Source organism: Melghirimyces thermohalophilus (assembly GCF_900102685.1).
Taxonomy (GTDB): domain Bacteria; phylum Bacillota; class Bacilli; order Thermoactinomycetales; family DSM-45169; genus Melghirimyces; species Melghirimyces thermohalophilus.
Genome location: NZ_FMZA01000010.1, coordinates 1 through 57,671, shown reverse-complemented (window position 1 = coordinate 57,671; position 57,671 = coordinate 1). Strand labels below are relative to the sequence as shown.

Annotated in this window: 58 protein-coding genes and 1 riboswitch (1 of these 59 running past the window's edge); of the genes, 18 read left to right on the top strand and 40 right to left on the bottom strand. The window is 52.8% G+C overall.

Annotated elements, in window-relative coordinates; all coding sequences use genetic code 11:
• The 4 genes from BLP91_RS09070 to BLP91_RS09055 all read left to right on the top strand — a co-directional run.
• A protein-coding gene (locus BLP91_RS09070) for a hypothetical protein (protein ID WP_143003512.1) crosses the window boundary here: on the top strand, positions 1-379 show its 3' portion. Its footprint begins 497 nt before the window's first position; 379 of the gene's 876 nt are visible here — the last part of the coding sequence; its start codon lies off the left edge, out of view; it ends in the stop codon at positions 377-379.
• On the top strand, positions 351-659 hold the full coding sequence (locus BLP91_RS17535; RefSeq protein ID WP_425412208.1) for a DUF1430 domain-containing protein: 309 nt from the start codon (positions 351-353) through the stop codon (positions 657-659). Before BLP91_RS09070 ends, BLP91_RS17535 begins: the two co-directional genes overlap by 29 nt.
• A gap of 4 nt (positions 660-663) precedes the next feature.
• Positions 664-1,305, top strand: a complete 642-nt coding sequence (locus tag BLP91_RS09060; RefSeq protein WP_091569906.1) for an ABC transporter ATP-binding protein — start codon at positions 664-666, stop codon at positions 1,303-1,305.
• Positions 1,306-1,446: 141 nt separating this feature from the next.
• Positions 1,447-1,914, top strand: a complete 468-nt coding sequence (locus BLP91_RS09055; RefSeq protein ID WP_342670282.1) for a PCYCGC motif-containing (lipo)protein — start codon at positions 1,447-1,449, stop codon at positions 1,912-1,914.
• An 85-nt stretch (positions 1,915-1,999) separates the two neighbouring features.
• Here the strand turns inward: BLP91_RS09055 and phoU are convergent, their stop codons facing one another.
• From phoU to BLP91_RS09000, 10 genes are all read right to left on the bottom strand, one after another.
• Positions 2,000-2,656 carry a phosphate signaling complex protein PhoU gene (gene phoU, locus BLP91_RS09045; protein ID WP_091569898.1) on the bottom strand — a complete coding sequence of 219 codons (657 nt, stop codon included), beginning with the start codon at positions 2,654-2,656 and terminating at the stop codon, positions 2,000-2,002.
• A gap of 17 nt (positions 2,657-2,673) precedes the next feature.
• Positions 2,674-3,450, bottom strand: a complete 777-nt coding sequence (gene pstB, locus BLP91_RS09040; RefSeq protein WP_091569895.1) for a phosphate ABC transporter ATP-binding protein PstB — start codon at positions 3,448-3,450, stop codon at positions 2,674-2,676.
• 14 nt (positions 3,451-3,464) lie between these two features.
• Entirely contained in the window at positions 3,465-4,391 is a 927-nt protein-coding gene (gene pstA / locus BLP91_RS09035) for a phosphate ABC transporter permease PstA (protein WP_245662214.1), read from the bottom strand.
• Positions 4,391-5,323 carry a phosphate ABC transporter permease subunit PstC gene (gene pstC, locus BLP91_RS09030; RefSeq protein WP_091569893.1) on the bottom strand — a complete coding sequence of 311 codons (933 nt, stop codon included), beginning with the start codon at positions 5,321-5,323 and terminating at the stop codon, positions 4,391-4,393. The genes pstA and pstC overlap by 1 nt, the downstream gene beginning before the upstream one ends.
• Before the next feature lie 101 nt (positions 5,324-5,424).
• Entirely contained in the window at positions 5,425-6,369 is a 945-nt protein-coding gene (locus BLP91_RS09025) for a PstS family phosphate ABC transporter substrate-binding protein (protein ID WP_245662213.1), read from the bottom strand.
• 179 nt (positions 6,370-6,548) lie between these two features.
• Positions 6,549-8,306 (bottom strand): two-component system histidine kinase PnpS, encoded by a 1,758-nt coding sequence (gene pnpS / locus BLP91_RS09020; RefSeq protein ID WP_091569890.1) that lies wholly within the window; start codon positions 8,304-8,306, stop codon positions 6,549-6,551.
• Positions 8,303-9,010 carry a response regulator transcription factor gene (locus tag BLP91_RS09015; protein WP_091569887.1) on the bottom strand — a complete coding sequence of 236 codons (708 nt, stop codon included), beginning with the start codon at positions 9,008-9,010 and terminating at the stop codon, positions 8,303-8,305. Before BLP91_RS09015 ends, pnpS begins: the two co-directional genes overlap by 4 nt.
• A gap of 271 nt (positions 9,011-9,281) precedes the next feature.
• Entirely contained in the window at positions 9,282-10,220 is a 939-nt protein-coding gene (gene mdh, locus BLP91_RS09010; RefSeq protein WP_091569885.1) for a malate dehydrogenase, read from the bottom strand.
• Positions 10,221-10,247: 27 nt separating this feature from the next.
• Complete coding sequence (gene icd / locus BLP91_RS09005) at positions 10,248-11,534, bottom strand: NADP-dependent isocitrate dehydrogenase (RefSeq protein ID WP_091569882.1); 1,287 nt, start codon at positions 11,532-11,534, stop codon at positions 10,248-10,250.
• Between the two features lie 51 nt (positions 11,535-11,585).
• Entirely contained in the window at positions 11,586-12,701 is a 1,116-nt protein-coding gene (locus BLP91_RS09000) for a citrate synthase (RefSeq protein WP_091569880.1), read from the bottom strand.
• Positions 12,702-13,181: 480 nt separating this feature from the next.
• Between BLP91_RS09000 and ytvI the strand changes: the two genes are divergently transcribed.
• On the top strand, positions 13,182-14,318 hold the full coding sequence (ytvI, locus tag BLP91_RS08995; protein WP_091569877.1) for a sporulation integral membrane protein YtvI: 1,137 nt from the start codon (positions 13,182-13,184) through the stop codon (positions 14,316-14,318).
• Between the two features lie 130 nt (positions 14,319-14,448).
• On the opposite strand, the gene BLP91_RS08990 is transcribed toward ytvI, so the two are convergent.
• From BLP91_RS08990 to BLP91_RS08895, 20 genes are all read right to left on the bottom strand, one after another.
• Positions 14,449-14,847, bottom strand: coding sequence for an FxsA family protein (locus tag BLP91_RS08990; RefSeq protein WP_091569875.1), 399 nt, complete (start codon positions 14,845-14,847; stop codon positions 14,449-14,451).
• A gap of 3 nt (positions 14,848-14,850) precedes the next feature.
• Positions 14,851-15,288: an acyl-CoA thioesterase gene (locus BLP91_RS08985; protein ID WP_091569872.1), complete on the bottom strand. Its 438-nt coding sequence runs from the start codon at positions 15,286-15,288 to the stop codon at positions 14,851-14,853.
• A gap of 361 nt (positions 15,289-15,649) precedes the next feature.
• The gene (pyk, locus tag BLP91_RS08980) at positions 15,650-17,401 is read right to left on the bottom strand and encodes a pyruvate kinase (RefSeq protein ID WP_091569869.1); all 1,752 of its coding nucleotides are present in this window, start codon (positions 17,399-17,401) and stop codon (positions 15,650-15,652) included.
• A gap of 16 nt (positions 17,402-17,417) precedes the next feature.
• A complete protein-coding gene (pfkA, locus tag BLP91_RS08975; protein ID WP_091569867.1) occupies positions 17,418-18,377 on the bottom strand; it encodes a 6-phosphofructokinase in 960 nt (319 codons plus the stop codon).
• A gap of 91 nt (positions 18,378-18,468) precedes the next feature.
• On the bottom strand, positions 18,469-19,437 hold the full coding sequence (locus BLP91_RS08970) for an acetyl-CoA carboxylase carboxyltransferase subunit alpha (protein WP_091569864.1): 969 nt from the start codon (positions 19,435-19,437) through the stop codon (positions 18,469-18,471).
• Positions 19,406-20,290, bottom strand: a complete 885-nt coding sequence (accD, locus tag BLP91_RS08965) for an acetyl-CoA carboxylase, carboxyltransferase subunit beta (protein ID WP_091570058.1) — start codon at positions 20,288-20,290, stop codon at positions 19,406-19,408. Before accD ends, BLP91_RS08970 begins: the two co-directional genes overlap by 32 nt.
• Before the next feature lie 164 nt (positions 20,291-20,454).
• Positions 20,455-21,162 carry a FadR/GntR family transcriptional regulator gene (locus BLP91_RS08960; protein ID WP_245662212.1) on the bottom strand — a complete coding sequence of 236 codons (708 nt, stop codon included), beginning with the start codon at positions 21,160-21,162 and terminating at the stop codon, positions 20,455-20,457.
• A gap of 36 nt (positions 21,163-21,198) precedes the next feature.
• On the bottom strand, positions 21,199-22,431 hold the full coding sequence (gene ystJ / locus BLP91_RS08955; protein ID WP_091570053.1) for an NADP-dependent malic enzyme: 1,233 nt from the start codon (positions 22,429-22,431) through the stop codon (positions 21,199-21,201).
• 128 nt (positions 22,432-22,559) lie between these two features.
• Entirely contained in the window at positions 22,560-23,162 is a 603-nt protein-coding gene (locus BLP91_RS08950; protein WP_143003511.1) for a precorrin-2 dehydrogenase/sirohydrochlorin ferrochelatase family protein, read from the bottom strand.
• Positions 23,163-23,268: 106 nt separating this feature from the next.
• Positions 23,269-24,057 (bottom strand): uroporphyrinogen-III C-methyltransferase, encoded by a 789-nt coding sequence (cobA, locus tag BLP91_RS08945; protein ID WP_091569859.1) that lies wholly within the window; start codon positions 24,055-24,057, stop codon positions 23,269-23,271.
• Between the two features lie 20 nt (positions 24,058-24,077).
• Positions 24,078-24,290: a DUF3906 family protein gene (locus tag BLP91_RS08940; protein WP_091569856.1), complete on the bottom strand. Its 213-nt coding sequence runs from the start codon at positions 24,288-24,290 to the stop codon at positions 24,078-24,080.
• A 13-nt stretch (positions 24,291-24,303) separates the two neighbouring features.
• A complete protein-coding gene (locus BLP91_RS08935) occupies positions 24,304-25,938 on the bottom strand; it encodes a nitrite/sulfite reductase (RefSeq protein WP_091569854.1) in 1,635 nt (544 codons plus the stop codon).
• 12 nt (positions 25,939-25,950) lie between these two features.
• Complete coding sequence (gene cysC, locus BLP91_RS08930) at positions 25,951-26,559, bottom strand: adenylyl-sulfate kinase (RefSeq protein ID WP_091569851.1); 609 nt, start codon at positions 26,557-26,559, stop codon at positions 25,951-25,953.
• 12 nt (positions 26,560-26,571) lie between these two features.
• Complete coding sequence (sat, locus tag BLP91_RS08925; protein WP_091569849.1) at positions 26,572-27,717, bottom strand: sulfate adenylyltransferase; 1,146 nt, start codon at positions 27,715-27,717, stop codon at positions 26,572-26,574.
• Positions 27,718-27,943: 226 nt separating this feature from the next.
• Positions 27,944-29,023: a sulfate permease gene (locus tag BLP91_RS08920; protein WP_091569846.1), complete on the bottom strand. Its 1,080-nt coding sequence runs from the start codon at positions 29,021-29,023 to the stop codon at positions 27,944-27,946.
• A 15-nt stretch (positions 29,024-29,038) separates the two neighbouring features.
• The gene (locus BLP91_RS08915) at positions 29,039-29,755 is read right to left on the bottom strand and encodes a phosphoadenylyl-sulfate reductase (RefSeq protein WP_091569844.1); all 717 of its coding nucleotides are present in this window, start codon (positions 29,753-29,755) and stop codon (positions 29,039-29,041) included.
• A gap of 94 nt (positions 29,756-29,849) precedes the next feature.
• Positions 29,850-30,008 carry a YezD family protein gene (locus BLP91_RS08910; RefSeq protein WP_091569841.1) on the bottom strand — a complete coding sequence of 53 codons (159 nt, stop codon included), beginning with the start codon at positions 30,006-30,008 and terminating at the stop codon, positions 29,850-29,852.
• Positions 30,009-30,092: 84 nt separating this feature from the next.
• A riboswitch (SAM riboswitch) is annotated at positions 30,093-30,196 on the bottom strand.
• 74 nt (positions 30,197-30,270) lie between these two features.
• Positions 30,271-30,471: a hypothetical protein gene (locus tag BLP91_RS08905; RefSeq protein ID WP_091569838.1), complete on the bottom strand. Its 201-nt coding sequence runs from the start codon at positions 30,469-30,471 to the stop codon at positions 30,271-30,273.
• Positions 30,472-30,552: 81 nt separating this feature from the next.
• The gene (locus BLP91_RS08900; protein WP_091569835.1) at positions 30,553-31,098 is read right to left on the bottom strand and encodes a phosphatidylglycerophosphatase A family protein; all 546 of its coding nucleotides are present in this window, start codon (positions 31,096-31,098) and stop codon (positions 30,553-30,555) included.
• A 9-nt stretch (positions 31,099-31,107) separates the two neighbouring features.
• Positions 31,108-34,599 (bottom strand): DNA polymerase III subunit alpha, encoded by a 3,492-nt coding sequence (locus BLP91_RS08895; protein ID WP_091569833.1) that lies wholly within the window; start codon positions 34,597-34,599, stop codon positions 31,108-31,110.
• Between the two features lie 174 nt (positions 34,600-34,773).
• On the opposite strand from BLP91_RS08895, the gene BLP91_RS08890 reads away from it, so the two are divergent.
• The 5 genes from BLP91_RS08890 (at position 34,774) to BLP91_RS08870 (ending at position 36,722) form a co-directional block, all read left to right on the top strand.
• Positions 34,774-35,100, top strand: coding sequence for a YtrH family sporulation protein (locus BLP91_RS08890; protein ID WP_091569830.1), 327 nt, complete (start codon positions 34,774-34,776; stop codon positions 35,098-35,100).
• Positions 35,101-35,622: a sporulation membrane protein YtrI gene (locus BLP91_RS08885; RefSeq protein ID WP_091569829.1), complete on the top strand. Its 522-nt coding sequence runs from the start codon at positions 35,101-35,103 to the stop codon at positions 35,620-35,622.
• 103 nt (positions 35,623-35,725) lie between these two features.
• Entirely contained in the window at positions 35,726-35,962 is a 237-nt protein-coding gene (locus BLP91_RS08880) for a YtzJ family protein (RefSeq protein WP_091569826.1), read from the top strand.
• A 75-nt stretch (positions 35,963-36,037) separates the two neighbouring features.
• On the top strand, positions 36,038-36,334 hold the full coding sequence (locus tag BLP91_RS08875; protein WP_091569824.1) for a YtpI family protein: 297 nt from the start codon (positions 36,038-36,040) through the stop codon (positions 36,332-36,334).
• Between the two features lie 100 nt (positions 36,335-36,434).
• Entirely contained in the window at positions 36,435-36,722 is a 288-nt protein-coding gene (locus BLP91_RS08870) for a hypothetical protein (protein ID WP_091569821.1), read from the top strand.
• 49 nt (positions 36,723-36,771) lie between these two features.
• Here the strand turns inward: BLP91_RS08870 and BLP91_RS08865 are convergent, their stop codons facing one another.
• The 6 genes from BLP91_RS08865 to BLP91_RS08840 form a co-directional block, all read right to left on the bottom strand.
• A complete protein-coding gene (locus BLP91_RS08865; protein WP_091569818.1) occupies positions 36,772-37,611 on the bottom strand; it encodes an ABC transporter permease in 840 nt (279 codons plus the stop codon).
• Complete coding sequence (locus BLP91_RS08860) at positions 37,598-38,815, bottom strand: quaternary amine ABC transporter ATP-binding protein (protein WP_143003517.1); 1,218 nt, start codon at positions 38,813-38,815, stop codon at positions 37,598-37,600. Before BLP91_RS08860 ends, BLP91_RS08865 begins: the two co-directional genes overlap by 14 nt.
• A gap of 210 nt (positions 38,816-39,025) precedes the next feature.
• Positions 39,026-40,339: a DRTGG domain-containing protein gene (locus tag BLP91_RS08855; protein ID WP_091569813.1), complete on the bottom strand. Its 1,314-nt coding sequence runs from the start codon at positions 40,337-40,339 to the stop codon at positions 39,026-39,028.
• A gap of 103 nt (positions 40,340-40,442) precedes the next feature.
• A complete protein-coding gene (locus BLP91_RS08850) occupies positions 40,443-40,727 on the bottom strand; it encodes a hypothetical protein (protein WP_091569811.1) in 285 nt (94 codons plus the stop codon).
• A gap of 187 nt (positions 40,728-40,914) precedes the next feature.
• On the bottom strand, positions 40,915-41,607 hold the full coding sequence (locus tag BLP91_RS08845; protein WP_091569808.1) for a metal-dependent hydrolase: 693 nt from the start codon (positions 41,605-41,607) through the stop codon (positions 40,915-40,917).
• Between the two features lie 24 nt (positions 41,608-41,631).
• On the bottom strand, positions 41,632-41,979 hold the full coding sequence (locus BLP91_RS08840) for a YlbF family regulator (protein WP_091569806.1): 348 nt from the start codon (positions 41,977-41,979) through the stop codon (positions 41,632-41,634).
• Positions 41,980-42,156: 177 nt separating this feature from the next.
• On the opposite strand from BLP91_RS08840, the gene BLP91_RS08835 reads away from it, so the two are divergent.
• From BLP91_RS08835 to BLP91_RS08810, 6 genes are all read left to right on the top strand, one after another.
• Positions 42,157-43,584, top strand: a complete 1,428-nt coding sequence (locus tag BLP91_RS08835) for a YheC/YheD family endospore coat-associated protein (protein ID WP_091569803.1) — start codon at positions 42,157-42,159, stop codon at positions 43,582-43,584.
• On the top strand, positions 43,581-44,699 hold the full coding sequence (locus BLP91_RS08830) for a YheC/YheD family endospore coat-associated protein (protein ID WP_091569800.1): 1,119 nt from the start codon (positions 43,581-43,583) through the stop codon (positions 44,697-44,699). Before BLP91_RS08835 ends, BLP91_RS08830 begins: the two co-directional genes overlap by 4 nt.
• On the top strand, positions 44,696-46,072 hold the full coding sequence (locus BLP91_RS08825) for a YheC/YheD family endospore coat-associated protein (protein ID WP_091569797.1): 1,377 nt from the start codon (positions 44,696-44,698) through the stop codon (positions 46,070-46,072). The genes BLP91_RS08830 and BLP91_RS08825 overlap by 4 nt, the downstream gene beginning before the upstream one ends.
• A 16-nt stretch (positions 46,073-46,088) precedes the next feature.
• Positions 46,089-47,414: a YheC/YheD family endospore coat-associated protein gene (locus BLP91_RS08820; protein WP_176757916.1), complete on the top strand. Its 1,326-nt coding sequence runs from the start codon at positions 46,089-46,091 to the stop codon at positions 47,412-47,414.
• A 4-nt stretch (positions 47,415-47,418) separates the two neighbouring features.
• Complete coding sequence (locus BLP91_RS08815; RefSeq protein WP_091569792.1) at positions 47,419-47,895, top strand: GNAT family N-acetyltransferase; 477 nt, start codon at positions 47,419-47,421, stop codon at positions 47,893-47,895.
• Between the two features lie 130 nt (positions 47,896-48,025).
• Positions 48,026-51,064, top strand: coding sequence for a hypothetical protein (locus BLP91_RS08810; RefSeq protein WP_143003510.1), 3,039 nt, complete (start codon positions 48,026-48,028; stop codon positions 51,062-51,064).
• Positions 51,065-51,112: 48 nt separating this feature from the next.
• On the opposite strand, the gene BLP91_RS08805 is transcribed toward BLP91_RS08810, so the two are convergent.
• From BLP91_RS08805 to BLP91_RS08790, 4 genes are all read right to left on the bottom strand, one after another.
• On the bottom strand, positions 51,113-52,522 hold the full coding sequence (locus BLP91_RS08805; RefSeq protein WP_091569786.1) for a SpoVR family protein: 1,410 nt from the start codon (positions 52,520-52,522) through the stop codon (positions 51,113-51,115).
• Between the two features lie 295 nt (positions 52,523-52,817).
• Positions 52,818-53,735 (bottom strand): DMT family transporter, encoded by a 918-nt coding sequence (locus BLP91_RS08800; protein ID WP_176757915.1) that lies wholly within the window; start codon positions 53,733-53,735, stop codon positions 52,818-52,820.
• Positions 53,736-53,756: 21 nt separating this feature from the next.
• Positions 53,757-54,410 (bottom strand): SdpI family protein, encoded by a 654-nt coding sequence (locus BLP91_RS08795; RefSeq protein WP_245662211.1) that lies wholly within the window; start codon positions 54,408-54,410, stop codon positions 53,757-53,759.
• Positions 54,410-54,694: an autorepressor SdpR family transcription factor gene (locus BLP91_RS08790; RefSeq protein WP_143003509.1), complete on the bottom strand. Its 285-nt coding sequence runs from the start codon at positions 54,692-54,694 to the stop codon at positions 54,410-54,412. The genes BLP91_RS08795 and BLP91_RS08790 overlap by 1 nt, the downstream gene beginning before the upstream one ends.
• Positions 54,695-54,922: 228 nt before the next feature.
• Between BLP91_RS08790 and fni the strand changes: the two genes are divergently transcribed.
• Both fni and BLP91_RS08780 read left to right on the top strand, forming a co-directional pair.
• Entirely contained in the window at positions 54,923-55,975 is a 1,053-nt protein-coding gene (gene fni, locus BLP91_RS08785; protein WP_091569775.1) for a type 2 isopentenyl-diphosphate Delta-isomerase, read from the top strand.
• A gap of 188 nt (positions 55,976-56,163) precedes the next feature.
• Positions 56,164-57,597: an alanine/glycine:cation symporter family protein gene (locus BLP91_RS08780; protein ID WP_091569773.1), complete on the top strand. Its 1,434-nt coding sequence runs from the start codon at positions 56,164-56,166 to the stop codon at positions 57,595-57,597.
• Positions 57,598-57,671 lie beyond the last annotated feature (74 nt).

The following is a 57,671-nucleotide window of genomic DNA, read 5'->3' as shown; positions in this document are numbered from 1 at the left end:
CATTTTCAGTTCCAATCCGGATGTATTCCCAACCGAACAAAATATGATTCACGACCCCATCATTCACGTGAAAACAGAGGAAAACCATTTATTTACCTATAGAAGTGGGATCCTTGGCGGTGGACTGAACGATCATTTAAAACTCAAGTTGGTCGACAAAGATCCAAGACTCACCTATAAAGAGCTACAACCAGAATTTGATCGGCACCAAATCGATGACCAGATCAAACAAAATAGTGTATTCACCTTTTCCCAATTTTTATCGCAAGAAGTGGCCCGGTTAAAAGCCTCTATTCGCACATCTCTTCTCTCCATGCTGGGCTTAAGCAAGCGTATTTGCGTATTTGATCGTGCAAAACCTATTAATTCTTTTCCATAAACACCAGAAACGATTTGTGGTCCAACGTTTGTTCGGAATCGGCTTCTTCATGACCTATCGAAGGGTTTTCATTTGGTGGCTCGTGACATCAGTCGCCTTCGTCGTGCTCAGTTTCGCGATAGATCGGATCTTGGGGCTACGATGGATAACCGGAATCACAGATCCCCATGTTCTCCTCGTCATTTTCAGTTTGCTGAGCTTGGAGACGCTGGCCACCTTTCTCTCTCTGACTGTGATGGAACGACGGAACAAGGTCTCGGTAATAAAAGGAGGAGAATAACTGTATGCCACCAGTCTGTGAGCTAAAAAACGTAACGAAACGATACGGTGATCACCTCGTCTTAAACCAAATCGACTTGACTGTCCATGAAAGAGAGATGGTCGCTATCACTGGAAAAAGCGGATCCGGTAAAACTACGATCTTAAATATTATGGGCATGTTGGAAAACCCGGATGGAGGGACAGTCAAATTATTTGGCGAGGAAAAACCGAGCAGCCACTCCAGAAAAGCTCATCATATATTACGAACCCGACTTTCCAATCTGTTTCAAAACTATGCGTTAATCGATAATGGGACGGTTGATGAAAATTTGGACATCCCATTGATCTATGCAAAAAAGAACAAAAAGGAAAAGCAGAGGATGAAAAGAGACGCCCTTGAACAGGTGGGGTTAAACCTTTCTTTCAAACAAAAAATCCATGAACTTTCCGGCGGGGAACAGCAACGGGTGGCGATGGCGAGAATTCTGCTAAAGCCCTGTGACTTAATTCTGGCCGATGAGCCGACGGGCTCATTGGATGCGGAGAACCGCGAGGGTATATTAGAAATTTTAAATAATTTTAATCGAGAAGGCAAAACCATCATCATCGTCACCCATGACCCCTTTGTCGCTGAAGCTTGTCATCGTACCTTCCAGTTGCCTTAAAGTTGGGATCTGCTCTTCGAGACCGTGTCAACACCATTTCATTATTCCACCCCCATCACTTGTTTTCTAACCAACCATCCGTTACGATTTTATCGTCATCGCTAGAATCGAAGCACGTTTTTTCAGAATGGAGGTGTAGGGATGAAACGAGCTTTGCTATTGGGATTGATGCTCCTGTTGGCACTGACCGGATGCTCCGGTGCAACCAGCGGCCCTTCCGAAGAAAGCCTGCAAGACTTAACGAAAGAAGCCGAACAAGTAAAGGTTGAGCTGCCGGAGTTTATCCTATCCGCCCCACCTCGAGCCCAGGAAGCATATCGGCTGGCCTACGCTCACACCGACTTGCTTGAACACATGCCCTGTTATTGTGGCTGCGGCTCGCAGGGCCACGGACATAATGCCCATTGTTTCATTCAGGACAAAGGAGAAGACGGTAACGTGGCCTGGGATCGGATGGGTGCCACCTGAGGCATCTGCATCAACATCGCGCGTGACGCGGTGGCTATGAAAAAGGAAGGCAACTCCCTGCAGGAAATTCGCCAATATATCGAAGAGCGATACGGGGACCAAGGTCCCTCCACTCCGACGCCGCAACCGCCGGAAAAATAATCGAAGCCACGAAGATTGACCTTCGTGGCTTTCTCCATCAAAGAGAGGCAGCCGATCCGTATCGGCTGCCTCTTTGTATTGGCGGTCAGTTTAAATCTTCCCGTTTTCCGGTCTCGATATAGACGACGCTTTCCGCAACATTGGTGGCGTGATCAGCAATCCGTTCCAGATAGCGGGCCACAAAGCAGAGGCGGAGGGAAACCTCCGTAAATTTCTGTTCTTGAATCATATCCTCCAACAGTTCCTTGACGATTCTCTCATACAGCTTGTCCACCTGATCGTCGGTTTCCGCCATCTTTTTAGACAGGTCCACATTACCATCGATATAACTGTTGATCCCGTCATGGACCATATTTTGCGTAATCCGGGCCATCTCCGAGATGTCCTTCAGTTCCTTAAACAATTTCAGGTCGTTTTCCACAAAGTGAAGCGTGACCTCCGCGATATTTGTAGCCAAGTCAGCCATCCGCTCCATATCGGAGGCGATTTTAAGGGCGGAGATCAGTTTGCGTAGATCCTTGGCCACCGGCTGCTGGGTGGCGATCAGCGTCGCCACTTTATCATCGATCCGGTTCTCCATCTCGTCAATCGCCTGATCATTGTTCAAAACATCCCTCGCCATATCCACATCCAGCCGGGATAGGGATTTGACTGCCTTGTTAATGGCAATCTCCAGCTTTTCACCCATATCCAGCAGGAGATGCTTCACTTCCTTCAGGGAAGTATCAAATTGTCGAATCACCGATCAGACTCCTTTCCTCAACCGAAGCGGCCGGTGATATAGTCCTCAGTCTTCGAGTTACTCGGGTTGGAGAACAAGGTGTCCGTCTCGCCATACTCAACCAATTCCCCGTTCAGGAAGAAAGCAGTCTTATCGGAAACGCGGGCCGCCTGCTGCATATTGTGGGTGACAATCACAATCGTGTATTTTTCTTTTAATTCTCCGAGCAATTCTTCGATCTTGGACGTGGAAATCGGATCCAGGGCAGAGGTGGGTTCGTCCATCAGCACAATTTCCGGTTCCACCGCCAATGCCCGGGCGATGCAGAGGCGCTGCTGCTGTCCGCCGGACAGGCCGGTAGCGCGGTCTTTAAGGCGGTCTTTCACTTCATCCCACAGCGCCGCTTGCCGCAGACTCCGTTCCACGATCTCATCCAGCTGCTTTTTGCTGCGGATCCCGTGAATTCGGGGCCCGTAGGCGATATTATCGTAAATGCTTTTGGGAAAGGGGTTAGGCGTTTGAAACACCATCCCCACCTGCTTGCGAAGCATCTCCACATCCACTTTTCGATCATAGATGTCTTCACCGTACAACCGGATCTTCCCGTCAATTTTAACGCCGGGAATCAAATCGTTCATTCGGTTGAGTGTGCGAAGGAAAGTGGATTTTCCACATCCGGACGGACCGATTAAGGCCGTCACCGAGTTTTCTTCCACTTCCAAAGCGATATTGTACAAGGCCTGATGATCACCGTAGTAAAGATCTAGATCCTCCACCTGGATCGCCGGTTTTGTCAGCACGCTCTGTTCTGCCATGGATCGTTACCCCCTTAACCGTCTCTCCGTTGAAATTTATTCCGCAGGATAATCGCCAGCGCATTCATGGTCAGCAGGATAGCCAACAGCACGATGATCCCTGCCGCCGCCAGCTGCTGAAATTCTTCTTTCGGCAAACCGGTCCAGGTATAGATCTGAATCGGCAACACTGTGAAGGAATCAAATACATTCCCCGGTGTGAAATAGATAAAGGTGACCGCCCCCACCATGATCAGGGGAGCCGTCTCACCGACGGCCCGGGAGAGTGCCAGGATGGTTCCAGTCATGATCCCCGGCATGGAGTAGGGAAGAACCACCTTGGAAATGGTCTGCCACCGGGTGGCCCCCATGGCGAAAGAAGCTTGGCGCAGGGAAGAGGGCACGCTGGCGATCGCTTCCCGGGCGGACACAATCACGATCGGCAGAATCAGCAGGGTCATGGTCAAGGCCCCGGCCAGCACACTTTGTCCCAGTTGCAAACCCCGGGCAAACAGAGTGAGACCCAAGATCCCGAATACGATGGAGGGAACGCCGGCCAAGTTGCTGATGTTCAGTTGAATCATCCGCGTAAACCCATTCTGTTTTGCGTACTCTTCCAAATAGATGGCCGTCCCTACACCAAAGATAAATGTGAGCGGAGCGGTAACCGCAATCAACCAGAGGGATCCCCACAGGGGCGCTTTCACCCCGGATTCTTCGGGGAAACGGGAAGAAAAATTGTTGAGCAGATCGAGGCTCAGCCATTTCCAGCCGGTTTTAAAGATATCGAATAAAAGTACAGCCAATACCACCACACCGACTAACGTGGCCAATAGGAACAGCCCATGGGCGATCCGGTTCTTCAACCGACGGAAAACGACGCGTCCAGAGCTGTTCGTCGCTGATTTGGTCGGGGCGGTCCGGTTGCTGCCCTGACGGACCATCGCTTCTTCCGCACCCATCAGTATTCCTCCTTAAAGCGGCGGGAGATATATTGGGCAAACAGGTTCATGATCATGGTAAAGATAAACAAGGTCATGCCCACCGCATAAATGGATTTGTAAGCCGTGGTGCCATAACTGATGTCTCCCGAAGCGGCCTGCACCATGTAGGCGGTCATCGTCTGGATCGATTGGGTGGGATCCAAGGACATAGTCGGTGTCGCACCGGCGGCGATGGTCACAATCATCGTTTCACCGATGGCCCGAGAAATGCCAAGCACAAAGGAGGCGATAATCCCTGACAATGCCGCCGGCACCACCACTTTCATCGCCACTTCCAGCCGGGTGGAGCCCATCGCATAGGCCGCCTCCCGAACGCCGCGAGGTACGGAGCTCATGGCATCTTCCGACAGCGAAGCGATCATGGGAATGATCATAATTCCAACAACGATGCTTGCACTCAAGGCATTGAAAGAGCTGATTTGCGGAATGAAATTCTTCAATAATGGCGTGATAAAAGTAAAAGCGAAAAAGCCGTAGACCACAGTGGGAATCCCAGCCAAAATCTCCAGAACCGGCTTCAAAATGCGACGGACTTTGTCAGGAGCATATTCACTCAGGTAGATGGCGGAAAAAAGACCGAGAGGAATTGCCACCACGGCCGCCCCCACCGTCACCAACATCGTCCCGCTGATCAGCGGCAATACACCAAATTGTTGCTGTGCCCCGCTAAACAGTGCCGTCCATTCGGTACCCGTGATAAAGTGGAGAAAAGGGACATCCTGAAAAAAGGATGCCGTCTCCTTGATCAGGGTGAAAACAATACCGATGGTAGTCAAAACGGACACCAGAGCGCAGACCATGAGCAGCTTGGGAATCATCCCTTCCCATGCGGTGCGTAAGGTACGCTGTTTTCGGAAGCGATCCAATCCCACCGATCCAGCAGTTTTCATATCTTTTCGCTCCTCTCTTAAACATGGGAAAGTGTGGCACAGCCCCAGACGGGACGGCCACACACCCCATGCATCCTTTGTTGCAAAAGAGCTGTCGCCCTTTACTCAATACCGAGCTCTTTCAAGCTGGCCTGGTATTTCTCATCCTTCAGCGGAACAAAGCCAACTTTCGGCACCAGCTCTTTCCCTTCCGTCAGATAGAACTCCATAAATTTCTTAATATGCTCTTTTTCCATGGCTTGTTTACTAGCATAGACGTAGATGGGACGGGAAAGCGGTGTGTATTTGCCGCTCTGAATCGTTTCATCGGTCGGTGTTACAGCGCCTTTACCGGCATCGATTGGGACAGCTTTCAACTTCTCTTTATTCTCTTTGTAGTAAGCATAACCGAAGTAACCGAGGGCATTTTTGTCACCGGTCACGCCCTGAACCAGGGTGTTGTCATCCTCGGACTGGGTGTAGTCGGTGCGACTTTTCCCCTCTTCTCCGACGATTTCCTCCGTGAAGTAGTCAAAGGTACCGGAAGAGGTCCCTGGACCGTACAGTTGGATCGGTTCGTCCGGCCATTCGGGGTTGACATCCTTCCAGGTTTTCACCTTGCTGTTGGGTTCCCAGATTTTCTTCAACTGTTCCACGGTCAGTTTGTCCACAAAATCGTTCTCTTTGTTGACCACCACCGTGATGCCGTCTTTGGCCACCGGAACTTCAATCGGATCGAGGCCGGCTTTTTCAGCATTTTTCTTTTCTTCTTCTTTGATCTGGCGGGAAGCGTCAGAGAGGTCGGTCTCTTGCTTGGCCCATTTTTCAAAACCGCCACCGGTTCCGGATTGAGAAACGGTGATGTTGACCCCCGGGTTCTTCTTCATAAACTCTTCAGCCACCGCTTGAGAAACGGGGTAAACGGTGCTGGAGCCATCTATTTGAATTTTTCCGCTGAGGCCGCCTCCATTTTCTTTCGCGTTGGGGTTGTTCGATGAACAACCGACAACCAAAGATAGAGAAAGTACCAGAGCGCCTGCCGCTTGCAAACTCTTTCTCAACTTCACAACGTCGCCCCCCTAGAGATTTAGCTCTCGATTGACTAGTCTTTTGTTAAACCATTTCCACTATAAATCGCGACTATTGTCTTGGCTTAAATGGATTGTAAATCTTTGATTAAATTCGATGTTAACATTCTGTAACAAAAAAGCCCCTGCGGGGCTGCTAAAAATCAGAATCCTATATCTCAACGGGGAAAGGAGAGTGTGATCGCGGTCCCTTCCCCTACCTGACTGTCTACGTGGATCTTACCCTCATGGGCCTCCACCAGATGTTTGACGATCGCCAATCCCAAACCCGTTCCTCCGGACTCCCGGGAACGCGCTTTATCCACCCGATAAAAACGCTCAAAGATACGGGATACATCTTCTTCCGGGATTCCGATTCCCGTATCCGCCACCCGGATCCACCAATGATCTTTTTCTTTGCCGGCGGATACGATCACCTCCCCGCCCCGGGGCGTATAGGCCATGGAGTTGGACAGGAGATTGATTAAAATCTGGGAAAACCGATCCTTGTCCACCTGAACTTGAAAATTCTCCTCCACTTCGATCTGGAAGGTAAGCTCATGTTTTTTCATCCCATCTTCCACGGTTTTAGATACGGTTTGGATCAGATCCCGCACCCCTATTCTCTCTAAATCAAGGCTCATTTTGCGCGACTCGATCCGAGAGAGGTCCAACAAGTCCCCGATCAGCCTTTCGAGGCGGAGACTTTCCGCTTGAATAATCCCAAGGAATTCCCGTCTCATTTCCGGATCATCGACGTTCCCCTCAAGCAGGGTTTCCGCAAAGCCCCGCAAAGAGGTGACCGGCGTCTTTAACTCATGGGAGACATTGGCCACAAATTCTGTCCGCATTTTTTCCAACCTGCGAATCGCCGTAATATCATGTAAAACCACAACAACACCCATCCCCCCTCTTTCTCCGTGGATGGGGGTGAGGTTGGCTTCCATCATCCGTTCTTCCGGATAATAAAGGTGAAGCTCCTCCTTCACTTGCTCACCGGTCTGCAGGCATTTGCGATACAACCGATACAGATCGTGGAAAACAGCCCGGTCCGACAGGGATTTGTTCAACAGAGGCCCCTTCAACTTAAAAAAGCGGTGAATCGCTTGGTTAGCCAAGGTAATCTTTTCCTCGGAATCCACCAACAGCAGTCCACTCTCCATGGTTTCGATCACACTGGTCAAGCGGCGTTCGTTTTTACGGATGGTCTCCAGCTGGTAACGGAGACCCGCTGCCATTCGGTTGATAGCTGTAGCCAGCCGGCCAATCTCATCCCTCTGTTTGACCGGCACCCGGCGATGCAATTTATTCCGGGCGATATCCACCGCAACTTGGGTGATTTCTTCAATGGGACGGGTGATATGTAGAGCGATGCGGGAACTCATGAAAGCTCCAAAGACAAAAGAGAATAGAAGTCCCAAGGTGAGGGAGACCAATACCTGGCTCAGGCTTTTATCAATCGTTTCCAACTCCAGAGCCAGACGAACCGCCCCCAAAACCTGGGTATCCCCGCCTCTTCCTTTCACCACCGGAATGAAGACATACAGTTTATCATGGGTGGTGACACTGTCATAATTCCCTTTGGATTCCGCCTGTAGTGCCCGGGCCACTGGGCGGTGGTGTTTCAGATTGCCCAGCTCACGAGGGGGCTTGGACGAATCCCCCAACACCTCTCCATCGTGATCGATCAGGGTGACCCGGGCATCCAGGGAACGGCTGAATTTGATCGCCTGCTGTTGAAAAAGCGCCGGTTTCTCCAGCGCTTCTTCCCAGTTGAGGGTATCGACCAGAAGACGTCCTTCTTTGCCGAGACGGTCCGTCAACGAATCCAAATAGGAGGCTTTCAACAACAGCGCGACAAAGATCCCCGTCCCCAGGACGGATGTGGCGATGACGAGGAGAAACATCCAGGTTAACCGATTACGAACAGATCTCATGATTCCTTCGGACCTTCAAATTTGTACCCGATTCCGCGAACGGTTTTAATATAGAGCGGATTGCGGGAGTCCTCCTCCACCTTTTCCCGCAGGTGGCTAACGTGGACGTCGACAATCCGTGTATCCCCGATATAGTCGTAATCCCAAACGGCATTCAACAATTGATCCCGGGAGAGCACCTTGCCCCGATGATTGGCCAGATAGACCAAAAGCTCAAATTCTTTGGGCGTCAAGTCGATCGGTTCTCCCTTTCTGAGCACCTCGTACCCCTCTGTGTCGATCTGAAGATCGCCGATTTTCAGCCCTTCTTCCTTTGGGGTCCCTTTGGCCTGAACGGCTTCCATCCGGCGGAATATCGCTTTGATCCGAGCCACCAGCTCCCGGGGGCTAAAGGGTTTGGTCATATAATCATCCGCACCCAGCTCCAGGCCGAGCACTTTGTCAAACTCCTCGGTTTTGGCCGTCAGCATCAAAATCGGGATATGCCGGCTCTTCTTCCGCAACTGTTTGCAAACCTCCAACCCGTCCACTTTGGGCAGCATCAGGTCAAGCACCACCAAATCGGGAACAGCCTCTTTCACCTTGTCCAAGGCCATTTCCCCGTCAGTAGCAACTTCCACCTGATAGCCGTCCTTTTCCAAATTGAATTGAACCAGCTTCACGATGGAGGGTTCGTCGTCAACCACCAATACTTTTTTGTCCATGTTTGATCCCCCGCTTCATCGATCTCCCATATACTGGAATGATTATGGTGCCCCTTCAGATACTTATTCCACTTATAAGATTCAATAGAAACTGTATCATTTCCGGAAGAGGCACTAGCGGTAACCCCTCTCTATTTTTTCTCACCGTATCTTGTTCATTCACTTCCCATGGTACACCATCTGCCGTTTGAGTAAAGTCCCCAGAATCGATGTCAGGAAAAACTTTACAGTTTCCCCAACAAAAAAGCCCGGTCTTACCCGGGCTTCCTGCTCAATTGAGCAACTTCATCACTTTTCGCACCGAATCGGCAGATTGATCCAGCTCTTTCTTTTCTTCCTCGGTTAGGTCAAGCTCGATCACTCTTTCGATGCCGTTTTTACCCAAAATGACCGGAACACCGAGGTAAAGATCCCGGTAGCCGTATTCCCCTTCAAGATAAGCGATGGCCGGTAGGATCCGACGCTTATCCTTGAGAATGGCTTCCGCCATCTCCACCAGGGAAGCAGCGGGAGCGTAGTAGGCGCTTCCGTTGCCCAACAAACTGACGATTTCGCCGCCGCCTTTACGAGTTCGTTCCACGATCTCCTTCAGACGCTCCTTGGACAGCCATTTCTCCAGCGGTATACCACCAGCGTAGGAGTACCGGACCAACGGAACCATATCGTCTCCGTGGCCACCCAGCACAAAGCCGGTCACATCTTCCACGGAAATGTTCAACTCCTGAGCGATAAAGGTGCGAAAGCGGGCAGTGTCCAGGACACCGGACTGGCCGATTACCCGGTTTTTTGGAAAGCCGGAAGTGCGAAACACTTCCAGAGTCATGGCATCCACCGGGTTGGTTAATACCAGGATCGTCGTCTCTGGAGAGTACTTCACTACTTCTTGGGTAACCGAACGCATGATCTTGGCATTGGTGCTGACCAAGTCATCCCGGCTCATCCCCGGTTTGCGGGCTACACCAGCGGTGATGATCACCAGATCGGATCCTTCGGTATCTTTATAGTCGACGGTGCCGACAATTCGCGCATCGACCCCCTGAACCGGGGTGGATTCCAACATGTCCAACGCCTTCCCTCTTGTCGGACCCTCTGCCTGAGGAATATCGACCAAAACCACGTCGCCCAGCTCCTTCTGGGCCAACATCAAGGCCGTCGTAGCTCCTGTAAAACCACTGCCGATAACAGAAATTTTATTTCTGCGAATGGACACGGTAAGACCCTCCATTCACACGAAGCATCACAGGTTTTCAATCAGCTTCGTGGCAAATTCCGAACATTTGAGTTCGGTTGCACCTTCCATCAAACGCGCAAAATCATAAGTAACCTGCTTCTCGCTGATCGTCTTATCCATGGCCCGGTAGATCCGGTCCGCAGCTTCTTGCCATCCCAAGTGTTCCAGCATCAATACGCCGGAGAGGATCACGGAACCGGGGTTCACCTTATCCATCCCCGCGTATTTGGGAGCGGTACCGTGGGTAGCTTCAAAGATTGCATGGCCGGTTTGCGAGTTAATATTGGCGCCAGGTGCGATACCGATACCACCCACCTGAGCAGCCAGAGCGTCGGATACATAATCGCCGTTCAGGTTGAGGGTGGCAATCACATCATATTCCGCGGGACGAGTTAAAATTTGCTGCAGGAAGGCATCGGCGATGGAATCTTTCACAATCAACTTACCAGCGGCTTCCGCTTCAGATTGCGCTCGGTTGGCAGCTTCCCGCCCTTCCTTCTCTGCCACCTCATCGTATTGCCGCCAGGTGAACACCTTATCACCGAATTCCCGTTCCGCCAGTTCGTAACCCCAGTTTTTGAAGGAGCCTTCGGTAAACTTCATGATATTGCCTTTATGGACCAGGGTGACGCTTTTGCGGCCGTTATCCAGAGCGTATTGGATCGCCGCCCGTACCAGACGCTCCGTTCCTTCCCTGGAGACAGGCTTGATACCGATTCCCGATGTTTCAGGAAAACGGATTTTCTTCACACCCATCTCATCTTGCAAAAAGCGAATCACTTTTTGGGCATCAGCCGTTTCCGCTTCCCACTCGATGCCGGCATAGATGTCTTCGGAGTTTTCGCGGAAAATCACCATATCAACTTGTTCCGGTCGCTTGACGGGAGAGGGTACACCGGAAAAATAGCGAACAGGGCGCAGGCAGACAAACAGATCTAACTCTTGGCGCAGAGCCACGTTAAGGGAGCGAATTCCCCCTCCGACCGGCGTGGTCAAAGGCCCTTTGATGGCGACAAAGTATTCGCGAATCGCCTCCAGGGTTTCTTCCGGCAACCATTTACCTAGTTGATTATAAGCTTTTTCCCCAGCGAAAATTTCCATCCATTCAATTTTTCTTTTGGAGTCGTATGCTTTATCTACAGCGGCATCCAGGACACGGCGAGCGGCTGCCCAGATATCCGGGCCTGTGCCGTCCCCCTCGATGAAGGGGATGATCGGACGATCCGGTACTCGAAGTTCTCCGTTTTCTACCGTAATCTTTTCTCCTGCCTGAGGTGCTTCAAACCGTGTCATAAAAAACACTCCTTTTCCTTCTCAACGGGAAGGATTGATGTTCCCGCTTTTTTATCTTTTTTCAATCGGGAGGTAGGATTGGTTAACCGGCCCCGTGTATTCGGCGCGGGGACGGATCAGACGGTTATCGGCATACTGTTCGAGAACATGGGCGGTCCAGCCTGTTACACGACTGATGGCAAAAATCGGGGTAAACAGCTTACGCGGAATCCCAAGATAAGCATAAGTGGAAGCAGAATAGAAGTCCACATTGGGTTTCAATCCTTTTTTCGCCTCAACCAGCTCGTTCACCTTCATGGACATTTCATACCACTTGCGATCCCCCGTCGACTCAGACAGCTGACGGGACATTTCCTTCAGGTGTTTGGCCCGGGGGTCCCCATCTTTGTAGACGCGATGGCCAAAACCCATAATCTTTTCCTTGTTATCCAACTTGCGCTGGATCACTGGTTCTACCTGGTCCAGCGTAACGATCTCTTCTTCCAACATGGCCATCACCCGTTCGTTGGCACCTCCGTGAAGGGGACCTTTCAAGGTGCCGATCGCTGTGGTGATAGCCGAATACATGTCAGAAAGGGTCGCCGTTGTCACACGGGATGCAAAGGTGGAAGCGTTTAGCTCGTGATCGGCGTGCAAGATCAACGCCTTGTCAATCGCCTTGACCGCCGTCTCATCCGGCTCCTTGCCATGTAACATATAAACGAAATTCTCGGCATGACTGTATTCAGGGCGAGGCGAGACGGGTTCCAGACCCTTTTCAAGGCGGAACAGAGCAGCAACGATGGTCGGCAGTTTGGCAGCCAGGCTTATTGCTTTCCGCTGATTGGCTTCGTGGCTGTTATCATCCGCCTCGGCATCGTACATGCCCAAAGCGGACACCGCCGTCCGAAGGGCTGCCATCGGGTGAATATCCTTCGGAAATGCTTTCAACTGCTCCAGCACCTCTGGGGGAAGCTCAGCTGAAGCACCCAATTGTTTTTTCAACTGATCCAGCTCATCCTGCTTGGGCAGGCGGCCGTTCCAGAGGAGAAACATCACTTCCTCAAAATTGGCGTTATCAGCCAATTCATCGATGTTAATCCCGCGATAGCTCAATACGCCATCCACGATCGAGCTGATCTCCGAAGTGAGAGCTACAACACCCTCCAATCCCTTCGCAACCGACATGGCAATCGCTCCTTTACAGTTGGTTATGGTGTACGGGCACTGCTAGGCGTGCTTCATTCGAAATGAAACATCAATGCTGTGAATTTTTATTCATTAACAGAAACAAAGCGCTCCTGCAAAACTTCCCCTGTTGACGGGCGCTTTGCCGAAATGAACAAAATGAACAATAAGTAGAACCCTGAGGCCGCTGCTCTGCGATGGACCGGTTCCAGTGCTGAAATACAAGCTGCCTTTGGTGCCCTGTTTCGCCTATTCTAGTTTACCACAAAAAAAAAACGTTATCATCATGATGGGTACCCATAAAACATGGTGACTTCTCCTACGCCAAGAACAGACCATAACCGTTTCGTTTCTGACCATGGCCGAATCACTGGGTTTTTTCACCGTTTTTTTATACAATAAAGAGGAGTTCTCGGCTGAACCACTGTGATCGAGGGAAGGATGAAATGACGGGAACCATAGACAGGAAGGAGATTCCACATGGACCGCGAAACGGCTTTCAGGATCGCTCTCCGTGCCATATTAGTCATTACAACAGCTGTCATCGTTTATTATGTATTGCGGTTTGCCATACCACTCCTCTACCCATTTTTAATCGGCTGGGTAATCGCCATGTTGGTTGAACCGCTAGTCCGCTGGCTGGAAACGAAGGTCCGTCTTCCTCGTTGGGCCGGGGTCAGTCTTATGCTGCTCCTCGTCATCGGCACCCTCTTGAGCCTGATGATTTTTCTAGTGTCGAGAATTGTCGTAGAACTGACAAAATTGGCGGAGCACCTGCCCGGTTTTATTAATCGCATCAACGATTATTTGTTGGACACATTTGTTCATGAAGATACAGAACTGAGTCGCATGATCCATGTCATCCAGGAGTACATGCAAAAAAACCCTGAACAAAGCTCGGAAATCATGAATGGCATTCGGGATAATCTCGGAGTGATCACCAATAAAGGGACGCAGTTGATCACCGACATTCTGGCCGGGATCGGCTCCTTTTTGAGCAATCTCCCGTACTATGCGACTGTGCTTATCTTCATCGTTCTGGCTTCCCTCTTTATCGGGTTGGATTGGCCGAGACTGCGAAGCGGGATCTTACGTCTCATTCCGAAACGGATCCAACGGACCGGCGGATTGATCTTCCATGATTTGCGCAAGGCATTGTTTGGTTTTGTCCGGGCTCAATTAACCCTGGTCCTGATCACCGGGATCATCGTCTGGTTTGGTCTCAATTTGATGGGAATGGACTACGCCCTCACGCTGGCCCTAATCATCGGCGCTGTGGATCTTTTGCCTTATTTCGGTGTAGGGGCGGTCCTCGTTCCTTGGTCGGGCTTTCTCCTCCTGACCGGTGACCCCCGGCTCGGCCTAGCCATCGCTATCCTTTACTTGATCATCGTCGTGGTTCGCCAGTTCCTGGAACCCAAACTGGTTGCCACCAACATCGGATTAAATCCCTTGCTCACCTTAATTGCTCTGTTTACAGGTTTGAAACTGATCGGGGTTTTCGGTTTGATCGTCGGCCCTGTAGTCGCCGTCATCCTGATCGCCCTTCATCGCGCAGGCGTTTTTATCGATTTGTGGCACTTTATTATGCGCGGATCGCTGAAAAACCGCTCCTGATTTTTGAGAAGGGTTGTAGAAGGGATCCGCCATAAGCCGCCGCCCTCGGTTGCAGAAACCGAATGATTTTAGATGCCCACAGGTCAAGGCCCTTCTTTCAAGCTTCTTGCAGCGACCTTCCCGGGCATCTCTAGCGCCGCCGCACATGCCAAAAGACACGCCCCTCCCCGATCATCCGGGTCAACTGCCGTTTGACCCACCATTTGACGATCCCTCGGGTGTAGGGGAGCAACAGCGGGATCCCAACGATATCGGTAAAAAAGCCTGGGGTCAGCAGCAACAACCCTCCCCCCAATATGCAGACACCGTCCAGCATCGCCTCCCCGGGCAATTCACCCCGGGAGAGTTGCAGCTGAGCCAGGCGGAGGGTGGAAACCCCTTCACGACGAGCGAGAGTACCCCCGGCAATACCGGTCGCAATCACTAACAAGACCGTCGGCCAGGCGCCGATGAGGTTTCCCACAGTGACCAACCCCCAGATTTCCAGGGCGGGAACGATAATCAACAACAGGATGATCAGACGCAACATGACTCATTCCTCCGATGGCTGGTGTAAAGTTTGCAGTTTACGGAAGAGTTCCGGTTCCCGGTGCTCCAGGTTAAAACGTTTCATCTCCCGGTCCGTCCACAGATGAATCGTCTCGCCTCGGGCGAGCAGCACATCGTCTGTCAATCGGCGCACTTCGTAGCTGAAGGTTATTTTCGGCCCCCTCATCTCACGGATCCTGGTTACAATGCGGACTTCTTCCTCATACCGAGCCGGGAGGTTGAAGCGACAGTGAAGATCGACTACAGGTAGCAGGATCCCCCGTCGCTCCAGTTCACCATAGGAAATTCCGATTTCCTGAATCAGAGCCGTTCGACCCACCTCAAACCAGACAGCGTAGTTGCTGTGGTGAACAACACCCATTTGGTCCGTCTCCTGGTATCGGACACGGATTACGGTTTCATGACGATTGGGTTGCGACATTTGTCTGTACTCACCTCCAAACGACCTTATGATATCATAAATCTACAATTTTCGGCTCTTCTCGTCTCTTTACATAATCTGACGGCCAAGCACACATATTATGAATGGTCAAGTCGGTTTGGTTTCCTGCCACCATGCCAAGAAACAACAATCAACATCACAGGTGATAAAAGGAGGGTGAACAGTGAAACTGCGGCGGCGCAAAACACGGCGAAAGAAGCTTCGTTGGTGGATCTATCCCCGACTTCGCACCATCTAACCCGCCGTCAATCCAATCGATGCAAACCGCATTTTGCCATGTTCCATTGTTTGTTTTCTATAAAGAAGAGCGCTGGTATATAACCAGCGCTCTTCTTCGTGATCAGAGGACATTGGCACGGCCGGAATAAATATGACCACGCTCAGAATCCACCGTCACCTGCATCCCGTCCTGAAGCAGCCGGGTGGCCTTCTGCACCCCGACAACCACCGGGACTCCGAGGCTGAGACCCACGACGGCAGCATGGGAGGTGAGCCCCCCTTGCTCCACGATCACGGCAGATGCTCGTTTAAAGGAGTCCATCATATCTTTATCGGTGGAACGGGTGACGAGAATAGCTCCGTCTCTCATTTTGGAGCGAATTTCTTCGGAGGAAGTGCCCACCACCACTTCTCCGGTAAGCACTTTTTTTCCGACTCCCTGCCCCTTCGCCAATACATCACCGATCACATGCACCTTCATTAGATTGGTCGTGCCGGAGTGGCCCACAGGAACACCAGCTGTAATCACCACCAGATCCCCATGGCGGACCACACCGGACTCCAAAGCCGACTGGATGGCGGTATTGAGCATTTCATCGGTGGTATCCACCCGATTGCCTTTTACAGGATAAACTCCCCAGACCAGGGCCAGCTTGCGCATCACTTGATCATGGCGGGTTACGGCCAAAATCGGTGCTTTCGGGCGATACTTGGAAACCATACGGGCGGTCTTCCCGCTCTCCGTAGACGTGATCACCGCCGAGGCATTCAAAACGGCCGCGGTGTGAACGACAGACTGGCTGATGGAGTCGGGGATACTCACCTCTAGTGCACGGATCCGGTCATGAAATAGATCATCGTATTGAAGGGATTCCTCAGTGGTGGAAGCGATGCGATCCATGGTTTGTACCGCTTCCACCGGATATTTGCCGCTGGCGGTTTCACCGGACAGCATAATGGCGTCCGTTCCATCGAAAATAGCATTGGCGATATCGCTTGCCTCCGCACGGGTGGGGCGAGGATTTCGCTGCATGGAGTCCAACATCTGGGTGGCCGTGATGACCGGTTTCCCCAGGTGGTTGCATTTCTGGATCATCTCTTTTTGCAGAACAGGCACTTCCTCTGCAGGGATTTCCACACCTAAATCCCCCCGAGCCACCATCACACCGTCAGAGATGTCGAGGATCTCATCCAGATTGTCAATGCCCTCCCGGTTTTCGATCTTGGAAATGATGTGGATGTCGGCGCCCATCTCTTCAATCACCTGACGGATTTCCAACACATCATCAGGCTTTCGCACGAAGGAAGCCGCAATAAAATCGATATGTTGTTCAATTCCGAAGCGGATATCCGCCTCATCCTTCTCTGTGATCCCGGGCAGATTGACGGAAATCCCCGGCAGATTGACCCCTTTCTTATTCTTCAATTCCCCGCCGTTTTCGATGCGGCAGTGAACCTCGGTTCCCTGGATCTCCTCCACCTTCAGACTGATCAAGCCATCGTCCACCAAAATGGTGGACCCCGGTTTCACATCTTGGGGCAACCCCTTGTAAGAGACAGACACCCGGGAAGCATCTCCCTCTATCTCTTCTGTGGTCAAGGTGATCTTTTTCCCCGCTTCCAGCTGAACCTGTCCTTCCTTCAGAATCCCGGTGCGAATTTCAGGCCCCTTGGTATCCAACAGGATGGCCACCTTTGTGCCCATCTCCTGTTCCACCTCACGAATGGTTTTGATCCGGCGGAGATGCTCCTCATGGGAACCGTGGGAAAAATTGAGCCGAGCCACATTCATACCAGCCTGAACCAATGCTCGAAGGGTCTCTTTCTCTTCACTGGTCGGACCGATCGTGCATACAATTTTGGTCCTGCGCATGCCCATGCCCTCCCTTTTATATAGCCAAAATACCGGCCAAATCGTACATCGCCATGTCCGGTTGATGTTTCATGGAAAAGGCTTTGTCAAAGTCCACTCCGACGATCGCGTTTTTGCAAATGGCCACCATTTGATCCTTCTCTCCGTCGATCAACAGATCCACCGCTTTGGCCCCCATTCGACTGGCCAATACTCGATCAAAGGCGGTCGGGGAACCGCCGCGCTGAATATGGCCCAACACAGTCACCCGGGTTTCCATCCCGGTCTTATCTTTGATCTGACGTCCGATATCCACCCCGCTGCCGACTCCTTCGGCCACAATGATGATACTGTGTCTTTTACCGCGCCGGTTCCCCCTCTCCAGGCGCTGAACAATGTCGTCCAAATTGTGGGGAGCTTCCGGAATTAGGATCGATTCTGCACCGTCGGCCAGTCCGGACCACAGAGCGATATCCCCTGCGTCGCGCCCCATCACTTCCACGATATAGGTTCGTTCATGGGAGGTAGCTGTATCCCGGATCTGATCGATACATTTAATCACCGTGTTGACCGCAGTATCAAAACCGATGGTGTAATCCGTTCCAGCGATATCATTGTCAATGGTACCGGGAACGCCGACAGTGGGAAAACCCTGTTGCGTCAATTTCTGCGCACCCCGAAAACTTCCGTCTCCCCCGATCACCACCAACCCGTCGATACCTTCATTTTTAAGATTTTCCACGGCCCTGGCCTGCCCTTCAGGGGTTTTAAATAGAGAGCTGCGATCGCTGTAGAGAACCGTACCTCCTCGGTGAATAATATCCCCAACGGAGCCCAGATCCATGGGCGTAAAATCCCCCTGAATCAAACCGGTATACCCACGGCGGACACCGATCACTTCCAGCCCGTGATGATGACCCTTACGAACCACGGCACGAATGGCCGCGTTCATACCTGGCGCATCACCTCCGCTGGTCAAAACAGCAATACGATTCATCGTGTTCACCTCATCCTATGGAATCAACAAAATCCGACCCCCCGGGACTATTATTGTCCCTGTGGGACAAAAAGAGAATACCGTGGGAATACTAATCCACGGTATGGTAGACCCCGATCTGGCTAAATTTTTGATGGCGATCCTGCACCAACTGCTCCCCATCCATCATCAAGAGCGGTTTCAAGGTGTTCGTAATCGCGTCCTTGATTCTCTCCGCCTGAAATTGGGGATCTTTGTGCGCTCCGCCCTTTGGTTCGGGGATCACTTGATCCACTACCCCTAGCGTTTCCAAATCCTGTGCCGATATTTTGAGCGCTTCGGCAGCTTCCTGTGCTTTTGCCGCATCCCGCCACAAAATAGCGGCGGCTCCCTCAGGGGAGATAACGGAATAATAAGCGTGCTCCAGCATCAACAGGCGGTTGCCCACGCTGATCGCCAGCGCACCACCGCTTCCCCCTTCCCCTGTCACGACGCAGACGATGGGAACCCTAAAGCCCGCCATCTCTCTCAGGTTGCGGGCGATCGCTTCTGATTGCCCGCGCTCCTCCGCCTCTACCCCGGGATGCGCGCCTTGGGTATCGACAAAACAGATGATGGGGCGGCGGAACTTATCCGCCTGCTGCATCAGCCGCAGGGCTTTCCGGTAACCTTCCGGGTGGGGGAGCCCGAAATTGCGGGCGATCTTGTCTTTGGTATCTTTGCCCCGCTCGTGTCCGATCACCGTCACCGGTCGACCGTCCAGCTTGGCAATTCCTCCGATAATCGCCGGGTCGTCACCATAAAGCCGATCGCCGTGGAGCTCCATAAAGTCGGTGAAAATATGTTTGATGTAATCAGCGGTAGTGGGCCGGGACGTATGCCGGGCGATTTGCACCTTCTGCCAGGTAGTGAGATTGCCGTAGATTTCCCGTTCCAAGCGACGGGCTCTCTCCTCCAAGTTTTTAATTTCATCACTGAGATCGATCGACTTTTCCTCTGTAAATTTCTCCAATTCCTCTATCTTTTCCCTCAGCTCAATGAGCGGCTTCTCAAAGGGAAGGGTTCCGTTGGTGGTCGCCATAGCCATCCCCCCCGCTGTGGAAATCCAAGATCCGGATCAAGGTTTCTCGCATGTTTCTGCGGTGAACCACTTGATCCAGTTGCCCGTGTTTTAACAGAAATTCGGCGGTCTGAAAATCCTCGGGCAGTTCTTGCCGAACCGTCTGCTCGATCACACGCCTGCCGGCAAAGCCGATCAGTGCCCCAGGTTCAGCAATGTTGATATCACCCAAAGAGGAGAAACTGGCGGAGACACCGCCGGTCGTCGGATCGGTCAATACTGAGACGAACAGCAGGCGCTTTTCATGCAACCGCTCTAAGGCTGCACTGGTTTTGGCCATCTGCATCAGGGAGAGAACCCCCTCCTGCATACGGGCCCCGCCAGAAGCGGAGAACAATACGAAGGGGTATCCCTTGACCGCCGCGCGATCCGCGGCCCGGGCTATCTTTTCGCCGACAACCGATCCCATGCTTCCCATTCGAAAGCGGGAGTCCATGACGCCGACGATTACGGGGAAACCGCCGATGGTTCCCTCTCCAGTAACCACCGCTTCGTTTTGTTCTGTTTTTTTGCGGTCTGCTTCCAGTTTTTCTTTATAATGAGGAAAAGATAACGGATCCTCAGAAATCAGATCTGAATCGAATTCAAAAAAGTTCCCTTCGTCCACCGTCAACCGGATTCGCTCCGGTGCAGACAGGGTGAAGTGATAACCGCAGTTTTTGCAGACCTTCAGGTTTTTTTCCAACTCTTTGGCAAAACCGATGTTTCCGCACCGGGGACACTTCAGGACAATCCCTTCGGGGATCTCTCTTTTTGCCTGCTCCGAAGGAATGGTAGCGTACTTTTTCTGTTTGCGAAACAGATCCTTTAACACGGTTACACCCCTCATCTGCACTTGAAATTTTTCTCGGCCCCCGGCCCCCGCCGTGCAGAACCGTTTATCGTGAAGGCGAATCCCCCGATGTTCTGCTTGACGAAACACATCATAGCACACTGGATGGCCGAGAAGCAAAACGCTATCTGAGAACTGGTGATCATCTATTCAATCTCTTCACCTTCGACACGGAAAAAACCCGCGGCGGTCAGATGAGCTTCCAGCTTCCTTTCCGCTTCGCGGGGGTCATGTCTTTTGATGGCATCCAAGATTTCCCGATGTTCCCGCAGCGCCACCTCGGGACGGCCGCGGCGTTTTAGTGAAGATTCACGTACCGTTTGTCCAAACTGAATCACGGGATACCAAGCTCGTGTCAGCAAATGGTTATGGGAAGCAAGCATCAACTGGTGGTGAAACTCATAATCTTCCTCCACCGGAACACTTCCTTCCTCGACACGTCTCTTCATTCGGGACCAAGCCTCTTCCAAGGAAGCCAAGTGATCGGCATCAGCCCGCTGGGCCGCTAGCCGAACGGCCCCCGACTCCAGCAGGACTCGCATTTCCAGAAGGTTATCCCGGGAGCGTTGATCCCGCAGGATGTAGAACGCGAGCAAATCTACCAAACGATGATTTCGATAAGGTTGCAGAAATGTGCCCTGTCCTCTCCGTGTGGTGATGATCCCGAGAAGTTCCAGGGCTCTCAGCGCCTCGCGAACCGTTGACCGCCCCACCTGAAGACGGGTCACCAATGCCCGTTCAGAGGGCATCTGGTCACCGGGCTTCAGACCCTCTTCATCGATAACTTGATGAATCCTGAGCAGGATCGATTGGAATTTTGTAGAACCCAATTCCCCGAATACATCTGACACCACACTACGCTCCTCCTGATATCTGCAGTCGTTCTTTATTTATCGTTTTTGAGTCAGCTGCAATGTTCGTTCATAAACCTCGTCCGGATCGACTTCGATGCGGGCCGCCCTTGTCTCCATGGCGGAGCGGGCCACTTCGGCAGCCACTTTGGGGGCAACCAAAGAATGGAAGGGAGCGGGAATCACATACTCAGGTGACAGCTCATCGGGTTCAATCAGCTCAGCGATGGCATAAGCTGCCGCCACCTTCATCTCCTCATTGATCTCTCGTGACTGCGCATCCAAAGCCCCGCGGAAAATTCCGGGAAAAGCGAGGACGTTATTCACCTGGTTGGGGAAATCGGAACGACCGGTTCCGACCACTTTAGCCCCGGCTTCATAAGCATCATCCGGCATAATCTCGGGAGTCGGGTTGGCCATGGCGAAAATGATGGGATCCCGGTTCATCGAACGGACCATCTCCTTGGTGACGGCTCCGGCCACAGACACCCCGATAAAGACATCGCTCCCTTTCATCGCCTCCGCCAAGGATCCGCGGACTCCGTCCCGGTTGGTCACTTTAGCGATGTTCTCCTTGATGCTGTTCATGCCTTCTCGGCGCCCCTCATAAATAGGGCCCTTGCTGTCGCACATGATGATATCTTTGACACCCAGGGAAAGCAATAATTTGATAATAGCGATCCCGGCTGCACCGGCACCATTGGCTACCACCTTGATCTCGCCGATCTCCTTGCCCACGACTTTTAATGCGTTGATCAGTCCAGCCAATGTGACGATAGCTGTTCCATGCTGATCATCGTGGAACACGGGGATGTCTACTTCCTTTTTCAGCCGCTCTTCAATGAGAAAACATTTTGGAGCGGCGATATCTTCCAAGTTCACTCCACCGAAGGTGGGGGACATCAGCTTGACGGTCTCGACGATTTTATCTACTTCATTGGTATCCAGGCAGAGGGGAAAAGCATCCACGCCAGCAAAGGATTTAAATAGAACCGCTTTTCCTTCCATGACAGGCATAGCCGCTTGGGGACCGATATTCCCCAGCCCGAGCACCGCTGTTCCGTCGGACACGACGGCCACCAAATTCCCTTTGGCTGTGTAATCAAAAACTTTGGCCGGATCGGTATGGATCTCCTTGCAAGGTTCAGCCACACCGGGTGAATAGGCCAGACTCAAATCCCTGGAGTTGTTGACAGCCACTTTCGAACCAACCGTCAGTTTTCCCTGTTGTTCTCGGTGTAGCTTCAAAGCATCTTCACGCAAAGAGGACAATCCTTTCACTCCTTTATATCCGGTCACGCGGTGGTCAGACCACTCGGGCGATATCTCCTATTATAGCAAATGAATAGAGTGAAAAGAAGGAGTTCCTATCATCCATCGGCAAAAAATTCAGCAGGTTCTCACAGAGAATCAAACCATTTTCGGGCCAACCGCTTCAACTGATGGCGCTTCTCCTCTTCACATAGTCCAGATCCCTTGATCGCCCTTCTCTCCTCGTCCAAGGCTTCTAACGCCTCGGCCCATTTTTCATCAAACTGTTCCGCCAGCTTGTCCCGGATCATCCCGGCCAAGATCGGACTGGCCCCGCCGGTAGAAACAGCCAGTGTAAGCCACCCCTGTTGCAAGCTGGTGGGAACGTGGAAATTGCCCCGGTCCGGTTGATCCACCACATTGACCAGCTGGCGGTCACCGGCCGACTCGGCCACCTTACGATTCACCTCCGGCGAATCCGTTGCGGCCACCACCACCCAAGCCCCTTCTAGATCGGCGGGGGCAAAAGGTTTCTCCCGATAAGTCACTTTCCCTTCTGCGGCCAAGACCCGAATCGCTTCCTGCGCTCTTTCGGCGACCACCGTCACACAGGCGCCGGCTATCAAAAGCCAGCGAATGCGACGGGCGGCCACCTTTCCGCCTCCGACCACCACAGCCGGCTTTTGGCTGAGATCCAGCATGATCGGTGTATGAATCAGAAGAGCACCTCCTTTTCCATTCTGATCGATCACATCTACTGGTTTTTACTCAGATATCAAATAAGATCCGGAGGATAAAAAAGCCGCCTTGCGGCGGTATGCAACAGTTACAGGTTCATTGTTTGACAACTTCTCGATGCTAGATTCCCGCCGACTCCACGGCGGATTCGATCCCGCTCATCTGAATGCAGGACTCAAACCAAGCCAGTTTCTCCCTGAGGGCGACCACCTCCCCCACGAGGATCAGCGTGGGATTTTCCACCTGATGACGGCGAGCGAGCTCCGCCACCCCGTCCAAGGTGCCCGTCACCGTTCGCTGTCCACGGGTAGTTCCCCAGTGTATGAGAGCGACTGGCGTCTCCGGAGCGCGGCCAAAGGCCAGGAGTTTCTCCCGAATCCGAGGGAGGTTTTTTACCCCCATGTAAATGGCTAGGGTATCCACCCCCCGGGCCAGGTGCTCCCACCTCAACTCTTCAGCCTCTCCTTTTTTCCGGTGTCCAGTGACAAAGGCAAAGGTGGAGGCAAAATCCCTGTGGGTAACTGGTATGCCGGCATAGGCGGGGGCGGCGATTCCCGCGGTGATCCCGGGGATCACCTCAAAGGGAACCCCGTGGCGAACCAGGCTCTCCGCCTCTTCCCCGCCCCGACCGTAGACAAAGGGGTCGCCCCCCTTCAACCGGGTGACGACCCGACCCGCCAGGGCGTGTTTCGTCAAAAACCGGTTGATTGTCTCCTGTTTCAAGGTGTTGGTTTGGGGCAGCTTGCCGCAGTAGAGGAGGTCCGCCCCCGGTCGGGCATATTCCAATAGCTCCTGATTCACCAGACGATCATAAAGGATGATATCCGCTTCCCGGATGCAACGCACACCTTTCACCGTGATCAGTTCGGGGTCACCGGGACCCGCCCCCACCAGATACACTTTACCCATCGACAAACCCTCCCGACATGTCAGCTCTGTTCCTCCTCGTAAAGGACATATCCGCCCCCTTTACCAATCCGCTTTTTCTCGTAAAGGGTGACATCCTCCACGTCAGGCATGCGTAGAAAATATTTCTCCAGCTCTGTATCGACCAGTTGGAATGCTTCCTGATCATCTCCAGCGGCGATGATGACGGGAATTCTCTCCCCTTCCGCCGCCACTTTAAAACGGTAGAGATACACCTGGACACCCCCCTCAGGAAGCCACTTTAGGAAGGGTTCGCTCCAGAATCTCATCTAAAACCTGTTGCAACTTGTCGACCCCGACCCGATGAACAAAGGAGTGAAAAGACTCTTCCGGCTGTTTTTGCTCCTTAAAATGAAGCAGGAACTGTTTCAGCACTGCGGGGAGGTGTTGGCTATCGATCTTTCCCTTTAGCTTTCGATTAAACTCTCCCCCCTGCTTCAGGGTGCCGCCTACGTGAATCTCAAAGGCGTCGACCAACTCTTTGGTCTCCTTGGATTTCATTTTGATCCCCTGCAACCCGATATCTGCGATCTGACGTTGGCCGCAGGAGTTGGGGCAGCCCACCATATGGATGCGGACCGGTACGTCCACCTCCACTTGCTTATCCAGAAATTCCGCGATCTTACGCATTCTTTCCTTGGTTTCCACCAAGGCCAGGTTGCAGTACTCGATCCCGGTGCACGAGACGGCATACCCGATAAATTTCGGTGGATCGACCGAGATCCGCTTAAAGATCTCCTCCTGCAAAAGGGTTTCTACCTGGTCGTCAGGCACATGGGGAATCACGAGGTTTTGTGAGCTGCAGTTGCGGATTTCCCCGTTACCGTACTTATTAGACACGCGGGCCAGCTCCAGCACCTCATCGGCTGTGAGGCGTCCCATCGGCACGTTTAAGCCGATATAATTGAGCCCCTCTTGTTTTTGCGGATGGACGCCGTAAAAGTAACCAGCGTTCCAATCCGTCAACATATCGGTGCCCTTTGTCGGCAAGGGCCCGGTGTATTCCAGCACTTTCTCCTTAAATCTTTCCGGACCCCAGTCCGCTATCAGGAATTTTAAGCGGTTTCGGGTGCGCTTTTCTCGGTAGCCATAGTCCCTAAAGATGGTGGTGATGGCCACGGTCACTTTCTTCACCTCTTCGGGCCGGATGAAGAGGTCCAGCGTCTCCGCCAGATACGGACGGGAGGATAGCCCGCCGCCCACCTTCACGTGGAAACCTTTCACCTCTTCCCCATCGATGGTCTTCACCGCCGGGGTAAAGGCGACACAGTTGATCTCCGCATTCGATGCGTTTTTTTGGTTGGCGCTGATCGATACCTTGTACTTTCGAGGCAGGTTGGAAAAGTCGGGGTTGTGCTGAAAGGTTTCATATACTTCACGAACGATAGGAGTGGTGTCCAACAGCTCGTCAGGGTCGATCCCCGCCAAGGGATTGCCCACGATATTGCGGGTGATATCCCCACAGGCGCCGGCAGTAGACAGCCCCACTCGTTTCAGGCGCTCAAAAATGTCAGGAATGTCCTCAATCCGCAACCAGTGAAACTGGACCGCCTGCCGGGTGGTGATATCGTAAATCCCCCGACCGTAATCCCGGGCGATTCCAGCCAGCGTCACCACCTGGTCATAGTTGAGAATACCGGAGGGGATGCAGACCCGCATCATGAAGTATCCCTCTTCCCGGGGGCGTTGCAGATAGAGGCCAGCCCATTTAAACATCGGCCACTCTTCTTTAGGAATCGATGCAAAGCCCGATCGGGCATACTCTGGAATCTTTTGAAAGATCTCCAAACCATCCATCTTTAACTTCTGTTTCTCTGTAGCATTGATCTTGTCGTTGTTTGCCCAGTGTTTTTCGTAAGCCACGGCCCTACCTCCTCAATCCTTGATCCCAGGAATCAATCTCCGTTGTCGCAACCAATCCAACATGCAGTCCACAGATTCCTCCACTGTCGATCCTTCGGTATCGATGGTCCATTCCGGCGACAGCGGTTTTTCGTAGGGGGCGCTCACCCCGGTAAATTGTGGAATCTCACCTGTTCGCGCTTTTTGGTAAAGCCCTTTTGGATCCCGCCGCTCACATTCATCGAGGGAGCAACGTACGTAGATCTCAATAAACTCCCCTTCCTCCAACAGCCGGCGAACGTGCTGACGATCTTTCCGATAGGGAGAAATAAAGGCGGTCAGGGCAAATTGTCCACTGTCCACCAGCAATTTTGCCACTTCACCGATGCGCCGGATATTCTCCTTGCGATCCTTCGGCGAAAATCCCAAGTCTTTATTCAGTCCATGTCGAATGTTGTCTCCATCCAGTACGTAACTTTTTACCCCCAGTTCGTTTAGGCGTCGATCCAGAGCATTGGCCAGGGTCGACTTGCCCGACCCCGACAACCCCGTAAACCAGAGAACAGCGCTCCCGTGACCATTTTTTTGTCTGCGTTCCGCTTTGGTGACGGCGGCTTCATGCCAAACGATGTTTGTGGCCATGTTTTTCCCTCCTTAACCGGTGGTCTGCGTCTCCTTTTGCAATCCGCGAATCAATACATCGGCCACTTCCGGCCGGCTGAAGGTAGCCGGCGGCCGCTCCCCGTTGCGGAGCATCTCCCGCACTTTAGTCCCGGACAATACGACATGGTCTTCGTTTCCATGGGGACAGGTTTTGGTGGAGGCCATATTTTCGCATTTGCGACAATAGAAACTGTGTTCAAAGAAAAGGGGCGTAATCCCCAGTTCCTCTGGGGTGAATTCCGAGAAAATCTTTTGCGAGTCATAGGTGCCGTAGTAGTTGCCAACACCGGCATGATCCCGGCCCACGATAAAGTGGGTGCAGCCGAAGTTCTTTCTCACCAACGCATGAAAAATCGCTTCCCGCGGTCCGGCATAGCGCATGGCGGCGGGAAAGACGGCCAAAAAGACCCGTCCGGCGGGATAATAGTGTTCCAGCAAAACTTCATAACTTTCCATCCGTACCGGTGCTGGAATATCGCCTGCTTTGGTCTCACCCACCAGCGGATTGAGAAACAGACCGTCCACCGTCTCCAAGGCCGTCTTCTGGATGTATTCATGGGCTCGGTGGACCGGGTTGCGCGTCTGAAAACCGACGATCGTTTTCCACCCTTTATCGGCAAAGATTTTGCGGGTATCCGCAGGATCCAGATGGCGATCGGCAAAACGTTTGGCCGGCCGGCGCACCAGTTCGATCGGACCGGCCAGGTAGATCTCCGGTCGAGAGAAAAGTTTAGCCACGCCGGGATGATCCGTTTCCGTCGTCAGATACACTTGTTTTGCCTCCCACTCTTTGTCGGGAGAGTACTTCTCCTCTAGTTGAAGCACCCCGTAGAGGACTCCATCCTTCACCAACTTCACCCGTTGGCCGATTCTCAATTGGTCCGCTTTTTCCCGGGAAACGGGTAGGGTGATAGGAATCGACCAAGGCAGACCGTTGCTCAATCGCATGTGATCCACCACCGATCGGTACTCCTTTTCACCGAGAAAACCGGTGAGTGGACTGAAAGCTCCAACTCCGATCAGTTCCAGATCACTCAAGGCAAAGGCGTCCAGTTCCACTTCCTGTTGAATCGATTCTGTCTCCACATCCGGACGCCACCGGTTGATCAATGTTCCTCCATGTGGATGGCTGCTCATATAAATGCCCCCTCGTTGATATTGATGATCCGATATATGAAAACGGCTGGTATGTGTGCAACTTTTCACGCGACCTGAGGCGAGGTTCGCCCCCACATTCCCTTGCACCCATAGGACAAGTCTCGCCGGACCCCTCCGCCCCCCGACCCCTTCCGTCTTCGGGCAGAGGTAAAGTAGCTATTTCGGTCCAACGCATCCCCTTTTCCGGAATATCACCTTTCGTGATTCAAATTCCCCCGCCATGTTCATGGAGAGAACGTTTTTCCCGTCGCACGGTTTGAATTAGACTGATCGAACCCAGTGTAGCCAAAAAGACGCTGGTCACGGCGATCACGGAGTAGAAATCGCCCCTCACCAATCCTTCGACCAGACCATAGGCGATCACCAGAGAGAAGACCGGCGACACCACCCATACCTGCAACAATTGTTTGACCACATTCTGCTGCCACAAGGAAAAGCCTTTTCGTGCCGTACCTACACCGATGATGGCGGAGGTGGTCACCTGAGTCAGGGGTACCGGGATGCCGATGAGGGAGGCCCCCGCCACCAACATCGCCCCCGTTCCCGAGACGGCGCTCCCCTCCACCATAGACAAGTTGGTTATCCGCTTTCCGTTGGTCTCCAACACCCTGCCGCCGAGAAGGATCGACCCCAGGGCAACAAAAAACCCGCCGTATAAAATCCCCTCGGAAACCGTAAGCAGTCCTGCCCCGACTAAGGGTCCCACAGCATTGGCCACATTGTTCATCCCGGCGGCAAATGCCTCCAAAAATCCAGTCCCAACCAGTAGCAGGGCCAACCAGCGGCTGCGATTTCCCTTGCGAATGGCGGGGAAACGATGTTCCGCCGCGATCACGGCTTTTCCCGTAACAAAGGCGAGGAGAAAAGCGGTCAAGGGAACCAAAAGCCAAAAGGCGATAATGCCAGCCAAATGGGACCAATACACTTTTTGCAAGGCGACCCCCGCTCCCACCACCGACCCAACCGTCACCTCGCTGGTGGAAAGAGGGATGCCCAGACGATTGGCGATAAAAAGAGAGGAACAAGCGGCGGCCAGAATCAGCACCGCCAACTGGACGGTCATGATCCATTCGGGTACGATTCCCGACCCGATTGTCCGAACCACTTCACCTCCCCCAAGGGCCGCCCCGGCAAACACCCCTGCTCCACTGATCCAAAGGGCGGCCTGACGGCGTCGGACGGCACCTGCTCCGTAAGCGACACCCATCGCGGCAGCTGCCCCGCTCGCTCCGATGTTGACGGCAAAGAAAAAGGCGACGACGAAACCGGTGACGATCGCAGTCATGGATTTCCCATTCCTTTACCGGGTAGTGTGCAGGCCGCACTCCGTCTTTGACCTGCCGGACCACCGGCCCGCCCGGAGATCTTCCCCTTCCGCCACCGGACGGGTGCAGGGAACACAGCCGATACTGGGATAGCCTTGGTCGTGCAACGAATTGTAGGGAAGATCATGTTTATGGATGTAATCCCAGACATCCTTCCAACTCCAATGGATTAAGGGACAGATTTTGATGGAGCGGAAGCGTTCGTCACGGTTGATAAATTGCATGTTCTGACGGGTTGGAGACTGGGCCCGGCGCAACCCGGAAATCCAGGCGGACCTGCCTGTCAACGCCCGCTCCAGAGGGACAATTTTCCTTAAGTGGCAACACCGGTCCGGATCCCGCTCCCACAGTTTGTCGCCGAAAGCCTCCGCCTGCTCCTCCAGAGACAAGTCCGGTCGGAGCCGGTCGATATTCATGTTGGGATATCGTTGTTGGACGGCAGCGATCACCTGATCCGTCTCGCGAAAATGAAGTCCGGTATCCAAAAAGATTAGCCGGGCATCGGAGCGGATGAGCGCGATCAAATCGATTAACACCATGCTTTCCGCCCCAAAACTGCAGGCGTACACCAGCTCGTCCCCGTAGTGGCTGTAAGCCCACTCCAGCGCGTTCACTGCGCCTTTGCTCTCATTGTCGATGGAAAAGACGGGTTTTTCCTTCTCCCAGGTTTCATATGTGAGTTGAACATCCATTCGAGTCCCTCCTTTTCAGCAAAAAGGCGGCCCACACCACAGCTGATGTGGTGCGGGCCGCCTCCGGTTTCTCCGGTCAGCGGATGCGTTCCGCTCATTTCAAGCGCATTTTTTCGTTTTTTTCCAGTTGGATCACCTGGCCGTCCTGTACAACCAATGTAATCGATCCGTATCGCATCCCGTCCAGCATCTCCCGGATCCGCTCGGTGACAGTTTCATAACCATTGTCGGATGCCTTCTTTTTGTCGGACATCCCGGTTCCCCTCCCTCCAGGAATAAAAAAAGCCTTCCCATTTTGGAGAGACTTGAAGGTGAGAAGGTATCATCCTTACCATCTTACTTATCTTCCAAAATGGCTCCCATTTTGCTGGATGTGGCACCTTACAGCTGCAGGTTGCCGGACTTCATCGGGCCAGGTCCCTCCGCCGCTCTGGATAAGATTTATTTCTATCTTAGAGGGTGGCCGATAGGAAGTCAACCATATTTACCTAGTTTTTTGATCGGATTTTATACATTTATGGCGAGACCTCAGATTCCGGTCCGAGAAAATCGGACCACTCTCCAAAGATATTCGTGGAAATCTGCTGCAGCCTCTGTTGATATCGACGGTTCCTCATCTGAAGGAGCCGATAAGACTCCAGATCCCGGGGAATCCAGTCTTCATCCGTGATCAGAGCCTGTTGTCCATCGGAGAGCTGAACCAACCAGCAACCCATGCCATCCCTCCTCGCGGCTTGTTTCTAACCATTCTGGGTGGGAATGCCCCCTTTGAAACCCGAGCATACAAAAAAGACCGATCATTCGACCGGCCCTTTGCCACTTCCTTTCGCATCAGCGAGATAGCGACCCATATCCGGATTTTCATGGGCGATCCGCGCGGAAGCCGCAGCGGCGACCCCCGCGATCAAATCATCAAGAAAGACGTGGATCCTCCCGCCGTGGTTGTTCAGCTTTTGAATCACACCCTCCTTGGTTTTGTCCAGATAGCCGAAACTGGTCAATCCGATCGTCCCATAAACATTGGTGATGGATAGGGCTAAAATCTCATCGATTCCGTACAGCGGTTCGTCCACTTCCATCATTTCTTGTAAGGGAGTGGGAAGACGGTGTCGCTCAGCCAGTTCATCCAGGGCGACCCCGGTGATCAACGCATGCTGCACTTCCCGTTTTTGCATAACATGCTCTACGCTTTCAAGGCATGTTTGCAGATCCAACTGGTCGTTATATGGATGCTGCAGGTCGAAGACGATGGTCGCAATATCGGTCAACGTCACTCCCCGCTTCTTCAACAAATCGATCGTGTGGCGATAAAACAAACCATCCACCTTCTCCAGACCCGTCATGACAATAGATTATGTTCCCCGCCCGTCGCGGGTGCGAAGCGGTTCTTCTTTGACATGAAAGGAATTGTTCCCCATCATTTCCTCCACGCGACGTTTCAGTTCTGGGGAAGGGTGAATGCCATACTTATCCACCGGAAGTTCGCGGATTTGATGGGAGCCCTCATAGAAAAGGCGAACCGGCACTTTCCCGTGCAGGGAGGTTAACACCTGTTTCAGCCGATTGAGCAAACGAGGCCCTTCTTTATCTCGGGGGATCCGAATGTAGGCGATCAACCTCTTTTCCGGATCGAGTCCGCCGTCGGCCGGTGACTCCCGTACCCGTTCCGCCGTCCTCGCCAGACGCTGCAGATCCTCCACGGTATCCGCCAGCAATTTAACCCCATTTTCATGCTGGTTCAAGCGACCGGAGACGATAACAGGCCGATCAACCTGCAACAGGGTCCGGTATTGTCGCAAGGTTCGTGGAAAGACGACCATTTCCGCCTGCCGGGAAAAATCCTCAAGGGTGACAAAAGCCATCGGTTCCCCTTTACGGGTGGTGATCGCTTTCACATCCCGGATCAGTCCGGCTACAGTCACTCGTTCCTTCTCCCGCCCTGTTTCCAGCGCCTCCAAGGTGTGAGAGGTACGGGAAGCAACGGTATCACGGAACTCATCCAGCGGGTGACCGGAGAGATACAGTCCCAGCAGCTCTCGTTCCATCTCCAGTACTTCCCGCCTTAAAAAGGGCTTTACCCCATCATAGGAAAAGCGGGGGGACGGATCGTCCTCCACCTCGTCAAATAATTGGAGCTGATCTTCCGATTGCCGGCGTTGCAACTCACCGCCTCTTTCCATCGCTTCATCCAGCATGGCCAAAAGCTGCGCACGATGCCCCGGGAGGCTGTCCATCGCCCCGCACTGGATCAGGGATTCAATCACTCGACGGTTACAAGTACGCAGGTTGACCCGCCGACAAAAATCGAAGAGGTCTCGGTATGGCTTTTTGCGGCGCTCCTTAAGGATGTCCGTAATCGCATGGGTGCCCACATTTTTCACGGCGGCCAACCCCATCCGAATCGCTCCCTCCCGGACGGCAAAGGTACGCTCACTCTCATTGATATCTGGGTGAAGCACCGAGATCCCGCTTTGTCGGCAAGCTTCAACATACTCCGCCATCTTGCTGTGGTTTCCCATCACCGTCGTCAACAAAGCCGCCATATAATAAAGGGGATAGTTGGCTTTCAGATAAGCCGTCTCGTAGGCAAGCACCGCATAAGCGGCGGCATGACTACGGTTAAATCCGTAATCGGCGAAGCGGAGAATCAGGTCGTATACTTTGTGGCCGATCTCTTCCGTATATCCTTGGCGAAGGCACCCCTCGACGAAGTTCTTCCGCTGCTGATCGAGAACATCTCTCTTTTTTTTGGAGACGGCTCGTCGCAGGATGTCCGCCTGTCCCAGGTTAAAGCCGGCCATCTTGGCCGCTATCCTCATGATCTGCTCCTGGTAGACGATAATTCCGTAGGTATCCGCCAGGATCGGTTTCAAGTCCGGATGGGGATAATGGACCTGCTCCTGACCGTGCTTGGCCCGGATAAACCGTGGAATCTGCTCCATCGGCCCGGGACGGTACAGGGCGAGCACGGCGATCACATCCTCAAAATCCTCCGGCTGCAGATCCCGCAACACCTTCCGCATCCCTGCAGATTCCAACTGAAATACGCCGGTGGTCTCTCCCCGACAGAGCATACGGTAGGTGACCGGATCATCATAATCGGAACCGTTGAAGTCAATCTCCGTCCCTTCCGCCTCCCGGACGGCCTCAATGGTCCGCTCGATCACTGTTAGGTTGCGCAAACCCAAAAAATCCGCCTTAAGCAGCCCGATCTCTTCTAAAGCCTCCATCGGATATTGGGTCAGGCTGATTCCGCCTGTTCCCTCCTCCAGGGGGACATGATCCGTCAGAGGCGTATCCGAGATGACCACCCCCGCCGCATGGGTGGACACGTGGCGTGGAAAGCCTTCTACTTTCCGCACGTTTTCCATCAAGCGAGCCACACGAGGATCTTCCCGAACGGCTCGGTCCAATTCCGAGCCCCTCTCCATCACCCGTTCCAGTTTGACCCCCGGTCCTGAAGGGATCATCTTGGCGACCCGATCCACCTCGGTATAGGGCAAACCCATCACGCGCCCCACATCGCGAACCGCTGCACGGGGAGCCATCGTACCGAAGGTAATGATCTGGGCCACTCGATCCGATCCGTACTTACGGGTCACATAGTCGATCACTTCATCCCGCCGCTCGTCGTTGAAATCGATGTCGATATCCGGCATACTGACCCGTTCCGGGTTGAGAAACCGCTCAAACAGGAGCTTGTACCGAATCGGATCGATATTCGTAATCCCCAGCACGTAAGCCACCAGGCTGCCAGCCGCCGAACCTCGTCCGGGACCGACGGCGATACCCTGCTCCCGGGCAAAGCGGACAAAGTCCCACACGATCAGGAAGTAATCACTAAACCCCATGTTCTCAATCACAGACAGCTCATAATCCAACCGTTTTTTCACTTCAGGGGTGACGGTGCGATATCGTTTCTCCGCCCCTTTTTGGCACAACTCCCGTAACCGGGACGGGGCATCCGTTCCTTCAGGCAGGGGAAAACGGGGTAGAAGCCGTTCGCCGATAGGAATCTCCACTTGACACCGCTCGGCGATCCGCTGGGTATTTTCCAAGGCCTCGGGTATATAGCCGAACAATCTTTCCATCTCTTCCGTCGACTTCAGGTAAAATTGATCAGTCGGAAACCGCAACCGGTCCTGTTCCTCCAAGCGACGGTTGGTCCCGATACACAGGAGACAGTCGTGCATCTCGTGGTCGGTCTGATTCACATAGTGGAGATCGTTGGTCGCCACCAGAGGCAATTGCTGTTCCCGGGCCAAGGAGATCAGATGACGATTCACCTTTTGTTGTTCGGGAATGCCATGGTCTTGCAGTTCCAGGAAAAAATTCCCCTCCCCGAAAATCTCCCGGTATTCCTGCGCCATCCGCCGGGCGTTATCAAACTGACCCTGCAGGATCGCCTGGGGAATCTCCCCGGCCAGACAGGCACTGGTAGCGATTAAACCGCGATGGTAGCGGCGAAGCAGCTCCTTGTCCACTCGCGGTTTGTAATGGAATCCCTTCAAATGGGCCTCACTGACGATTTTCATCAGATTGCGGTACCCCTCTAGCGTCTCTGCTAACAAGAGCAGGTGATGGTTCCGATTTTCCCGAGGGTTAGGACGCTCTTCCAACCGTCCCGGTGTCAAGTACACTTCACACCCGATGATGGGACGGATCCCAGCCCGTTTGCAGGCTTTGTAGAAAGGCAGGACCCCGTACATAGCGCCGTGATCGGTGATGGCCAGCGCATCGAAACCGGTCGCCTTGGCCTCATCGACCAGTTGGTCGATCCGGGCCGCTCCATCCAGGAGACTGTATTCCGTATGCACATGGAGGTGGACAAAGGAACCGTTCATCGTCTTCACCCGATTTTTCCTTAAGAATTGGTCCTCCTATTATAACGCATCGGACAAGTAGAGGCGAACATACAGTCCCCATCCGAGGTTGAGACGAAACCCTCGTCCACATAATCGGGTTCCTTCCTTCATAAATTGAACCAAGGATCTTTGTTGGACAAAGGCGGTGTGGGGATGGGAGAGTTTTGGTCGACCACGGTATTAAACTATTGTATTGCTTTGGGCGTTGTACTCGGGGGCACCTTGCTAGGAGGGATCGGTGCATTCTTCGGTAATGAACCGCCGATGGATACGATGCTCAGGATGTCGGAACATCTAAAGATCTGGGCCCTGGTCGCTGCACTGGGTGGGACCTTCGATACAATCAAATCTTTTGAAGTCCATATCCTGGGCGGAGAGATGAGCCAGGTATTCCAACAGCTCATCTTCATTTTGAGCGCCTTTTTCGGGGCTCACTTCGGAACCGTGCTGATCCGTTGGTTTATTCAAGGGGATCTGTAAATGAACCGATCGACTCGCGTGCAGTTGTTACGGATCGTCGTCGCCTTTCTCTTCGGATTGATCGGAGGCCTCACAGCGATGAATCTTTTATACGGACAAAAGCTGGACTCCCTCTATTTGGAGCGAAACAATCTTTATTACCGCAACAACGAGAAGTACAAAAAAATCCAGATGTTAGAAAAGGATTTAAACAAACATCACGACACCCAATACATCGGACAGGATGTTTCCGTGGAAGTGGAGTTGCCTACAAATGAAAGTCAATTTTATCAGGACAAAATCCGTAAGGAGATACAGGAGATCTTGCAGCCCTTTGTAGGCAAATCGGTCCATTGGGTGAGTGACAACCCGGAAGTATTGGACACGATGATGGCCAAGCGCATCATCCAAATCGATCAGGATCAGAAAGGGACAGCGACATCGAAGTCTTTTCAAATCCGACTCAAATACCTCACCTTTGTCGGAACCAAATTGAAGATCTGGGTGGTTGCCCAGGAAAAACAAAAAGAAACGGAGGAATAGGGAACAAAGCCATGTGATCCATATTAAAAATAAGAATTTCGAATGGACAATCGCCAAACGCCCACCTAAGGTGTATCATATACATAGATAAGGGGGGATTCTGTTGATTATCAGCCGAAAACGTTTGGCCAAAGCGAAGGTGGAAAAACTGAAGCATGGATATTCTGCCTATGCGGAGACCCAAGAGGTAGCCACGTTGATCGAAAAAGAGCTGAATGGGATGGATCTGTCGGTCCGAGTCGACCGGACGCCGATCGGATCTTGGTTTTTCCCCGAAGCTTCCGATGGTCATCCCGCCAGTGATTGCCCCCCGGGAACTGCCGATTCCCATTGTTCCTGATCCTTCCCTATAGGCGCCCTACCGTCCCCCAGGCGGTGGCGCCTTCTATCGATACATACATTTGGAGGCTTCTATATGCAACTGTTTATGGTATTCTTGATCATCGTTGTCGTCGTCACCGCGATCCGCACTTTTTCCAACAGCATTGCCGGGCGACGAGCAGATGGCTTAGACCAACTGAAACACCGAGCCCAAATGAACATCAACATGGGCCTCATGTTTATCGCTGTCGCCCTGATGCAGGGAATCTCTCTAGGAGACTGGTGGATTCGCCTGCTCATGATCGCAGTCGGAGCCCTCGGCATATACAACCTGATTTTCGGCCTCAGAGCAAGGAATTTTTACCGTAAAAAACTGGAGGAGCAGCAGTAACACATGGCCCTTGCCCGGAAATTCCGGGCTTTTTCTTGCTCGGTGATCAAATTTTCCGATATCATAGCCTTGTATCCAAAACGGAGGAGGGAACAAATCTGTGGAAGGTCTTCTCATCTTATTTCTGATCGCTTTTGTGCTGTTTATGGTCGTCCGGATGATCTTCGCTTTGTTGGAGTATCGAAAAACCAAAGACAAAAAACGTTTCCAGGCCAAAGCGTTTTTCTGGATCGGACTTATCCTCATCTTTACCAATCTCTTCAATATCGTGATTGAAGGGGATATGGGCGGCTGGTTCATGCTGTTGGTCGGCGTTGTTTTCACTATACAAGGGATATCCTTAAACAAGCGGCAGCAATCGGAAGCGGAGGAGCGCAAATCCAGCTGAGAACGAAAACACCTTCTTCCCGCCACAGGAAGAAGGTGTTTTCGTTTTCTCAAGAGGTTTTTTCACTTTTCTTGCCGAGACTTTGTGTGATTCGATCCAGTACAATCGCGATAATCACGATGGCTAAACCGCCTTCAAAGCCTTGTCCCACTTCCAGGCGGCTGATTCCTTCCAATACGACCGCCCCCAGTCCGCCGGCGCCGATCATAGAGGCGATCACCACCATAGACAGAGACAGCATGATCGTCTGGTTGACTCCAGCCATCATCGTCGACTTGGCCAGAGGCAGCTGTACTTTAAACAGCTTTTGCGCAGAAGTGGACCCAAAGGCATCGGCGGCCTCAATCAGATCTTGGTCCACCTGGCGGATTCCCAAGTTGGTCAGCCGGATCGTCGGGGGCATGGCGAAGATCACCGATGCGATCACCCCAGGTACCGCCCCCAGTTCAAAGAAGAAGACAGCGGGAATCAAATAGACAAATGCAGGCATCGTCTGCATGAAATCCAGTACCGGGGTGATGATGTTCTTCATCCCTTTGCTCCGGGCTACCCAAATCCCCAGGGGAACACCGACAATCACGGAGATAAGGGAAGCGGTCAATACTAGGGAAATGGTACTGGTTGCCTGTGTCCACAATTGCAAGTTTTGAATCAGCAACAAGCCGAACAAGGTGAACAAGGCGACCGATAAACGACTGGCCAACAAGGCCAAAAACCCGATCACCACTGCCGTGATCACCGGCGGAGCCAAGGTCAGCAGCATCTCGAAGAAACCGACCGTCGGTTCCACCAGATTGGAGATCAAGTCAAACAGGATGGTGAGATTCTCCATCAGCCAATTCACAATCTGCTCGATCCACCGGTCCAGTGGCAGTTTAGGAAATGGCATCGGTGTTCACCCCATTTCCATTACCGGCCAGGGCGGCAAATATGGCCCCGCGCACCACCACACCGCGCAGTTTCCCTTCTTCATCGGTAACGACTGCCGGATAGGCAAAATGATTTTCCGCCATCTGCGGCAAAAGTTCGCTGACCGGAGTCTCTTCTTCAACACGGACCACATCTTTAATCAAAACATCTTCCATCTCTTTTTCCTCTTCCACCACCGCCTTGGCGTCTTCAGCAGCCAAAATCCCGAGGAACTTCCGGTCACGGCCCACCACCATCAAGGTGGAGGTACCTTGTTCCCGCATTCGTTTCAGAGCCACCCTCGGACCTTCCTTCCCGAAGACCAACGCTTCTGACCGTTTCATAATCGAGCCGGCGGTCAAAATCTTGGTCAGATTGACATCTTCCACGAATTTTTCCACGTACGCATTAGCCGGATCGGTCAGGATCTCCTCCGGTGTCCCGATCTGGACGATCTCTCCATCCTTCATCAGCGCGATTCGATCGCCGATGCGCAAGGCCTCGTCCAAGTCGTGGGTAATAAAAATGATCGTTTTTTGCATGGAAGACTGCAGATCCATCAGCTCATCTTGCATATCTTTTCGAATGAGCGGGTCTAGAGCGCTGAAGGCTTCGTCCATCAACAGGATATCTGGATCATTGGCCAGCGCCCGGGCAAGCCCCACCCGCTGTTGCATACCGCCGGACAGCTGGTTGGGACGGCTATCAGCATACGGATTGAGGCCGACCAGACGCAAAGATTCCAAGGCTTTCTGTTTGCGCTCTTCCTTAGAAACCCCTTGAATTTCCAACCCGTACTCCACGTTCTCCCGCACACTTTTATGGGGAAACAGGGCAAAACGCTGAAACACCATGCCCATCTTGGTCCGTCGAATCCGCCGCAGCTCTTCCCGGTTCATCTCAGTCACATCTTCCCCATCCAGCCACACCGAACCTTCTGTCGGTTCGATCAGCCGGTTTAACAGGCGTACAAGAGTGGACTTTCCGCTTCCGGAAAGGCCCATGATGACAAAGACTTCACCAGCCTCAACGGAAAATTGAGCCCGGTTGACACCGACAGTCATTCCCGTCTCCTTTAAAATCTCTTCCTTGCTCTTTCCCTGCCGCACCAACTCCAGGCCTTTGGCGGGGGAGCGCCCAAAAATCTTGGTCACATTTTCCACTTCAATCTTCTTCATATCAATCCCCTTACCCACTTTTTTTGCACACAAATCACAAAATCAGACCTACTTCTTTTCACGTATATGAAACCACTCCCTGATCTAATTTTCCCTACAATTAGGGTTGCCACCATTTCCACATTCCAACCAAGCCCGAAACACAAAACCGGGCGGTTTTGGCGACCGGCCCGGTTCGTTATCTTATCACACTTTTCCGTTTCTAGCGAAATTGGTTCACCGTTCAATCAACTGGGCTGTCACGACCGCTTTACCCACCATATGCCCGTCGTGATATACTTCCACGTCTACTTTTCCCACTTTCCGGCCCAATTCGATGATGCGGGGGTGAATTTGAATCTCCCGTTCCAACTGGACCGGCTTCAAAGTGTACAAAGCCAGGTTATCGGTCACCATATCTCCCTTATGCTGCCGGCGTAAGCGACGGTATGCCGCTTCCGTTATCAATGACGTGAGCACGCCGGTAGACAGATTGCCCAGGGGGTCGGTCATCTGCGGGGCCACCATCCCGCGGAACACAAACTCCCCATCTTTCCCTTTTCCTTCCTCAAAACCCTTGGTGATCAGGTCGTTGATCGTCTCCCCTACCTGGGGCTGTTTTTGCATATACTGCAGGGACTTGATCACATCCTGTCGACTGATCACACCCAACAGGTGGTACTGAGCGTTAACAACCGGCAACAGCTCAATTCCTTCCCACACCATATCGTGGGCGGCAGAGGCCAGGGAGGTTTTCGGCGTCACGGTGATCGGATGTCGAGTCATCACCCGCTCAATCCGCTCTTCAGGGTCATGGCCCACCACGTCTTTGGCCGTCACCATTCCTTGCAGCTTTCCACGTTCATCCACCACCGGATACCGGCTGTGTTCGGTCACCCGCACGGATTCGTGAAAGCGGGATATCCGGTCATCCAGGCGCAGGAATACAGGAGGCTGATCAGGATTGAGCATATCTTCCACCAAGAGAATCTCCTTTTTGATCAGCCGATCATAGATGGCACGGTTAATCATCGCCGCCACAGTAAAGGTATCATATGTACAGGAGATAACCGGCAGTTCCAACTGATCCGCCAGCTGTTTCACTTCCTCGGTGGCATCAAAGCCCCCCGTGATCAAAACCGCCGCCCCTCGTTCCAAGGAGATGCGGTGAGCGTTGTCCCGATTGCCGACAATCAAAAGGTTGCCCGGCTCCACATAACGAATCATCGCTTCCAACTTCATCGCACCGATGACAAACCGGCTCAGCGATTTGTGTAGCCCCGTGCTCCCGCCCAACACCTGACCGTCCACAATATTGACCACTTCGGCGAAGGTGAGCCGTTCAATCTTGGAACGGTGCTTTTTCTCGATGCGGACCGTACCCACCCGTTCCACCGTGGATACCAGCCCCTGGTTTTCTGCCTCTTTGATGGCACGGTAGGCGGTCCCTTCGCTAACCTCCAGCTCCCGGGCAATTTGACGGACCGAAATTTTATGTCCAATCTCCAATCCTTCTATGTATTCCAGAATTTTTTCGTGTTTGGTCGCCACTTGCCTCACTTCTTTCCCCCGAATTAAACGCTTTCTTCCACATTATACATGAGGGAAAATCGGAATACCAAGGGACGGAAGGGAGGATCTCCCACCTCCCGTCCTAACCCCTGTGCTGATACCGGCTGATCGATCCGACGGTTCTCCGCCTGCGGTTCGACTCCAACCACCTTTCTCGCCGCATACGTTCATCCTGGCGCTGTTTCTCACGGTCCAATTGCAACACCTTTCGAAAATTGGCCGCGATCACCAGACAGGCGAAAGTTAACCACGAATAAGCAAACAAGGACGGCATACCAAAATCATCAGATACGGGCAATCTGGGGACGGCGAAAAAGAGAAGGGCTAGCGCCACCACCAAGGCAACGCCGTTTTTCGTCTGAAACATCCCAACCTTCCCCCCTTTATCCGGCTTACTTCATTCTACGGTACAAGCCGGACCTTCATGCAAAAAAAAAGGCGGTGGGTCGCACCGACTTCATCAGTAGGGGGTTTTCATCCTATCTCTATCCTAGTTCTTTGATATTACAACGACATTACACCGGATTTACAGTTTGGTATCTCGGTGAATGGATTTATAGTTCAAAAGATTGACCCGGTTGAACGACTCGACCGTCGATATTTTTCTCCTGCAAGCGGCGCACAAAATCGTCAGCGTCCTGCTCGATCAGCGGGAAGGTGTTATAGTGCATCGGAACCACCTTTTTCGCTTGTACCCACTCCGCCGCCAACAGAGCGTCCTCCGGTCCCATGGTGAAATTGTCCCCGATCGGCAGCAACGCCAAATCGATCTCATTCTGGGCCCCAATCAGTTTCAAGTCGGAAAAGAGACCGGTATCCCCGGCATGATAGATGGTTTTGTCGCCTAGATTCAACAAAATGCCCGTCGGCATTCCTAAATAGGTAATCTCCTGCTTCTCCTCGTCGATAAAGGCGGAGCCGTGAAATGCCTGGGTCAGCTTCATACGGCCGAAAGGAAAGGTATGACTGCCGCCGATATGCATCGGATGTACCTTTTCCACTCCCTGAAATCCGATCCAGGTGGCTAGTTCATTATTGCCGATTACCGTGGCCCCCGTCCTTTTGGCAATCTCCACAGTGTCTCCCACATGATCCCCGTGTCCGTGGGTCAGCAGGATGTAATCCACTTCGATCTCTTCCGGTTTTGCCTTGGCCAAAGGATTTCCGCTCAGAAACGGATCGATGATCAACTTGCTTCCTTCATGGTGGATTTCAAAACAACTTTGCCCGTGAAAAGTGAGCTGCATGCTTCTCCCTCCATCTCAGTTTGGTCACTTTTTGTAGATCTCTTCGATCGGGGCATTCACAATGCGGTGGATATCGTTCATCATTTGACTGAGGCGATGCTCTGCCTCCACGTATCGCTGAAGCGTCGGGTGGGAACGGATCTCCTCCAACAGCCGGTTCAACTCTTGTTCCTTTGCTTCTTCCGGCCTTCTTCCCTCAAGCTGAAGCCTCTGCAATTCCATGGACAGCTCCCGGAATCGTTCCATGGTCCTGCGTTGATCCGGATTTTGACACACTTCACCCCAAACTTCCCTCAGTTGGGAAACCGCTTCCGACCTCTGAAGCTCCCGGGCCAGTTCGTCTGCCTGATCATAAGGATTGGCCGCTGACACCTCATTTCCCTCCTCTGTCCCTCTGTAAACGAAAGACCGCTTCCCTTTTCAGTATAGCATGCCCCCCGGGGGAATCGGCCACCCCCATCTCGGCGGAAATGCACCGCCCCTTTTATTCACCGCCAAATACATGCCTACATAACCTATAGCAGTCACTTAACGCGGAAGGGGATCGCTATGGGGCATGCAAGAGTCGTCATTCAGGTTGTGTCTGAGCACAACTTTCCCCCACATGTCAATATGGTAATCAGTCAATCCCTAGTCGACCGACTCCGGCTGCCCGGGCATCCGGTCAGGGCGACATATGGAAGCGCCTCGGACACCGCCTTCATCCTGACGATTCGAACCAAAACCCCGTTGGTCCGGATCAGTTCCCAGTTGGCGAGCCGATTGAACATCACAAACCAGAAGGTCCTCAATGTGCGGTACGATCCCCGTTATCAACGCCTCCGTTTTGGTCCCCTTCTGGGCATTTTGATGAATCGGGATTTGGAGGGAAGCGACAAACAACTGTTTGGACTAATGGCCCGTTTTCTCGAAGAGTGTGCACAGGCCTGTATGTCCAAAGGGGTCTGTATGGTCGTCTTTCCCCCTGAGGCGATGGACACCTCACAAAAAATTGTACACGGTTGGGAACGTCAAGGAAACCGTTGGCGACAGACCACCGTGCCGTTGCCGGATGCGATTTATAACCGGATCACATCCCGCCGAATTGAACAGAAGCCGGAGTTGCAACAGAAGCTACAAAAAATAAAAGCCCTCAGCCATATTCCTTTTTTTAACGACACCTTTCTGAACAAGCGACAGGTCCACGAGTTATTAATAAAAGATGAAGAAACCCGTCGCCTCCTCCCGGAAACCCAACCGTACCAACCCGCCCGACTCAGGAATATGCTGGAAAAGTATCGGACGGTTTATTTAAAACCGACCAACGGGAGTCTGGGCCAGGGAATCATCCGGGTTACCGTCTCCGGCGGAAAATGGATCTGCCAATACGCAGAATCCTCCCGAACTGTCACCCGGGTCTTCAAGGATCCGAAGGAGGCGATCAGGCAATTGCGGCGGAAAGTATCCCCCACTCGCTACATCATCCAGCAGGGGCTTAATCTTGTCACCTGTGAAGGGCGTCCCGTCGATTTCCGTGTGTTGGTCCAAAAAAACAAAAAAGGGCAATGGTCGGTCACCTCTTCGGTGGGACGGATTGCCAATCACAAAAACATCGTCTCCAACCTGGCCCGCGGCGGAACCCTGCGGAAAGCCGGCGAGGTGCTGGCCGCTGTACAGTCGATCAACAAACCGACTTTGTCTTATCTTCGACGGCGGGCGATAGCGATCGCAGAGGCATTTGAACGACTTTCCCAAAAACATTTCGCCGAACTGGGCGTCGATCTGGTACTGGATAAGGCGGGGCAATTGTGGCTTTTGGAACTCAACTCCAAACCATCCAAAACCGACGAAACAGTCACCAACCCGTCAGCAGCTGTCCGGCCGTCGGTCAACCGTCTGGTCGATTATGTCACCTACATCACTGGTTGGGCTCCTTATTTCGCTGCGAATAACCGAAACAAATCCCGGCCCGATCGGACCAGGAGGAAAAGACGATGAGGCCGACTACCTACACACTGGGGGTCATCACCTGCCGTATAGCCAAAAAGTTTCCCCCGTTTTTGGAAACTGAATATATCAAATCACTAACTCGGGAAGGAAAACCCCTCGGCATCCGTCTGATCACCTTTAATCCCATGGATGTGGATTGGACCCGACGCAAGGTGACCGCCTGGAGTTACGACCTTCCGACTGACAAGTGGTTGAAGGAAGAGCATCCCCTACCCCGGCTGATCTACGACCGGTGTTATTACTTGGATAGCCGCCAATACCTAGCTTATAAACCCCATATATCCCGTATGAATCAGGACCCTAACATTCTGTTTTTGGGAAAGGCCTTGGGCGGAAAACTGCAAACCTACAAGATGCTCCAACAGGAGCCGTCCCTTCGTCCCTACCTCCCTCCTACTCAAAAATTGCAAAACACCCAGGAGCTCCTGTCTGCCTTGAGGAGTCATTCTTCCATCCTCATCAAGCCAAACGGCGGCAGCCACGGAAGAGGGGTAGCAGCCATCATTCCGGAAGGAAACATCATCCGGGTCTGGGGACGGTCCAAAGCCAACCGCAGATTTCATATAAAGCTGCATTCCACAAAAACCTTGTTGTTATGGGCCAGGCGGTTTATCGGTAACACACGGTACATCGTTCAGCCGTACCTAAATCTTACTACCAGTGACGGGCGTCCTTTCGACATCCGGATCCTGGTCCAAAAAGACCGGTCGGGAACCTGGACCACCACCGGTATGGCCGTCCGGTCGGGAAATCGAAATTCGCTCACCTCCAACCTGCACGGGGGAGGCCGCGCCGAACAGGCGCAATCATTCTTGAGTAAAAATTTCCCTCCGAACAAAGTATCGGAGATTATGGATGCCATTCGTTTTCTTTCGATCCATGTTCCCAAACAAATCGAAAGCCAACATGGAAGGCTGCTGGAACTGGGATTGGACGTGGGGATCGATCGTCGCGGGCACGTCTGGGTGCTGGAGGCCAACTCCAAACCCGGCCGGAGCGTATTTCTCATGACCGGGGAAAAGGAGACCCGGATGCGCTCGATACAACTTCCCATCCAATATGCCCTGACCCTTTTCCGCAGTCTGACAGGAGGATCTGTATGAGCTCCATCATTTGCCGCATTCAGCCTTTGCCACCAGGAAGCCAAAATGCCGTCAAACTCCCGCTGCCTCTAATGAAAGAGTGGGGTTGTCAACCAGGACAATCGATTCGTTTCCGCGTCGGCGGCAAGAGTCTGATTACTCGGGTCGTCCCCACTCCCCGAAAACAGCGGGTCATTCTTTTACCCCGTTCGATGGCTGCTCAACTGAGCCTTCCTTTTTACGGTGAGACACGGGTTTCCTTCCAGAAAAGGGAGCTGAGTCTCGGCCCGGTTCTGGCCATCCTGACCACGGGATTTCAAGGCGCGGGCGCCTCACCCTTCGGGGCCCGATCGGGATTATACCGGCTCTTTCTACAAGCATCCAAAGGAGACCGCCCCTTTTTTTACATCTTTACACCGGAAATGGTCAATTGGAATCGCCAAGTGATCAACGGTTGGTTTTATCGGAGGGATTCTTCCGGATCATACCGATGGATCCGAAAAGCCGCACCTTTTCCAGATGTGGTGTATGAACGGGTCCCCAACCGGAAAGCCGAGTCGCAGATACAGGTACAGGAATGTAAAAAGCGGCTGCAAGCCATTTCCCGGACGCATTTCTTTAACCAAGGTTTCTTTAACAAGTGGAAGGTCCACGAAGCGATCTACAACCATCCCTTGACCGTCGATTGCATCCCCGAATCGAGACGATCCCCCTCCCTGGAAACCGTGCAGGAGATGCTCGATCGTCACAAAATGGTTTATCTCAAGCCCAGTGGAGGCAGCCTAGGACTCGGGATCTTCCGGATCACCCAAATTCCTCAAGGCGGTTACTATTGCCGTTTTCGGATCGGAAATCAAAATATTTTGCGTCAATACCGCTCCCTTCGTCCACTGATGCAGCAAATTTTCGGTGCGAGGATGAAACGCCTGCCCAATTACCTGGTTCAACAGGGCATCCGCCTGATTAAATACCAGGGTCGTCCTGTCGATTTTCGTGTTCATATGCACAAAGATCGGACTGGACAGTGGAAGGTGGTCGCTATCGGCGCCAAAGTGGCTGGGATTGGATCAGTCACCACCCATGGCCGAACCGGCGGCTCTCTCCTATCCACCTCGGAGCTGCTGAAACAATGCTTCTCCAGTAAGAGTGCCGAAGTGGAAGAGCGCATCCGGAATACCTCCGTCCGAATTTGTACCGCGCTGGAAAATCGGGTGGGCGGTCCGCTGGGAGAACTGGGTTTGGACATCGGGGTGGAAAAGAACGGGAAGGTATGGCTGTTTGAGGCCAACTCCAAACCCGGGCGACACATATTTAAACACCCGTCCCTGTCTGAATCCGGAAAAGAATCGGCACGCTGCATCACTCAATACAGCCTAACTTTGGCTCAATTTTAGAAGGGAGGTATCGATGATGCCCTTCCAATTTACGGGGTGGCTCACCTTTGATCGTAACGGCGCCGATCCGATTTTTATTCCCCGGCAACAACATACCGGAGCTTCACTCCCCTCATCCCTCTTTTTGACCCTGGGACCTGGATGGCGACAACAAGTCCCCGTCCGTAAAACAACCCCTCCATCCAAAAACGAGGTGCGGTGTCCGGTCCAGGTGATCCGGGATCAGCGTGGCCATTACCGAGCGGGTCCCTTTGTCGCCATCCTGGCCGCTGGGAAACCAAAAGGGTTTTCCGGAGTCCGCTCCAACTTTCTCGATCTGATCCACACCGGCCGCCGCATGGGGGTCACTGTGTTCGTCATCACACCGGCAGGGCTGAAGCGAAACGACAAGCGAGTTGAGGGGTTTATTCCCAAGAGGGGACATCGCGGAAATCAAGCTCAGTGGATATCCGCCACCTTCCCGATGCCCCATGTGGTATACAACCGCATCCCCAATCGCCAAGCGGAAAACCGGGCTCCGGAACAGCAAGCCTTAGCCAAACTGTCCGCGATGCCTGGTGTCCACCTGTTCAACCCCTCCTTTTTTAACAAGTGGGAATTGTTTTTGCGGATGAAACACTCCACCCAATTAGCCCGGCTTCTTCCCGACACCGTTCGGTGGGAAAAGGGAGAACGACTGGAGGAGATGGCCCAAAAACACCCTACGCTCTTTTTGAAACCCGTGAACGGCAAAGCGGGGCATGGAATGATCCGAATCACCCGGAAGGAACGCGGGTTTGAAATCGTCGATCAAAAGGTTTACAACAAAAAACGCTTTCACGTCGATGACATGCAGGCATTGAAGAAAAAGTTGAACCTGCTCACCGGAAACCGGCGCTATGTCTTGCAACAAGGAATCCAGCTGGCCACATACGGGGGCCGCCCCTTTGACCTGCGCATCCTGATGCAGAAAAACGGGGCCGGCAAATGGTCCCATACGGGAATCGGCATTCGAGTCGCCGGAAAAGAAGCGATCAGCACCCATGTACCCATGGGCGGATCGATCGCCGATTCGTCCCGGGTGCTTCAATCCCTATTCGGAAAAAGGGCTGCGGCCGTCACGGAGAAGATTCGAACGACCACTCTGGACATCGCCCGCCACATCGAACAGGAAGAAGGGAAAAATCTGGGGGAAATGTCGATGGATCTGGGATTGGAAACGAACGAAAAGCTCTGGTTTTTCGAAGCCAATGCCAAACCGATGAAATTTGACGAACCGGGCATCCGTCGTCTCTCGTTGCAGCGATTGTTGCAATATTGTCTGTTTCTGAGCGGATTCCCGACAGTCACCGCGGGGAGGTGATCCGGTGGTTCGCATTGTTACGGTGAGTCCAGCGCTTCTCCGCCGGGTTCGCCCTCAAATCCTCCGCTTTTCCCGTAAATACGGAGACCGTCGCATCACCCACCGTGCATTACGATGGTTAAATACCCTATCCGGGGATTCCTTTCCCGAGGGGACCTGGTTAGCAGCCGCTGTCGACAGGAAAAGGTTGGTCGGTTTTATCCTGTTCGGATCCTACGGACTGGAAGAAGCCTTTGTCGTGGTTCATCCGAACTATCGGAAACGGCAGGTGGGCGAGTCAATGTTGGAAGAGGCGTTGACGGCTTTGGACCGGGTTTATACACGAGTCTCCTGCGACAATATCCCCAGTCTGAAGCTTTGTTTTAAGGTGGGGCTGGTCGCCTTTAAATTGACCACGGGTCCCACCGGAAAGCCCACCCTTTGTCTGGGAGGGGGCAACTGGAGTTCCAAGGAATTTACATCACACGCTTCCTCCGCTTAAAGGCCTATCCGGCCTTTTTTTACGGTTTTGTCCAATCGTTCGCCCAGTTTGATCCCAAACTGTTTCCGCCACTATCCCTGATGAATATACCTACACATGAGACAACTCGGGCAAAGGAGGAGGATCTGATTTGCAACGGAGGAGAAGAACTTCCCGTGACTCCAGACGGATGCGAAAGTTGGCGGATGAACGGATCCTGGATCAGATCACTTATGAAGAACAAAAAAGTCTTCAGTTAGACCGGGAAGACTTTGACTGGAAGGAGACCAAAAGGCCTTCGGAAAGGCAAAAGAAAGAGGTACAGGCGGAACAGACGGAGAGCTCCGAAACGGCCCCCCTTCCCCCAGACGTTCAAAATATCAAACAGAAACGGGTTTCATCCTCCCAGAGCAAACCTTTTATTCACACCGGAGACCTGAACGACGGAGCGGTAACCCAGGAGAAGTTGGCCAAAAACACTGTCAGCGGAGGTCACTTGCAACCAGGGGCCGTGGAACAAAAACATCTGAAGGAACTGTTGATCGATTCGACCCGACTGGCCCCTGACGCTGTCACCTCTTCGAAGCTAGCCGAAAAGTCCGTGAAGGGACCCCACCTGGCTCATGGCAGCATCGGTGCAGAACACATCGCCCCGGAAACGATCCAGGGCCAACACTTTCCCGAAAATTCCATTGAGGGAAACCGCATCAAGGACAGCAGCATCGAAGGGGCCAAATTGCAGAAACAATCCGTACATGCCTGGCACCTAGCCCTGGAACAGGTTAACGGAAAACACTTGGCGGATGGAGCCATCACCGGAGACAAACTGAAGAGCGGGACGGTGAACACCCATCATCTGGCCAACAGCGCCGTCGACCAGGCGAAACTGGCCCCAGGCTCAACCGCTTCAGAAAACCTTCTGGATGAAGCCGTCACCGAAAGCAAACTGGCCCCGGACTCCGTTACCAGTGAAAAAATCGCCAAGCGGGCGGTCAAAGGGGTTCACCTCGATGAGCAGGCCGTGGAAAATGACCATCTGGCAAAGGAAGCGGTCACCGGGAGCAAACTGGCACCTGACTCGGTGGATCAACATCATATCCGAAATGAAAGCATTCAGGAGCAGCATCTCGCCCCCCAGAGTATCAACAGCCACCATCTCCAGGAGCAAGCTGTCAAAAAACAACACTTGTCGGACAACGCAATCACCGAGGATAAGTTGGCGGATCGTAGTGTGACCATCTCGAAACTGGCCCCTGAGTGTATCTCCACCGACAGACTGACCGATCTCGCTGTGCAATCTTCCAAATTGGCCCATGAAGCGGTCACAGGAGATAAGTTGGCTCACCAAAGCGTCGACAGCCATCACCTCCGAAAAAAATTAGTCAGCGAAGATCATCTGCAAGATGGTGCCGTCTCTTCCCGCCACATAGAAGAAGGTCAGATTACCGGAAACCATTTGGCTGATCAATCAGTCGGTTCGGAACAGTTGGCCGATCAATCCGTGGGAGAACGTCACCTACGAAAAGGATCCGTCGGTAGTTCCCGCTTACAGGAACAGAGCGTGCAAGCCTCCCATCTGGCCGACCAATCGGTTTCCTCCCGACATTTACAAGATCAGACCGTGGAAAATCAACACCTGGAGGACGGAGCGGTCATTTCAGAAAAAATTGATCATGAAGCCGTTCGCTCCCACCACATCGGTTCCGAGCAGATCGGCGGGGACCACCTGTTGGCAGGTTCCATTGAAACCCGCCACTTGGCGATCGGCTCCGTCACCAAAGAACGATTGGAGAGAGAAGCTGTCACCGCGGACAACATCGTGCCCGGATCGATTCAATCCCACCATATCAGCACCAACCAGATCAACGGGGATCATCTGGTGGAAGGGTCGATTGACTCCCGTCATTTGGCGGGTGAATCCGTCACCGGAGAACATTTGAGAAGGGATACCGTTACTGGTGAGCATATCGGCGAAGGACAGATCAGCCGCAAGCACCTAGCCGACCGAGTGGTCCACTTCGATCAGCTGGCCGACAGCTCCATTGGAGAACGCCATTTACAGATGGATGCTGTCGGCAGTACCCATCTGCAAGAGCAGACGGTGGGAAACCGGCATTTGGAAGGGAAGGCCGTGACATCAGACAAAATCGATCCGGAATCGATCCAGTCCCGCCATATCAGTCCGGAACAGGTGGAAGGCGAGCACCTGGTTGAAAACTGCGTCGACACCCGTCACCTCGCTTCCGGCAGTGTCACAGCGGAACAGCTGAGCAAAGGCTCCATTTTAGGAAGCCACCTTCGTAAAGGGGCGATACAGTCTGAACATCTTTCCCCCGGCTCCGTCCGGTCGGAAGCGATTGCCGATGCCAGCATCGGCGTGGAAAAACTGGCCTTCAACCTGACCCAGGAAAAGATCCGTTCCGGAGTCACTCCCTTTACCATTCCGGCAGAAGCGAAACAGGTGGCCCTCACCTTTTCCCTGGAAGATACCGATCGCCACGGAGATTTGATCCCGATGGCCATGACCAACCGTCCGGATTGTCACGTCTATTTGGATCGCTGCGAGTCGGGATCATTCACCTTCCGGATCCGCTCCCTCCACTTCGTCCCCAAAAAAGTGACTGGCCTTCTCTTCTGGATGGCCGTTCCCTCTGATCCGTCCGCCGAATCCACTTTGACGGTGAAAGCGGAAGCGTTCCCAGCGGCACCTACCGCACCAGAGACTGCGGCGGAGGAAGATACCGAAACGGCTTCCCAGGAGAAACCGGCCACACATTCAAAAACCCTCCCTAAAACCGATGACGCAGTGCCATCAGCGGATGCCACTAACCTTGAAGAAGCGAGGGATGATTCCGGTGACGAGAACTCCCCGGCGGAGACGTCGACCGAATCCCATTCCGAAGAGATCGCTCCGGTGCTGGAAACCGACACCTCACCGGACGATACCGCTTCGTCGAAGGATGACAAAGATCCCTCAGCGGAGACGACCGAGTCCACTTTCGATGAGGAGAGTTCCCGTGCGCTGAAGTCCCATCTTTCCCTCATCGACCAAGATCTCATCTCCCAGGAGGATGAAGAAAGTTTCCCAGCCGCAGAGGAAACGGAAGAAGAGGAAGATGACTCCCCGTCCCCCATCCAGCCCTCGGAATGGGAACGGATGGAACCCAAGTTGTTCCGTAACATGGATTAAACCATCATAAGAAGCACCTGCCCGATGCAGGTGCTTCTTCTTTTGCATCTATAGAAACTTCCGGGTACATTTCTTCCCGTTATAAGTGAACAGCACCGGTTTCTTTTCGATCACCGTCTCAATATGGACAGGTCTGCCCCAAAGGGCATACACGTGGGGCAACGTTTTTTCGATATATTTGATATCCAGTTCCAGCCCTTCAAATCGATGTTTCAGATAAAGCTCTCCATTTCTCGAGTAATCCCCGTCCTGTACCACAATATACGGATGCCCCCCATTCACCCGGCCGGCAATCAGCGAATCCCGCACTTGTTCCCAATTTTTATCTGTCACGGTCCAATCGTTTCCGGAGCGCTGAAAAACATAGAGATCCAACTCATCAACCAGTTCCTTGGTCAGATAATTTCGGATAAAGGACGTATCCATATCCATTTCCCGCACTTCAAATATCTTTTCCCTTCCCGTCCCGGGCACCCGTCCATATCGTTCCTGCTCTTCCTGCGTGGGTTGATCCCACCGTTTCTCAATATCTTCAAACAATTTGAGCCCCAGGTAATAAGGATTGATGGAAGTGGTGGAAGGTTGCGTGACGGAGGCATTCAATTTGGCGAATTCCAGTGTCTCCGCCTCAGTCAAATCCATTTCCCGCAGGATCCGAATATGCCAGTAGGAGGCCCAACCTTCATTCATGATTTTTGTCTCCATCTGCGGCCAAAAATACAACATCTCGCCCCGAAGTACCGTAATAATATCCTGCTGCCATTCTTCTAAGATCCCGCTGTGTTCCATGATAAAGAGCAACAAGTCTTTCTCCGGTTTCTCCGGCAATTTTTTGCGCGTCGTGCGCCGATGTTGCTCCGGTTTCGGTTTTTCATCCAGATCCCAAAGATCGTCATATGGGGTGGATCGCCGTTTCGGCGGTTCCCGTTTTTCCGGCTCCTCTTTGCGCCTGGGAGGGCGAATCAAGCTGGGATCGATATGCTCTTGAACCGCCAACACGCTGTCGAGAAACTGCTCCACGACCTCTTTTCCATATTCCAATTCATACTGACGTATCCGTTCGGCACTGGCGGCCATACTCTCCACCATATCCCGTGACGTATTGGAAAAGCGGACATTATTTTTAAAGAAATCGCAATGAGCCAGCACATGGGCAACGATCAGTTTGTTTTGGATCAGACTGTTCCCTTTCAATAGGAAGGCATAGCAGGGGTTGGAGTTGATCACCAGCTCGTAAATCCGGCTCAGATTCAAATCATACTGAAGTTTCATTTTGTGAAAGGTTTTCCCAAAGCTCCAATGGGAGAATCGGGTAGGCATTCCATAAGCGCCAAAGGTGTAAATCACATCTGCAGGGCAGATTTCATAACGCATGGGATAAAAGTCCAGACCGAATCCTTCAGCGATCTCTGTAATCTCCCCGATGGCCCGTTCCAATTCTTTCATCTCGTCGGACATGAGTCATCTCCCCTCTCCCATTTTTTTTATCATACGTCTGTAGCCGTACAAGGTTGTGGGATTTACCGCCTTATGATACAACCTATGAAAAAAGGCGGCGTCCTATATCTTCAAAGAAAAAAGCCTTCCTCCTCGGGAAAGCTTTCCTGATCATAGATCACGCTGTCTATGTTAGGGATCGGCTCCTCAGGACATCCCTATCACAGCCAAAGGATCAAGTGAAAGATGAGCTCGACTCCTCCCCTTGATTCAGGCTTTATCCCATGGTAGCCGCAGCGGCTCTCGGATTGACGCCTCAACCCTGTTCCGCATCAGTTGCCCGATCCGTTGAGATGGATCCCTTCTGCGGTTCCTTCCTTTGCACCAGGGTAATCCCGATCAACACCAACACCACTCCCGCCACTTGCATCGCGCTGATCGTCTCCCCCAACTGCAGCCAGCCGAAAAAGACGGCAAAAACCGGGACCAACAGGGCTGAAACCGCCGCCTCACCCGCCCCGAGTACAGAGACAACCGTAAACCATGCCACGAAGGCAAAAGCTGACGACAAGATTCCGGTGAAAAGCAGGTTGGCCACCACCGATAGACTCCACCGATCCGGCGTAAATGCAGGCTCAAACATCAAAGTGAGAAGCGCCAGCCCGACCGTGCCGACCACCATCTGAATCGCTGTCAGAGACAATTTCTCATGACGGGAAAACCGGGCGCGGACGAGAACATTGCTGCCACCCCAACAGACCGCGCCGGCCAACACCCAGACCATGCCTGTAAGCGTTCCCCTTCCTACCGCAGCTTCCGGTCCGGCCACCCCGACCAGACCCACGATCCCCAGCAACAAACCGCCGATTTTACCGGCGGTCAGCCGCTCCGAAAGAAAGAGCCAGGCCAAACCATAGGTCCAAAGGGGCATCGTATAAGCGAGAATGGAAGAAGTACCCGCGGGAAGGCTCTTCATACCGGCCATAAAGAACCCGAAGGTAGCAGTGGTCTGAAGGACGCCCAAGAGGAGCAGCCACCCGAGATCCTCTTTATGTATACGGGGGCGGCTTTTGCGAAAGGCGATGGGAATCAGGAACAGAGCACCAAGCAAAAAGCGATAAAAGGAAAAAGAAAAAGGGCCCAACACCTCCAGCCCCACTTTCATCGGGATCCAAGTGTAGCCCCAGATCACCGTGATCACCAACAACAAGACCTTCGCTTGTTTCCTGCTCACCATTCACTCACCTCCTACCGTTTATGACTCCTGATGGATTTTCCGATAAACACGATAGGCATAGCCCACCGGAAGCAAGATGGTTAACAGGATCGCTACAAAGATAAGCCCGCCTCGCACCCATGGAGGTAAAAAGGCGGAAACCACTATCACCATGCCGGCTCCCATCCATACCGGACCGCTGAACCGGTGGGTTTTTCGCCACACCTCTTCATTTTCCAAGGTCCACGGCAGCTTGATCCCGAAAAAATAATTGGATCGGATCCGGCCCAAAAAGTTTCCCAACACCATCCATAACAGGCCGATACCCACCGGAACCACCTGGGACAGATCCACCGGATAACCTAAGGCATAGAGTAAGGTGGCGATAAATATTCCGCCTAAAAAACCAGTCAGCGCCACCCGAAACAGCTCATAGGAGCTGGTGAACTTGCGATAGTTTTCCTTTCGCGGATCCAATGCCGGGAGCCATTTGATCAAAAAGGGCAACCCCAGTCCCATCCCCGCCATCAGCGGAATAAACGTCGCTTTGTCACTGTAGTCGTCCGGTTCTCCCGACAAATTGAAATGACTGGGGATACGTTCCGGCAACTGATCGTACACCGTCCAAGCAAAAACCAACGGGATCATCCCCAAGATCAAGACCACTGTATCCCAACGCGTCCACTTTTTCATCATTTGAGCGCCCCCTCGTCCCGATTATATTCATCGGTCAACTCCAAAAACCAACTCATCACTTCCTGAAGCACAGTGGTGTTCAAGGAATAAAGAACATGTTGCCCCTTTCGTTCCCTCAGCACCAAATGGGCTTGTTTAAGAATATTCAGGTGATGAGAAAGACTCGGCTTAGACATGGAAAAATGTTCGGCGATCTCCCCCGCTGTCAGATCCCCCTGGCGCAACAGCCGAAGGATTTGACGGCGGTTAGCATCAGATAGCGCCTTAAAAGTCTCATTCAACAGAAATCCCCTCGACATTTATTTAGATGATATTCTAATTATCTAATTATGTGTCGCCTTTGGCAAGGGGTAAAGAGCAAACTGGACGATTTGGTCCCGCCATGCCATCATAAAGATGCAAATCATTCCCGGGGGATCCCCTCCGATGATAAGCAGTTTCTGCCCCGGAGAAGCTAAACGGAACACGATGCAGTCCAAGGAATCCATCCTAAAGAGAGGAACGCGTTCATGAATCATCAAAAACGATCCACGGAAAAGCGAAAATCGGAGCATATCGATATCGCCCTGAACCAACCCGTCGCCGGGACCGATATTACGACCGGTTTGGAACAGTTCCGACTGGTCCATGAAAGCCTCCCAGAAATCGCTTATTCAGAAATCTCCCTGAAGACCACCTTTCTGGAGCAATCGCTACAAACCCCTTTTCTGGTCAGTTCCATGACCGGAGGGACAGAAAAGGCACGGACCATCAACCGAAACCTAGCGCAGGCCGCCGAAGCAAGGGGGTGGGCGATGGGACTGGGATCCTGCCGTGCCGCTCTGGAACACCCGGAAACGGTGGACACTTTCCGGGTGAGGGATGTGGCTCCCACCATCCCCATCCTCGCCAATTTGGGAGCGGTCCAGCTCAACTACGGTTACGGAGCCGATCATTGCCGGCAGGTGGTGGAACTCGTCGAAGCTGACGGCCTCATCCTGCATCTGAACAGTTTGCAGGAGGTGTTTCAACCGGAAGGAAACACCGACTTCCGCGACCTTCTATCCAAGATCGAAGGGATCTGTAACACCCTTGAGGTACCAGTGGGGGTGAAAGAGGTGGGTTGGGGGATCAACGGAAAATTGGCCCGCCGCCTGTTTGACGCCGGCGTCACCTTTGTCGATGTAGCTGGAGCCGGGGGCACCTCCTGGGTCCAGGTAGAAAAGCACCGTTCCAAGAACCCTCTGCTCATCCAGGCTGCGAAAACCTTTTCTGGATGGGGTCTGCCCACCGCCTTCTGTCTCCAGGAAGCCCGTAAGCTGAATCCGACGGGAACACTGATCGCCAGCGGCGGAATGACAAATGGCCTGGATGCAGCTAAAGCATTAGCTCTCGGAGCAGACCTTGTCGGTTTTGGACGTTCCCTCCTCGCTGCCGCCACCCAACCGACACCTGAGGCGATCGCCTTCCAACTGGAACGGATCGAGACAGAATGTCGGATCGCCATGTTTGGCAGCGGCATCGATCGGGTGGAGCGATTACAAGGAACCTCCCGTTTACAAAAATGTCCTTTAAACCCATAAAGTTTATCGCAGCCGTTCCGACGCGCCGAACGGCTGCGACTATGTTGGGAAAGATCAAAGCTTTGGATATATTTATTCCTCTCTGCCTAGCAAGTTTATAGTAAAATAGGGAGGGGAGTCATTTAAGAATATTAGTTATTATTTCAGGTCAGTTTCAACCATCGCATTTTTTATGATGAGGTGATTCGATGTCTTTTTTGGAAGCGCTTACTACAGAGGTCAATGACCTTTTGTGGTCTTATGTCCTGATCATCGCCCTGATCGGTGTCGGTCTTTGGTTTACCATCCGGACTCGGTTTGTTCAGTTTCGGCTGACAGGGGAGATGGTACGCCTGCTCAGCCGTAAAACCGACAAAGAAGTGGAAAGAAAAGGAATATCCTCCTTTCAGGCCTTCTGTATCAGTCTCGCTTCCCGGGTAGGTACCGGGAACTTGGCCGGGGTCGCTCTGGCCATCTCCCTCGGCGGACCCGGCGCCGTCTTCTGGATGTGGTTGATCGCCCTGTTGGGAGCAGCCTCCGCCTTTGTGGAAAGCACCCTGGCCCAGATCTACAAAGTACGGGACGGGGAAGCATTTCGCGGCGGCCCCGCCTACTACATGGAAAAAGCTTTAAACAAGCGCTGGATGGGCATCTTGTTCTCCATCCTGATCACCCTCTGTTTCGGCCTGGTCTTCAACGCGGTTCAAGCCAACACCATCACCCTGGCCTTTGAACCCTTCGGCATGAATCGTTCCATCCTCGGCGTCCTCCTCGTCGCAGCGATGGCCCTCATCATCTTCGGCGGTGTCCAACGGATCGCCAAGACGGCCCAGGTGATCGTGCCGGTGATGGCAGTGCTGTACATTTTGCTCGCCCTTTACGTCCTCCTGATTAACGTCACAGAGATTCCCGGAGTGATCGGTCTGATTCTCGCCAACGCCTTCGGCTTCAAAGCTGTTGCCGGCGGCGGCCTCGGCGTCGCCGTGATGGAAGGGATCAAGCGGGGCCTCTTCTCTAATGAAGCCGGCATGGGAAGTGCCCCCAACGCTGCCGCCACAGCAAAGGTGAGCCATCCGGTCAAACAAGGGTTGGTCCAGACCCTCGGCGTGTTTACCGATACCTTGATCATCTGCAGCTGCACCGCTTTTATCATCCTCTTCTCCGGACAATATACCACCGGTGAAGCCGATGGGATCCAACTCACCCAAAACGCTCTGGGAGCGGAAATCGGTTCCTGGGCTGGTGTCTTTGTCGCCGTGGCCGTCTTCCTGTTCGCCTTCAGTTCCCTGGTGGGCAACTATTATTACGGCGAAACCAACATCGAATTCGCCCGCGCCAACAGCAAAGGGTGGTTGACCGCTTACCGGCTGGCTGTGCTGAGCATGGTGATGTTTGGCTCCGTCGCCAAGATTCAGATCGTCTGGGATTTGGCCGATCTGTTCATGGGTTCCATGGCTCTGCTCAACCTGATCGCCATCACCCTCCTCGGCCCCATCGCCTTTGCAGCGCTGAAAGATTATCTTTCTCAAAAAAAAGAAGGGAAAGATCCTGTCTTCCACGTGAGCCACATTCCCGGCTTAAAAAATGTAGAGTGCTGGGGGGATGAAGAAAGGCAAATGGAAGCCACTAAAACCCCGCACTGAGCGGAATGAAAAAACCTTTCCGGAATAACCGGAAAGGTCAGGCTGTCGAGAAAGTCTCGACAGCCTATTTTTTT

What these genes read in the sequence shown, in the direction of transcription:
- BLP91_RS09060 (WP_091569906.1), top strand. Translation starts at nt 664, where the DNA reads ATGCCACCAGTCTGTGAGCTAAAAAACGTAACGAAACGATACGGTGAT.
- pstB (WP_091569895.1), bottom strand. Translation starts at nt 3,450, where the DNA reads ATGGCAGAACAGAGCGTGCTGACAAAACCGGCGATCCAGGTGGAGGAT.
- pstA (WP_245662214.1), bottom strand. Translation starts at nt 4,391, where the DNA reads ATGGGTGCGGAAGAAGCGATGGTCCGTCAGGGCAGCAACCGGACCGCC.
- pstC (WP_091569893.1), bottom strand. Translation starts at nt 5,323, where the DNA reads ATGAAAACTGCTGGATCGGTGGGATTGGATCGCTTCCGAAAACAGCGT.
- pnpS (WP_091569890.1), bottom strand. Translation starts at nt 8,306, where the DNA reads ATGAGATCTGTTCGTAATCGGTTAACCTGGATGTTTCTCCTCGTCATC.
- BLP91_RS09015 (WP_091569887.1), bottom strand. Translation starts at nt 9,010, where the DNA reads ATGGACAAAAAAGTATTGGTGGTTGACGACGAACCCTCCATCGTGAAG.
- icd (WP_091569882.1), bottom strand. Translation starts at nt 11,534, where the DNA reads ATGACACGGTTTGAAGCACCTCAGGCAGGAGAAAAGATTACGGTAGAA.
- BLP91_RS09000 (WP_091569880.1), bottom strand. Translation starts at nt 12,701, where the DNA reads ATGTCGGTTGCGAAGGGATTGGAGGGTGTTGTAGCTCTCACTTCGGAG.
- ytvI (WP_091569877.1), top strand. Translation starts at nt 13,182, where the DNA reads ATGGACCGCGAAACGGCTTTCAGGATCGCTCTCCGTGCCATATTAGTC.
- BLP91_RS08990 (WP_091569875.1), bottom strand. Translation starts at nt 14,847, where the DNA reads ATGTTGCGTCTGATCATCCTGTTGTTGATTATCGTTCCCGCCCTGGAA.
- BLP91_RS08985 (WP_091569872.1), bottom strand. Translation starts at nt 15,288, where the DNA reads ATGTCGCAACCCAATCGTCATGAAACCGTAATCCGTGTCCGATACCAG.
- pyk (WP_091569869.1), bottom strand. Translation starts at nt 17,401, where the DNA reads ATGCGCAGGACCAAAATTGTATGCACGATCGGTCCGACCAGTGAAGAG.
- pfkA (WP_091569867.1), bottom strand. Translation starts at nt 18,377, where the DNA reads ATGAATCGTATTGCTGTTTTGACCAGCGGAGGTGATGCGCCAGGTATG.
- BLP91_RS08970 (WP_091569864.1), bottom strand. Translation starts at nt 19,437, where the DNA reads ATGGCGACCACCAACGGAACCCTTCCCTTTGAGAAGCCGCTCATTGAG.
- cobA (WP_091569859.1), bottom strand. Translation starts at nt 24,057, where the DNA reads ATGGGTAAAGTGTATCTGGTGGGGGCGGGTCCCGGTGACCCCGAACTG.
- cysC (WP_091569851.1), bottom strand. Translation starts at nt 26,559, where the DNA reads ATGGCCACAAACATCGTTTGGCATGAAGCCGCCGTCACCAAAGCGGAA.
- sat (WP_091569849.1), bottom strand. Translation starts at nt 27,717, where the DNA reads ATGAGCAGCCATCCACATGGAGGAACATTGATCAACCGGTGGCGTCCG.
- BLP91_RS08920 (WP_091569846.1), bottom strand. Translation starts at nt 29,023, where the DNA reads ATGACTGCGATCGTCACCGGTTTCGTCGTCGCCTTTTTCTTTGCCGTC.
- BLP91_RS08915 (WP_091569844.1), bottom strand. Translation starts at nt 29,755, where the DNA reads ATGGATGTTCAACTCACATATGAAACCTGGGAGAAGGAAAAACCCGTC.
- BLP91_RS08910 (WP_091569841.1), bottom strand. Translation starts at nt 30,008, where the DNA reads ATGTCCGACAAAAAGAAGGCATCCGACAATGGTTATGAAACTGTCACC.
- BLP91_RS08905 (WP_091569838.1), bottom strand. Translation starts at nt 30,471, where the DNA reads ATGGGTTGCTGGTTGGTTCAGCTCTCCGATGGACAACAGGCTCTGATC.
- BLP91_RS08900 (WP_091569835.1), bottom strand. Translation starts at nt 31,098, where the DNA reads ATGACGGGTCTGGAGAAGGTGGATGGTTTGTTTTATCGCCACACGATC.
- BLP91_RS08895 (WP_091569833.1), bottom strand. Translation starts at nt 34,599, where the DNA reads ATGAACGGTTCCTTTGTCCACCTCCATGTGCATACGGAATACAGTCTC.
- BLP91_RS08890 (WP_091569830.1), top strand. Translation starts at nt 34,774, where the DNA reads ATGGGAGAGTTTTGGTCGACCACGGTATTAAACTATTGTATTGCTTTG.
- BLP91_RS08885 (WP_091569829.1), top strand. Translation starts at nt 35,101, where the DNA reads ATGAACCGATCGACTCGCGTGCAGTTGTTACGGATCGTCGTCGCCTTT.
- BLP91_RS08875 (WP_091569824.1), top strand. Translation starts at nt 36,038, where the DNA reads ATGCAACTGTTTATGGTATTCTTGATCATCGTTGTCGTCGTCACCGCG.
- BLP91_RS08865 (WP_091569818.1), bottom strand. Translation starts at nt 37,611, where the DNA reads ATGCCATTTCCTAAACTGCCACTGGACCGGTGGATCGAGCAGATTGTG.
- BLP91_RS08850 (WP_091569811.1), bottom strand. Translation starts at nt 40,727, where the DNA reads ATGTTTCAGACGAAAAACGGCGTTGCCTTGGTGGTGGCGCTAGCCCTT.
- BLP91_RS08845 (WP_091569808.1), bottom strand. Translation starts at nt 41,607, where the DNA reads ATGCAGCTCACTTTTCACGGGCAAAGTTGTTTTGAAATCCACCATGAA.
- BLP91_RS08835 (WP_091569803.1), top strand. Translation starts at nt 42,157, where the DNA reads ATGGGGCATGCAAGAGTCGTCATTCAGGTTGTGTCTGAGCACAACTTT.
- BLP91_RS08830 (WP_091569800.1), top strand. Translation starts at nt 43,581, where the DNA reads ATGAGGCCGACTACCTACACACTGGGGGTCATCACCTGCCGTATAGCC.
- BLP91_RS08825 (WP_091569797.1), top strand. Translation starts at nt 44,696, where the DNA reads ATGAGCTCCATCATTTGCCGCATTCAGCCTTTGCCACCAGGAAGCCAA.
- BLP91_RS08820 (WP_176757916.1), top strand. Translation starts at nt 46,089, where the DNA reads ATGCCCTTCCAATTTACGGGGTGGCTCACCTTTGATCGTAACGGCGCC.
- BLP91_RS08805 (WP_091569786.1), bottom strand. Translation starts at nt 52,522, where the DNA reads ATGTCCGACGAGATGAAAGAATTGGAACGGGCCATCGGGGAGATTACA.
- BLP91_RS08795 (WP_245662211.1), bottom strand. Translation starts at nt 54,410, where the DNA reads ATGAAAAAGTGGACGCGTTGGGATACAGTGGTCTTGATCTTGGGGATG.
- fni (WP_091569775.1), top strand. Translation starts at nt 54,923, where the DNA reads ATGAATCATCAAAAACGATCCACGGAAAAGCGAAAATCGGAGCATATC.
- BLP91_RS08780 (WP_091569773.1), top strand. Translation starts at nt 56,164, where the DNA reads ATGTCTTTTTTGGAAGCGCTTACTACAGAGGTCAATGACCTTTTGTGG.